This window comes from Massilia sp. LXY-6 (assembly GCF_051233485.1).
In the GTDB taxonomy this organism is placed as follows: domain Bacteria; phylum Pseudomonadota; class Gammaproteobacteria; order Burkholderiales; family Burkholderiaceae_D; genus Telluria.
The window spans coordinates 1-57671 of sequence record NZ_JBKFGF010000012.1 but is presented as its reverse complement, the minus strand read 5'-3'; the positions used below and the strand labels follow the sequence as shown (position 1 = coordinate 57671).

The following is a 57671-nucleotide window of genomic DNA, read 5'->3' as shown; positions in this document are numbered from 1 at the left end:
GCGCGGGCTGGCTGCTGACTTCCAGCGCGCCTCCCAGCTCGGTGATGTATTCGCGGCTTTCGAACACGCCGATGCCCATGCCGGCCGACTTGGTCGAGTCGAAAGGCTTGAACAGGCGCTCGCGGATGAATTCTTCGCTCATGCCTTCGCCGGTGTCGGTGATGTCGATTTCGACCGCGTCACGCTCGCCGTTGGCGTCGCGGCGGCCAAGGCGGATCATGACGTTGCCGTCGCGCGGCGTGGCCTCGATCGCGTTCTGGATCAGGTGGCCGACCACGCGCTCGAGGCGCTCGCGGTCCGCCATCACGGTCAGCCCCGCCACTTCGACCACCAGCTGCGGACGCGGCTCGAAGGCACTCTTCAACGCCACCGCCTGGCGCACCACCTGCTCGACCGCCAGCGGCAGCGGCTTCTCGGCGTTTTCGGTGCGGCTCAGCTTCTGCAGCAGCAGCTTCATCTTCTGCACCGAATGGTTCAGGGTTTCCAGCATGTCGCGCTGGAATTCGGGATTGTCCTTGTGCTTTTCCGCGTTCGCGTTCATCAGCGACAGCTGGGCCACCAGGTTTTTCAAGTCGTGCACGACGAAGGTCGACATGCGGTTGAAGGACTCGAACTGGCGCGCCACCATCAGCGCGTTGGCGGCATCCTCCTGGGCCAGGTGGCCGGCGGCCTGGCTGCCGGCGATTTCCAGCAGGTCGGTGATCTCCCAGTTCAGCTTGAGCGGGCTGCGGGCGCGCTGCAGCACCAGGAAGCCGAACAGCTTCTCGTGCAGGATCAGCGGCACCACCAGCCAGCGGCGCGGATACGCCATCAGCCAGTCGGGCACCGCCAGGCCTTCGTACTTGTCGGGGCGGGCCGCGAATTCGTCGAGGTCGACCACCCACTGGCTGCTCTCCAGGAAGCGGCAGAACGGCGAATTGGCCGGTTCGAGCGTGTCGTCCGCCGGCGCATGCCAGCGCGCGCGCGGCTCGTAGCGCCCGGCGTCGCTGCGCAGCCACAAGGTGCCGCCGGGGCTTTCGACCAGCGCCGCCATCGCCTGGATCGCGCGGTCGCCCAGGTTCGGGCCGCGTTCGGACAGGGTGCGCGTGAAGCGCATCCATTCCTCGCGGTAGTCGTAGTTATACGTGAAGAAGTGCTTGTTGATCGAGACCTTCAGCCAGGAGCGGAAGGTGCCGGAAAACAGGATCACCAGCAGCAGGCAGATCGCGCCGAACAGGAAGCCGGCCTGCATCACGGTGCCCCACTGGCCGCCGAAGAAGCGCAGGTAATAGCCGGCCGAGCCCATCGCCAGCAGGTAGATCGCCGAGCCGAACAGCGCGGCCGAATGGAACATCACGCGCCGCGACACCACGAAGGAGGTGCTCCACGATTTGCTGCGCGCGATCGAGACCGCCACCAGCGGCAGGGTGAGCGCATTGATCACGCCGCGCGCATTCCACAGTTCCGGATTCAGTTCGCGGAACAGCATCATGTTGGTGTACACATAGAAGTCGTAGGCGAACATGCCGCCGATGCCCAGGCAGGCGAACTTGATCGCCCAGCGTTCTTCGATGGTCTTGTTGCGGTACACCTGCTCGACCAGCAGCATGCCGTACACGGCCAGGCAGGCGAAGGCGGTCACCACCGGCAGCGCGCCGAGGGCACTCAGCAGCTCCAGGCGGATCTGCCCGGCCAGCATCGCCGCCAGCAGCACCAGATAGGCGCAGGCGGCCGCCAGCAGTGAGGGCCGCAGGCCGAACGGAAGACGGCTGTCGGCGCTGCGCCAGTGGCCCAGCAGCACCACCAAGAATACCGACCAGGCGCCGTCGCGCAGCACTTCGATCGCCCCGGTGAGCGCGGTCCAGAGCCGGCCGTGGCTGGCGTCCCAGCCCAGGACGGCGGCCCACAACGCGGTCAGCAGGCAGGCGGCGGACAGGGTCCCGCGCTGCCCGCGCCCGCTCCGTTCCGACAGCACCGGCACGAGCAGCAGCAGGTAGCCGGCGGCTGCCAGTGCATAACTATAGGCGGCGAGGTTGGTCACGATCTATCGTCGGAACAGTGGAAACGGTGGAAAACGGATGATCGGCACGCCCGCGGCCAGGCCGGCTTGCGCCGTCCGGGCCGCGGCAGGGTCAGCGTCCGCTGCGGAACAGGACGACTTTCAGGGTGTCAATCAGGATCAGGACGTCGAGGAACAGGCTGTTGTTCTTGACGTAATACAGGTCGTACTGCAGCTTCTGCAGGGCGTCCTCGGCCGACGAACCGTAGCCGTAGCGCACCTGGGCCCAGCCGGTGATGCCTGGCTTGACGCTGTGGCGCACATTGTAATACGGAACCACTTCGATCAGCTGTTCGACGAAGTAGGGACGCTCCGGACGCGGGCCGACGAACGACATCTCGCCCTTGAACACGTTGAGGATCTGCGGCAGTTCGTCGATGCGGGTCTTGCGCATGAAGTTGCCGATGCGAGTGATGCGCGGATCGTTCTGCTGGGCCCACTGCGGCTTGCCGCCCTTTTCGGCGTCGGTGCGCATGCTGCGGAACTTGTGCACGAAGAAGGTCTTGCCGTCCTTGCCCACCCGTTCCTGCGAATAGAACACCGGGCCACGGTCTTCCAGCTTGACGGCCAGCGCCGCCAGCAGCATCAGCGGCAGGGTCAGCGCCAGGATGATCACGCTGCACACGATGTCGAAGCTGCGCTTCATGAAGGTGCGGACGAAACTCTGGTCGAAACCGCCGCCGAACACCAGCCAGGACGGCTGCAGCGAGTCGACCCGGATCTGGCAAGTCTCGCGTTCGAAGAAAGTGGCGGCGTCGGTGACCTTCAGGCCGGCCAGCTTGCACTCGAGCAGTTCCTTGATCGGGAAGCCGCCGCGGCGGTTCTGCACCGACACCACGACCTCCTCGACGTTGTACTGGCGCGCCAGCGACACCAAGGTCTCGCCCTCACGCCCGTTCAGCAGGCTGGTCGAGGGCACGCACAGCTCTTCGTTGGGCGAGGGGATGAAGCCGGTGATGTTGTAGCGGTGGTAGCTGGCGCTCTGCAGGGCCAGGTCGCTGCACTCCTTGGCCAGCGGTCCGCTTCCCAAGAATAAGATGCGCGTCTCGAGGAAGCGCAGCTCGGATGTCTTGAAGAACACCATGCGCGCGGTAAAAATGCCGGCGGCGGCGATCGCGAATACCTGGATCAGGACGCCGCGCCCGAAGTACAGGTCGGGCGCCACGTAGAACACCAGCGTCAGGATCAGGAAGCCCATCAGGAACGAGGGCATCAGCTTCATGAAGAAGGGATTGCGCAGCCCCTCGTTGAAGTCGAGCTGGTACATCCCCATTGCGCTCATGCTGAAGATGATGGCGGCGGTAAAAGCGACGGCCGAGGTGAAAAAATGGTCCAAATGCTCGATGTTCGGCAGGCTCATGGTCTGCCCCATCTGCATCATGCGTACCGTCACGCCGACATAGGCGGCGCCGAGCAGCACCAGTACTTCGACGAACAACAGTACGAAAACAATCTTCGACACGTAGTGGTTAGAGATCCTAAGCACAGCATCCTCCGGTATTCTTATTACATACAGATCTCATACTGCGGCGCCTACCGCGGCAAGTTATCGACATACCAATCCATGGCCTGCTTCAGCCCCTCGCCGATCCGGTGTGTGGGCGCATAACCCAGCAGCCTGGCGGCCTTGCCGATGTCGGCCTGCGAATGGCGCACGTCGCCCCTACGGAAATCGACGTAGGTCGGCTTGTGCGCGGCCACGTGCGGGAAGCGCTCGGCCAGCAGCCCGGACATCATCGCGTACAGCTGGTTGAGGGAGGTGCGGTCGTTCAGCGCGACGTTGTACACCTGGTTGGCAGCGTCGCTGCCGGCCAGCGCCGCCAGCAGGTTGGCCTGCACGACGTTGTCGACGTAGCAGAAGTCGCGGCTGGTCTCGCCGTCGCCGTTGATGCACAGTTCCTCGTTGCGGATCATGGCCATCACCCACTTCGGGATCACGGCCGCGTAGGCGCCGTTCGGATCCTGGCGCGGGCCGAACACGTTGAAGTAGCGCAGGCCGATCGACTCGAAGCCATAAGTGCGGCCAAACACGTCGGCATACAGCTCGTTGACGTACTTGGTCACCGCGTACGGCGACAGCGGTTTGCCGATCGTGTCCTCGACCTTCGGCAGGCCGGGATGGTCGCCGTAGGTCGAGCTGGAAGCGGCGTAGACGAAGCGCTTGACCTTGGCGTCGCGTGCGGCCACCAGCATGTTCAGGAAGCCGGTGATATTCGTTTCGTTGGTCAGCTGCGGGTTGGCGATCGAACGCGGCACCGAGCCGAGCGCGGCCTGGTGCAGGACGAAATCGACACCCTGGCAGGCGCGCACGCAATCGTCGGGCGAACGGATGTCGGCCTGCAGGAAGGTGAAGTTCGACCAAGCCGTCTCGCCCACCAGTTCGCGCACCTGGTCCAGGTTGCGTTGGTGGCCGGTCACGAAGCTGTCGAGGCCGGTGACGCGCTGGTTCAACTTCAGCAGGGTTTCGACCAGGTTCGAGCCGATGAAACCGGCAGCGCCTGTGACCAGCCAGTGGTAACTGTGCTGACGCAGCTGCTGTTGGACTTCTTGAATCTTGTTCACGATTGGGACACTTTACTGATAGCGCGGCTGCCCGCGGTCGCGGGCAGTCATGGTGGGCTGTGTTACAGGCGCCAGACGCAGTAGCCGGCTTCGCTGATCGCCTTCGGATCGAACTGGGACTTGACGTCGATGAAGCAGCCGCTGTCGTTCAGCTTGGCCTGGAAGTCGAGCAGCGAACGGGCCAGCACTTCCTTGTGCGGCACGGCCATCACCAAGGCATCGGCCTTCGGCAGGTTTTCCCAGCTTTCCAGCTTGATGCCGTATTCGTGCTGCGCTTCGTCGCCGTCGGCGACCGGATCGTAGACGTGCACTTCGCAGCCGTAGGACTCCAGTTCGTGTACGATGTCAGCAACCTTCGAGTTGCGCAGGTCCGGGCAGTTTTCCTTGAAGGTCAGGCCGATCACGTTGACCTTCGACCCCTTCACGTGGAAGCCCGACGAGATCATCGACTTGACGGTCTTTTCGGCCACGAACTTGGCCATGCCGTCGTTGATGCGGCGGCCCGCCAGGATCACCTGCGGGTGGTAGCCGACCATCTCGGCCTTGTGGGTCAGGTAATACGGGTCGACGCCGATGCAATGGCCGCCCACCAGGCCCGGACGGAAGGGCAGGAAGTTCCACTTGGTGCCAGCGGCCTTCAGGACCTCGAGGGTATCGATGCCGACCTTGTCGAAGATGATCGCCAGTTCGTTCATCAGGGCGATGTTCAGGTCGCGCTGGGTGTTCTCGATGACCTTGGCGGCTTCGGCCACCTTGATGCTGGAGGCGCGGTACACGCCGGCCGTCACCACCGATTCATACAGCTTGGCGATGCGGTCCAGGGTCTCGTCGTCGTCGCCGGACACCACTTTCAGAATGGTGGTGAGGGTATGTTCCTTGTCGCCCGGGTTGATGCGCTCCGGCGAGAAGCCGACGTGGAAGTCTTCCTTCCACTTCATGCCCGATTCCTTTTCCATGATCGGGATGCAGACTTCCTCGGTGGCGCCCGGGTAGACGGTCGACTCGAACACGACGACCGCGCCGCGCTTCATATTCTTGCCGACGGTCTTGCTGGCACCAGCCAGCGGGGTGAAGTCGGGGTTGTGGGCGATGTCGACCGGGGTCGGCACGGCCACCACAATGTAGTCGGCCTCGGAAAGCAGCGACGGATCGGTGGTCACTTCCAGGTGCCCTGCCGCTTTCAGCTGCTCGGTCGATACCTCGCCCGTAGGATCGATACATTTCTTGTAATTGTCGATCTTGGCTGCCGACAGGTCGAAACCGATCGTTTTCGCTTTCTTGCCAAACTCGACAGCCAAAGGCAGGCCAACATAGCCCAGGCCAACTACCGCAATGACCTCATCTGCTTTCATAGTGCATTCCGTAAAATTAGTTTTTGCAATTCTGATAACTTTAATATAGCATGGAAACAGAACTGCTCTCAACACACGGTTGTGACTCGCCCTTAAAAACAACAAGATACCGTACGCATCTGCAAGTTCCACCGCCTCACGCTGCCGAGCAGCCCAGCTCGAAGAGCTCGTGCAGAAAAGCATTGATACCCTGACATGAGAGTGTCACACGTCCCTCATCAATACTTAAATGCAATCTTAGCATTTTTAAAAATGCAAGTTCTGAAGTGTGTTCTATCGTGCGCAGGTGAAATGATTTCTTGTAGTCTAAATTTAGTAACTAATTTTACGGAAATTAGTTGCATCCAATACACGTACCTTTCCTGCATGCATGTATCTGCTGCCATCGGTGGCGGATCGGAACATCATAGAATCGCCAACAGAAGTAAGCGAGCACAAAGCAGCACAGCAGGTCATCACAGTCATAGGAAGCGCCTCCAGCGACGTTAACCCGGTGACTGACAACCCATGCGGTGTAAGCGTAAACAAAGGGGTAGTAAATAATATAGATGGGGTAGGATATTTCCTCAGGAACCTGCAAAATCTAGATAACTGGCCCGCTTGTCACCTTGCCGCTTTCGCCCAGGTAAACCACGAGCGGGAACACGAAAACAATACGCATGGATTCGTAGATGCCGTTAACCCAGGTACCGTGATCGCCGCCCAACCGCGGGAGGGAGGGCGCGACGACCACAATCAGGTTGCTTAGTGGAAAGGCGTGCTTGATGCACCGAACTTTGGCAACACAGGACAACAACAGTCCGGCAAAGAAGGAATACAGCAAACGAACAAGGGCAATGCCAATCTGCACCGGATTCAGCAAACCAGCCGCCAATCCCGTCACTAGCAGGCCACATCACACAATAATGCACAAGTGCACAGCCACTGATCAATACCCGCCCGTCAAGCATTAGCTTCGTGAATTTCCTGAAGATGAGTGTATACAATATATTGCCGATGTATTCGTAAAACAGTGACTAAGTAGTCAGGAAAAATTTACTGTGAATTCTGTCCCGAAACCTTTCATCAAGGATCGGATTTCGTCGAGCAGTGCCGCGCCGTTCATGGCGACGAAACGACGCCAGAAGTACTTGGCATGTTTCCAGATGATCTCAATGCGGTTGAGTTCCGGGCTGTAGGGCGGCAAGTCGTAAAGGTGCAGACCCTGACGTGCCCAGCGTCGCCGCTTTTTCTCCATTGCCTGGCCTTTGTGAATGGCCGCGTTATCGAGCAACACAATGCGTGGCACCGAATGCGGCTGGTCGGCGATCTGATCGAAAAAGGCGATGACGTCTTCGCGCCTGGTTGGTCGCTGTTGCGTAGTCCAAATCAGCTGGCCATCATGGCGCAATGCGCCAAGCACGTTGACCCGTTGCCGATGCGCCAGCGGCTCTACGGACCGGGTTTCACCAATTCGGCTCCAGCCGTATTGCAATGAGGGATTCGGGCTGAAACCTGACTCGTCGAAGTACAGCAATTCGCACCGTTGCTCATGGTCGAGCCGGCCCAGAGCCTCGATGATCTTGCCGGCGTGCTCGAACGCCTCTTGGTTGCGTTTTTTTTAAACTGTAGCGGTAGCGCTTATAGCTGAATTTCATTTCCTTGAGATAGCGTGCAGCAGTGCCGTCGCTGATCGATACGTGATCATGGCGCTGCTTCAAGTGGCGCAGCAGCGCGGCAATGGTGCCGCCCTCCGAGTGCGCCAACTCGCCTAACGCTTGCTGTTGCTGTGGCGTCCACTTCCGCGGCCGCCCCGTATGGCGCCCCTCGTACAGCCCTGTCAACCCAAGCTTGTTCCAACGCTGGCGCCATTGCTCTACGCTGTTCAAATGCACCGAGAACTCGTCAGCCGTCTCTTGCAGCGTCAGTCCCTGACTCAACCGCAAGATGCCTTGGGCACGCATCCGAACCCGTGGATGAGGATGGAAAATCCCCATATCCCGCAGCGTCCGACGCTCAGCATCGGACAACATCAAGCGTTTCATGGCAGCGACTCCTGCAGCAATCCTCGTCCGAGTTTACTCAAAAATTTGGGAAGACTACTTAGATTGCGTCTTCAATACCCGCATCCGACAGGCCAAAGCATTGCTGCGCGACGTACACACGCAGCATTCGTGCCAGCCCGACTGGTGACTGCGCGCCTGCCGCTCTTCAGGAAGTACGGCAGGAGCGCAGTCACCAGTGCTGCCCAAGGCGTCATGGCTCCAATCTCGGTCAGGAAGCGGTGCGCCGTGTTTGCTTTTTCTTGTGGACGAATTCGGAGTCCGAAAAGCACGATTGCCTCGTCTGGAACAGGAGAGGAGTTGACGCGCTGTTGTGCCACTTAGGTCGCGCCGGCGAGCGCTCTCAGGCAAAAGGGCGCCGCCGGCCGGGCCTTGGTGTCAGAAGCTAGTCGAGAGTCCCACGTACAGCGAACGCCGAGCGCCATACTGCGGCGCGCCGACACTAACACCCGAACCGTCACGCAGCAGATACGAACGGTCGAGCAAGTTGGTGATCGCCACCCGGCCGTCGACCTTCCCGACCGGTGTCTTGGCCCAGGTATGCGTAAGCGACGTGTTGACGGTCAGGTACGACGGTAGCGTCGACGAATTCGGCGCACCGCCGTCCGGTGTTTTGCGAAGACCGCTGCCGTACAGGAAATCCGCGCTCCACTGATTATCGCCAAACGGCCAAAGATTGCGCTTCTCTACCCACAAGGCAATCTAAATTGCCAACAATCAATACTCCACAATCAGCGTCCCCCTATATTGGATCACGTACGCTCTATGTCTGGAGCGATTATGCAAAGGTCCTATGTCTTCTCGAGGCCCTGCACTTGGCGGCGAACAGCTAGTGCCTCGTAGAACCTGATACGTAGGTAGTAACGGAGATATTTTTTGAGCGCTGAATCGAAACCTACACGGGCCGCAACGCCATTATTTCGAACCGAAATCTCTTCGGGAAGAAATAGAGGTGATCTCGGAAGCATTCGCTTGGCGCGGCCAATTTCTGCACGTTGGATTACGGTAGGAGCGCTATTGATCGGCGCGGCGTTTGTTGTCTTTATTATCGCGGGCAGCGTCACTAGGAAGGCCGGAGCGTTGTGGGAATCACTGTGCCGACGGGAGGTAGCTTAAGCATAGTTGCTCCCTCGTCGGGCGTACTGGTAAGGAGCGTGTTTCACGAAGGAGAATACGTCCATGCCGGCCAAGTATTGTTCGAATTGTCGACCGAACGACAAGTTGGCACTGGAGAAGTGTCGGAGATCGTATCTCGGCAGCTTGCTTCGGAAGAGCACAGTCTGGATAACGAACAGCGCTTGCGCGTCGCACAAAATCGTCAGCGGCGCCAGGCGCTGCAACAACATCTCGAAAGTCTGGCGGCGGAAACCAAGCACGTGAATGAGGAACTGGCGTTGGCGCAAAGGCGCTATCAGTTGGCAGAGCGCAGTCTTAAACAGTACGAATCGCTGCAGGTAAGCGGCTATATGTCATCGGCACAGGTGCAGCAAAAGCAGGATGATCTGCTCGACCTAGCGGCACGTGTCAGCGATGTTCGCCGTAACGTTGTTCAACTGCAATCAAGCAGGCGCGACGTTGAAGCCGAGTTGAGCGGGCTTGACACAACTATGGCGAGCGATCTATCGCAGTTGTCGCGTGCCAAGTCTAGCTTGGCCCGTGAAATGGCCGAAAACAGTTCGCGCAAATCACTCATGATCACTGCACGGGAGCCGGGCATCCTCACGACGATTACTTATCAGGCTGGCCAAGCGATCAGCATCGGCCAAGTGCTTGCCGCCATGATTCCGGCCCCACAACCGTCCCCTAGGAGTGACGGCATGTTGGGAGAACTAGAGGTACAGCTATATGCCCCCAGCCGTGCAGCCGGATTCGTTGCGCCGGGCCAGGAAGTACTGATCCGTTATCAGGCATTCCCATATCAAAAATTTGGCTTGCAACGCGGCATTGTGAGCGATGTCAGCACCACGCCGTTTGCACCAGGCGAGCTGCCGCCCAGCTTGGCGAGCACGATCCTCAGTAACGCCCAGCAGAACATCAATGGTTTCAACAACAACGAAGCGTTGTACCGCATAAAGGTGAAGTTAACGCGACAGACAATCACGACCTACGGAAAAGAACACCCCCTAAAGCCGGGCATGACGCTGGAAGCCGATGTGATTCAGGATCGCCGGAAGATCTGGGAGTGGATTGCTGAGCCGCTGTTGGCGGTCGCGTACCGGTAGCCAAAGGCGCCGCGCAGAATCGTTGGCACGGGCAGCGACAACTTTCGCCCGTGCTGCCGAGAGTCGTACGTTGTGATTGCAGCACATCGTACGACATTAAGTTGCATTCTGACCAGAATGCGTTTCACGAACTGTCTTTTAAGGATGTCATATTATGCGAGTCATTTCAAGCGAAGAGTTGGACTTGGTCTCCGGTGGTTCGACCGAGGAGCAACAATCAATCGCCAAAAAATCCAAGGACGGCGGCGGCTTTTGGGGATCAATCGGCAACTTTATCTCTGGTCTATTTGGTGGCAGCTCGGGATCCAGTAATAACTCTTGCGTGGCAAGTAGCAACAGCGCCGGGGGCACCACCACGACCCAAACCTGCGGAGCCGGCGGCGTGTCGACCGTGACTACCACAAGTTCTGGATATTTCAACCAGGTCACCACGACGCCAAACCCCGCCGTTTCCGCCGGTGGTAGCTATGGTGGCGCCTCCCTCCACGGAGGCTACACCGGTGGGTTTACGGTGACTACGACCACCTGCATAGGCGGAAAGTGCAGCACCACGACGAGGGGACATTGAGTAGTTTGGTGAGTCATCTCCCATAATCAATGCCGGGCATTTTCGGCAGTTGGCCCTGGTCTTCGCCGGGGCCAACGCCTCACTGGGTCCGAAACTATGATGATCTCTTGCATTCGAAGCTATACGGTACTAGCCGCTGTGTTCGCCACGTTACTCTCAACTGCCGCTGCCGCTGCTGCCACGGCGCCGCGCGCATGGCTAGTCAGTAAAGGCAATACACAGGCCGTGCTAGTCGGCGAGTCTCACGTCGAGACCCCAGTTGAGATCGACCGCTACTTTGAGACCGTCGTGAAACCGAGTTACGCGGTGGCTGAGGTGGCCGTAATGGAGACTTATTTTGGCCTGGACCAGCTCCGGAACGGATCGTTCGCGCTCGGCGCGCCCTGCTTTGACGATCCGAAGGGTTTGCACACGCAGCGCTTGCATCTTGCCTTTGACGCCTTGATTAAGGCGACACGGGATAGCCATCTTGACGTGCCGAACTGGCTCGAAAGCTGGGCACTCGTGCCGGAATACCTGACTTCGACCTCGTTGGACGTGTTTACGACAGCGTCGCTCGGGCCAGCATATGACGTCGCCAATGAAGGAGGCGTTTCCTTCCGCCTGCGTGGCAAGGGCACGACATCGAAAAAGACGATTGGCCTAGATACGCTCAGTGACCGGCGAACGCAGTTCTGCAGCGCGAGTGCTGCTGACCGAGCCGATTTCGTTGCTGATAAAGCCCTGCAGGTTTCGCGCCTGCTGCGCCTGCAGCAATCCGATCCGTTGTATGTCTCCCGTGGCAAACTAGCAGTCGCCGCCGGGGAGGTTACTGACGAAACGGTTCGGTGCGTCGACCGCCCGGTGCCCTGTGCCATTGATCCAGTTTCTCCCGGCGATCAGATCTTGCAGGACAAGGGATTGAAGACAAACCTTAGTTTGGGCACTTTTGAAATCATGATCAAGCAACGCACCCATGCCTGGGTTCCGCTCATCGCCAAAACCATTTCCGAACACCACAGGACCTTCGTCATCGTCGGAGCGCTGCACCTTCCTGACCTACGAGTTGGCAACCGGGTCGAGCCTGGTTTGATCAGTCTGCTGCGCCGGCAAGGCTTTTCGGTCACCAGCATCGGCGGGGCCAGTGACATCAGTGCGACATTCCTATCGCCTTCCTGGTTCGACCGCGTGCGCTCCGCGCTGGGTAGCTTATGAAGACCATATTACAGACCGAAGCGAGCGAGTGCGGCTTGGCGTGCCTTGCCATGGTGGCCGATCACTTCGGCTACCGCTGCGAACTGGGCGATCTGAGGAGGCGCTTTGCGGTCAGCCTCAAGGGAGCCACCATGACGCAGCTTGTGCGCTATGCCGCCGTGCTAGAACTGGCCGTGCGGCCGCTGAGTCTGGAACTTGAGGAAATACCTGCCCTACAGCTACCCTGTATCCTGCACTGGGATCTGAAGCACTTTGTGGTATTGAAGAAGGTCCACAAGAGCCTAACGGGCGCTATCAGTGTCACGCTAGTCGACCCTGCCGTGGGTGAACGTCGGATGACGCTTGAGACGATGTCAAAGCACTTTACTGGTGTGGTGCTGGAACTGTCGCCGAACCAGCACTTTAAACCTGCCGACGAAACCAAGCAGATATCAGTGAGCCAGCTGACAGGAAAAATTCTGGGTTTGCGCACGGCGCTGGTACACGTCTTTTGCCTTGCCGCGGTACTCGAGTTGTTTGCGATAGCGGCGCCGCTATTTAATCAATACGTAATCGACGACGTCATCGTCGCCGGTGACCGTGAATTGCTCATTGTCCTAACTGCGGGCTTTGCATTATTGACCGTTACGCAGACCACGATCGAACTTGTGCGCAGCTGGTTCCTGATGCACTGGAGTATTGACATCGGATTCCAATGGGCGAGCCGTGTGTTTACCCATATGACACGCCTGCCCGTGGCGTTTTTTGAGAAGCGCCGACTGGGCGACATTGTGTCGCGCTTTAGCAGCATTGCAGATATCCAGAACACGCTTACCAGCGTCTGTGTCGGGAGCGTACTTGACGGCGTCATGGCGCTGCTGGCGCTGGGCATCATGTTCGCCTACAGCGGCTACCTGAGCATCATCGTGATTGCTGGCGTGGCGGCGTACGCGCTACTGCGCTGGCTGTTCTATCAGCCGTTCCGAGAGGCATCACAAGAGCAGTTGATCTTGGGGGCGAAGGAAAGCAGTCATTTCTTCGAAACGATCCGTGCCGTTTCCCCGATAAAGCTTTTCGGCCGAGACGCCGAACGCCGGGCGCGCTGGTTGAATCTGAAACAGGATGCCATCAACCGCGCGATCGAGACCCAAAAGCTGGGAATCCTCTTCAAGGTAGCAAATACCGCACTGTTCTCTGCACAAGGCCTGGCGATCTTTTATGTGGGGGCGGGTTTGGTCATGAGCAATGCTCTAACGGTAGGCATGCTGACTGCATTCAGCAGTTACGCAGCCACATTTTCGGGGCGGATTTTCAACCTGATCGATGTGGTTTTCAGTATCCGACTCCTGGGCATGCACACAGGACGTCTCGCGGATATCGTGATGGAAGAAGCAGAGCCCGAAGTCGAGACCGATATTGATTGCAGCCGGCTCGATGCGGAAATCACACTGCGCGGCGTGAAGTTCCGTTACGGCGACGGTGAGCCGTGGGTGCTGGACGGCATCGACCTAAACATTCCGGCTGGGCAGAGCTTGGCCCTAGTCGGACCGTCGGGCTGCGGCAAGAGCACGCTGTGCAAAATCATCCTTGGGCTGCTCGCACCTACCGAAGGGGAGGTACTGCTAGGTGGCGTACCTATTACACGGATCGGGTACCGCGCCTACCGCCAAGTAGTCGGCACGGTGATGCAAGATGACACATTATTGGCTGGCTCGATCTTGGAAAATATCACCTTTTTTGATGCCCAGACTGATATTGGGCTTGCCGAGCAATGTGCGCGTCTCACGGCGGTCCATGACGAGATCTTGGCCATGCCCATGGGGTACCAGACCTTGGTCGGCGAGATGGGTGGCAGCCTGTCCGGAGGTCAAAAGCAGCGCGTACTGCTGGCGCGTGCGCTGTACAAGCGGCCGAGAATTCTCGCGCTTGACGAGGCCACTAGCCATCTGGACGTCGCTAACGAGCAGAAGGTCAACACGGCGCTTGGTATGCTGCCGCTGACCCGAATTATGGTAGCGCACAGGCCGGAGACTATCAATGCTGCGGAGCGCATCGTAGCGATCCAGAACGGCCGGGCACTCGAAGTGATCAGGAGCCAAGTTGGCCCCGAGCCGCAAACTGCTGCGCGTGAGCGATTCACATGGATGCATGTGCCCAATCGTTTCGCTCCTGCGCGCGCATGAGACGATCACTAAGTTGATTACAGCTGGCTCGTGAGTTCTGTTGTGTTTATGGAAGGATTGTCGCAGCTCCATCTATTTGCCGTATGCCCCGATCTGTTCACGCAGCCCTCGAAGCGCTCAGCGCTGGCACTTGTGCGTGCGAGTCCCATCGTGCGAACGTCAAAAATCTGAGGTTCCACGATCTTCGTCACGAAGCGACTAGCCGGCTCTTTAAAAAAGGACTCATCCAGCGAGATGACGTTCTGAGCACTTAGATCAAACAGAGCTGGCAGGCGAACCTGGAGGTCTACAAGCCAACAAAACTGTGGCGCAAACTGCGGCGTGAGGGAAATAACGTGGGCCACTGCACGGTGTAGCACTTGATGCGCAAGGCTAGGTCACACAGCGTGGTACGCGGTGGCGATTCACTACAACTCAAACATGGGTCTCGGGGCGCAGCCCTGAGCTGGCAGAAAAGGGAAAGTGCGTTGGGAGCCACAGGCGACCGAGCGTTTTTCCCGATGTATGGGCACGGCTTGTCGTGGCCGTACATTTCTCATCCTGTCCTAAACTTCCCTACCCTAATAGTGGGTGTGAGAGTGGGCGTGGGCGTGAACGTGGGTCAGAGTGGGTAGCAGAGTGTGGGTTAGGTATATGTTGAAGTGGGTGACCTGCCAAACGCCCGTTTGCGTCCATTCGTGAAGGTGACGCCAGTACGTCGTGCTCATGCCGCAGCCGAGGTCACGCGGAAGGTATTAGCAACGTATTTCAGTCATGAGGACGAACAGGATGCGAGTCAGTGCTGCACGATCATTGATACTCGGTCGTCCGCCTCTTGGTGATTGGCTATGAACCGGCAGATGAACTGCCATAAGCGACCACACGTCCTCAGGCAGAAATTCCTTGGTGAAGGTATTGCTGATCTGGCATTACATTGTTTTCTGTCCGGGGTAGTTGTAGTTATATAAAGTTCTTGCTTTAAACCAGTACTTACTAGCGTCGGCTTCCCGGCTTCGTACTAGCCGTCGTCGGTTTTGCCACGTTCGGATTTCCCGACTCTGGTTGGTTCTCAGGCTTGTCCTGAATGATCCAGGTAGTTGTTGTGAATTTACCCGAAGCTTCTCGCTCTCGTACTATCGTTAGATAGCCAGTGTCTTCCAACTCTTTCAGACCAGAACGTGTTGCGTCGCGCCACTTGGTCTCTCTCGCGATAACGTTACGAGACGTAGCTTGAAATTCGGCGGCAGAGAGAGCAATCGAACCAGCAAACCAAGAGCTTTCCAGCTCAACCGCGTATCACGAATGATTGCGTTTTCCAAGACCGTGAAGTTCGACGCAACCTTGCGGCGAATAATCACTGAATCACTCATTCGATTTCACGCTGTAAGTGGAGTTTCGAATGGATGACACTGCTACTTCTGTCTTACGTGGTCGTCCCCGAGAACGCTTTGTCTCAATGGGCTGAACCACGGTAGTAGGCATAGGAGGTACTCCACAGGCGCTGACGTGACCAGCAATCCAGGCATGAACGTCTGATGAACGGAACAACAGTCGCTTGTTGCCTGGAAGTCGACAGATAGGTGAAGTGCTGCTGGGTTTCTTGACGCATCACTTCGAATACTGGCTGGTGATTTGTGCAGTATTGTGCAAGTTGACTAACTTCTAAAAGCTCGGGCTGGAGAAGAGGTGTTATCATATCGTGTAAATTTTTCGCACTAATGAGCACATGCTAGTACACAACATCAAATAGTGTGATTTGTTCGTACTATTTGATGTTGTGCTTTCGGGACTCCCAGAGATGACAAAAACTCTAAAAGACGTTGAGCTTAGCGAGCGGTTACGTGAACTGGTCGAGACTCGGTTTGGCCATCGAGGCCGCTTCCGATTGCTCGAAGAAGCAAGCGGTATCCCTGAGTGGAAGTGGAAGAACTTCTTCTACCGACGTCAGGAGGCGGGAAAGGATCAAGTCAGTTTCTGGGTTGAAACGTACCCTGAGGACGAGGCATGGCTGGTACGAGGTGTCCACTTGCCAGGAAAAGAAGACTTTCCTTTCAGTGTCGAGCCGCCCGTCATTCGGGAAAACCAAACGATCGGTGACAGGCTGAACTGGGTAATCGATGAGTTCGCTTCTCCGCGGGGTGAAGAGCTCTTCAAGTACCTGGCCGGACGTTACAGATGCGGAATAACCGCCGACGACTGGCGAAAAGTCATCTTGAAGAAAACCGAGCCTACGCTTGAGATGGTGGCACTCGTCTGCAGTGACCGCCCAATGTTCACCGAGTGGGTAATACTGGGCCACGCATTGTCAGCTTCCGTAGATCCTACTGACAAAGCGTCCGTAGAGCGCTGGAAGAACATGCGAAAAGCAGAGCGAGAAAAGTTAGCTCAACTGATCCCCAAGCGGCAGTAAGAACTGTGCCAGTGTCTCAAAAAATGCACGAAGGAAGCGGCACAAATTTGGCACAGTCAGTGTGCCAAGTGATGTTGAACTTTGCACTGTTGTGCAAGCTCCTGCACTCCGTACTTGCTTGATTTTACGAAGAATGATGGCGCGGCTGGCGGGGATCGAACCCACGACCCTTGGCTTCGGAGGCCACTAGTCAGTGCCCTGGAGAACCGCATGAACACTGTAACTCGTTGAAATTGCTTACTATTGTACATTGCAATAGTAAGCAGTAGTGAGCAGTAATAGGAAGAAAATCAGGCTGTTTTCTCCCCAATTTCTCCCCAAGATTTCACTAACGCGAATCTGTCCGAATCCATCTGGCACGGCGGCGCGCTAGGGCCTCTCGCTCGGCCTCGTCCACTATAGGCCTACGTAACAGCAATCATAGCACCGAGTCCCACTTGCTGGGCATCAACTGCCACCGACAGTAACCCTATAGCCACACGCGAAAGACAATAGAAGCCCTTGCGCTGAGCAGCGTATGGCTATGCGCTCGAAACAGTAGACGAGAGACGAAGGCAATAGGCTGTCTGGCACGGCCTGACGAGGGTGCAAAACGTATAACTTGTCTTCCTACACTGACAGTCGATGGAGGGGGGCAAAAAAAACCACCGCGGTCGACTGTAAGGCGTCTAGCGGGTACCCACAGACGCAAGCCTGGGTGGAAGGCCAGAGGGCGGGTGGCGGGGTGTGCGAACCTCGGATAGTCTAGCCAAAGACGCTGCTGTTGTCGCATCGACCAGCGTACGTTCGAGCACTGATGCCGAACGACAACCACGAGCCAACTCTCACCAGGGTATGGGGGTGTTTTACCCTCGAAAACAGTCTTTTTAAAAGACGGCTCCTCCTATGGAGCCCTAATCTGTGCCTTGTAGAAGTAACCCCGAGGAAGAAGTACCAGTACGTAAGGACACGGTTGGCCAAGGGTGCCTGGGCTAGGCCGTCCAACTCAGGTCCTGGCCAACCATGAGTCCGCACTACCCTACTGATTCGATGAGCGATGCCATTGAAACTTTGGCAGCCGGGTCGTGATGCGACGACCTCTCCTCAGGGGTTGGCGGCTTCAGTGAGCGATACGCTTTTCACGTCGCAACTTGTCCATGGCACGCTCGAACTGCCGGACCAGAGCATCGGCCCCGAACAGGCAGAGAGAGCCGTTGACGCTTTTTAGGCGTATCGCTTTAGCGACGACATTAAGATTGAGGCTGCGCACGAGTAGTGCCGGGAATAGCACGCCGGTTTGGCAGTCTTGGATGAGCGCGTCTGCTCCTTGCCAGTCGCCGTCCAACACTGCACCGGTTGCGATAGCCCGCCGCAGTCCTGCTGGGCCGGTACATGTGTGGCCTTGCGCACGCATCGACAGAAGAAAGTCTACAATTTGCTGCTGCCGATAGCTGTCAAGTTGCGACAATTTATAGCCCGCACAATACGCAGGACCATACGCAGTGTTTGCACGAAGCGCCCCCTTGGTTGTCAGGACATAGACGCGCACTCCAAGTGCATTCTCCCGACACAGCAAATAGCCTTGCTCAGTGAGCCTTGCAAGAACTGCGGCTGCTTTGTTGGTACCGACGTGGAGCGTGCTGGCCCGCCATACCCATCGTGCTACTTGCGATGTGCTGAGCCAGCCGACTTCGCCCACGCCGATGAGCACTGCTAGTTCATTCGCTTGTGCTTGTTTGCGGTTTGATAGCATCGGTGTACCCCCTCTTGGTTGTGGTTACACCGTATAGATACACCGACGAAAAACCGGGAGTCTTGGCAGTCGGGTCGGACTCCTATGGGGCTGGACGCCCCATCCGTCCTGCGCGCTGTCGCTCGCCCCCTGCAGCGCGGCTCCACTCCCTCCGTTACGCCTTCGGCTCCACTCCAGGAGCGGGGCACCCCGCTTCTTGTCCGGCTGGACGCCGTCCTGCGAACCAAGGTGCCCCGCTCCCGGAGGTCGGGGGAGCCGTGGGCTTCGCCCCCCGGTCGCTTGGGAGGTCTCGGCTTCGCTCGACGCACCCAAACGCCGGCGCCCCCCCCATCGTCCGGCGAGGCCGAACGACTCGTCGCTGGACGCTCCTCGCCCCCACTACGGGGGGTGACGCCACGCCTTCGGCGTGTGCAAAAACGATGCATCTCTACGCTGCTGACTAGTCCAAAACCCGCAGCGGACGGCGAATGTCGGTGGCAATTTGTGGCCTCGTTTACTCAGCACGGCTTCACCTGGACGCTTCTACCCAACGTCGAAACTGAGCAATCGATAGACTTGGGGCGCCCCTCTGGCGTGCATTTCGCAGCCCGGTATCGACCTAACTATTTGGGTAGCTCGACATCTCGGCGAGGTGCTATCGCGGCGTCAACCGCCAAGGTGGAGGCAGAGCTGACAAGTCGATAACGTTAGACTTTGGGAGCTTACTAAGGTCACGCCATTCTTGTCTTTTTGCTTTTTCTCTCTGTCGATACTGTTTGGCGGCTATAGCGTTCGCCGCCTTTTTATCGTCCTTCGTTTGGTGTTTAAGCGGACGCCCTACAACTGGTTTGACTGTGACTTCCATGCTCGTAGCTTTCCTTGCGGGGTTGAATTGTCATATATAGCAAGCAAATTTATATGACGCATCAACAAAACTAAACATGGTCGATTCCAGCCCCTAACGTCCAATCGTTGGACCGAGCACCGGGCGGGTAGGCGCTCCGAAATCCCGCCGGAGCAAGGACTAGCACCAAGCATGACGGGCTAAGCGGACAAGCGACCAGCAAGCTCATCGACCGAAACAATTCAGTCGCTCGAGACTCTGAATACCCTTAAGAACCTAAACCTACGGACGAAGTTCTGAATTCCAACGCTCGCACTTGCGGCTTCTACAGCAATGCTCACATTTCGAGGTCGAACTTACTGATTCTCGTAGCAACCAGGCCTCATGCCGATGTCAATTTTGGTCTCTGCTTTACTTCGGCTTGGCATGGTCGGCTAGTATTTCCTGAAGAATGCTCTTCAGATGAAGCACGTGTTTATTCGTTGCTCCACCGCCTTTGATTATGAACGTCACCGCGTTTTTCAAAGCTTCGGCAGTGGTTGCATGCCCATCAGCGGACAGCGCGGTAACTAGCGCCTTTTTAGCAAGCTGATTGTCGTTTACGCTGGGAGCCGCAGCATCTTTGTCGACGTAAGCTTCTAATAGAACTTGCTCGGGGCACACAGCGTTGAGGTAGCGAACGCGGCGGGAGACCCATTTCAAGTAACTACTCGCAGGCTCTTCGTGGCCATCGGACACGTGCAGGGGATAAACGTTAAACGTGTTATAGATAAGCGTACCGAGCTTCTTTCTCTCCGCCGGGGTCATATTGTCGGGGTCGGGAAGGGGCGCATTGGGGTTTTGGTCGCCGTCGATAATTACGTACACGTCCCGGCCTTCAGCCATCCAGCCCGGAATCGCGGCCGTAAGGATATTGTCTGCACCTGCTGGCGGCACATAGAGCTCAATTGCTTGCCGCTCCCCTGGGTCGAGCAGACGCATTGCCATTTCAGTAAGTGCTCGCAACAACTCGTCTTCAACTGCAACCGTTATCTTACCGTGCGCGTTATGTCCCAATCTGTTGAAAGCGACTTGCGGATGCGATACGTCGACGACCCTAGCCTGGCCTAATGAATTCTCCTCTAAGACTTTAATTGCCTTCGTAGGGAGCAGATTCACAAGCGTAGGAGAGTGCGTTGAGATGACAATCTGGAGATGTTTAGTCCTTATCATCTCTAGCAGGAAGCCTAACAGACGCTCTTGCGCTCCAGGATGAAGAGATGTCTCAGGTTCATCCAGAAGCACTAGCGACAGGTTTGGCGTCGCAACAAGCTCAATCACTGCGCGCACTACTGCTAGTTCGCCGCTTCCAGCGAAGGCTTCCGAGTACGTGAGGTTTGGGCGTTTAAATACAACGGTAGGCGCCTCAATCTTCCCATACAACCTGTGCAACACATATCGAGCAGATTCGTACGTCCGCCCCAAGATGTAACTTACCCAAGCTAACTCCTCTGGGTTAAGTTCCCGATTCTCAAAAACAGCAGGGTGTCCGCCGGGTGAATAGGTTTGGCGGTTCCTATCGATGACGGTGGCAAGCCTAGTAGCTCCCTTGCGTATCGCGTCCAGACGCTCCTTATGCGACTGGTTTCGGTCCGGGAAGTAAAATAGGCGGTCAAACGCACTGAATTCGCATTTGAAATTGATGTACTTGACTTCCCGCACGGTCGGATTCCATCGCGAACCGGAGCGAAAAGGTTCATCTTTAGCCACTGGGGGTGGCATTTCCTGCATGCCGTCGCTTTTTAATGCCCGTGCAGGCTCCCAATAGTCAAGGCGCCTAGCCCCTCGAACCTTTTTCGTCTCTACGTAACTTTTAAGCTCTTTTATCCAGTGCTTGTAAATATACCTGGGTACTCCGTTGACCCCACCGTCTGAGATAGGGTCAACAGCTGTTGAGAACCAGAACCGCGCAGTACTATACCTGCGAGGCATGCCCCAAAGCGCATGCAAAATGGAGCTTTTTCCACTGCCGTTAGCTCCAACCAAGGCAGTCAACGGGAAGTCAAAGACGATTCGAGCGCCTGGCTCGAGATTTTTAAAACTAGGAAAAACGGCCTCACCTATGAATTTATCCAGAGGCGCCCCAGGTTTAAACTTTCCGACTGTATTGATGAGCGCTGGAATATCTAGGTGTTTTGGCATCGCCCGCAATCTCTTATTTTGTGTTCATTTCGAACATCGCTGTCTTAGATGTCAACTGTCTTGTGGATGTGCCTAGTCCCGGATGACGGTACCCACGGTCGCGGCCATAGCAGTCGCATGGGCGGCGATAAATGCCGGCGGCAGTGCGTTGCCAATCATCAAGGCGATGGCTTCTTTTCCATGTTGCACGTCGAAGCGATAGTCACGGGGGAACCCCTGTAACATCGCCGCTTCTCGTAGCGAGATTGTCCGATTTTCCGTAGGGTGGAGAAACCTTCCTTTGGATGGGCTGTAACAGCCTCCCGTTATCGTCGGCGCTACCGTATCCCACGCCATCCGTCCATACACGTCATTGAAGCCGCTGAAACGCTTGTGGCAATCGAGCCGCATTTCTTCTGGAAGCTGCGCTCGACTACCGCCGTCCGGAGGAATCAAGGAAATAAGCTTTTTTACGTGTTCAGACCTTCGCTCGCCAATGTCATGTAGAGCGTCCCCACTGGCACCGACCGGGGGCATATTCCCAATAACCTGGCGCACCGTAGACCGCAGCGGAAAGGCTTTCGCGAGTTGTGGCTGCCCAAGCAAACTAGCTGAAACAATGAGGCGTTTTCGTCGCTGGGGCACGCCGTAATCAGCGACGTCGAGAACCTCGACCCGCACCAGATATCCAACACCCTCAAGTAACTTCTTAAACCGACTAAAACGGAAATACTCAGCTAAACCGGGGACGTTTTCCATCATGACGAGCTTCGGACGGAGTTCTAGGACGAGGCGTCCAAAGTCCTCAATCAGCGCGTTGCGCTCATCACGAGCCGAGTTCCCCTTATTGCGCTTACGCATGCGCGAAAAGCCTTGGCACGGAGGGCAACCAGCCAGCATGTCGAGCTCACCTGGTTTCAGTCCCAAGGTGTCCATCATGTCGCTGGCAGAGGTCGTGCGAATGTCTTCTCCAGCTAGCCAAACCTCGGGGTGGTTGAGGGTATAGGTTGACCGCGCTTTTCTGTCGATTTCCACCGCAGCGATGACATCAAAGCCGGCCCTCTTCAGACCTAAAGTCAAGCCTCCGCACCCGCTAAAGAGGTCAATCGCTTTTAGCTTGTTTTTTGTATCTTTGATATTCATCTGCCGCAACCAGTTATATTGCCACAGTATAACGTACGAAGGTACGCAGTAACGTGCACGAAGGCTTCTAATTCCAACGAGTTGCTACACGCTCATCGGCGACTGGCTGGAGCTTGTCTGACTGGGCTTTTCGTTCAGCAGCTAGTGGAGAGCCAAGGGCGTCGCTCTGGTGCTCTTAACGCTCAGTCAAGGACCTCTGCCTGGGATTGAAGGAGCTCAACCGATGTCGGCCTCCCGGCATCTCCATCGGGTTCGATGCCGTCCTGCGTCAGCGGGCCCAGCCCTTCAATCAGCGCCGCCTTCAATTAGCGACTGCCAACAAGTCCACCTCTAACCATATGCTTCTTCCGGATTTCAGGTGGCTCAACCCGCCCTACGCAGGCTGACCACGCGACCGGTGGCAAACCCGAGCACACACGAGGCAACGACTGGCACGACAATCTCGACAGTACTATGCCTTCACGCTACATAATTTCGATGACGAGTCATCGAAATAGAAAAATAGCTATGACGCGTCATCGAAATTCGCAACCGAAAAGAGGGGACAGGATTTTTTACTTTGAATGAACAGCCCCCGACTAAGGGGCCGTTGGGAAACCTGAGGCTACAATCGTTGGACGGACGCCGGACGGGTACGTGCTCTGGACTCTCGCCTAGGCAAGGCAAGGACCGGGCACGACGGCTAAGCGTCCAAGCGCTCAGCAACCTCATGAACCGAAGCAATCCAGTCACTTGAGATTCCGCTTACAGGTGAGAACCCAAACTTGCGAACGAAGTTCTGAATTCCAGCGCTAGGATTCGCGGCTTCTACCGCAATACTCTCATACCCATATTTCGGAGCCAAACTTACCAATTCTCGTAGCAACCACGCTCCATGACCAACTCGTTGTTCAGCAAACTTAATGCGAGCAATGACTAAAGGCTTCTCACCTTCGAAGCGGAGGTTAGGACCGGTTGGAAACCTTAGAAGAAGGTCGAACTTCGCGTTTCTTCCATCTATAGTCGAACCTGGCATCGAGTAAGCGCACCTGTTTTTTCGGTTAAATCTTCTTTTTAACCTGCTGTCAATCTCATCGGCGAACGCCTCGATGTGAGAGTCATTCAGAAAAGTCGTTCGTGCCATGGGTTACCGCTAAGTGCGCGTCTGAACGCAGCATTGATTTGTGAACCGGCTGAATTCCTAACGCAGAGGTGTGAAGGTTGCAGTTGAGCAGGCTCAACCTGGCCAGCTGAGCTTTTCGTTTAGCAGCACTTGTAGCGCCGACGGCGTCGGCTTGAGAGCGCTTAGCGAACGGTCCAGGGCCTTCCAAAGCGGTTGAGCCAGCTCAACTGGCACTGGGCGCCAGCACCACCCTTCCCGCTCTGCGCCATCCAGTGCCAGCTTGCCGTGCCTTTCTCCAACTAGGGCCAGCTTCGCCTGATGCCCGCCTACCGCTGCCGCTTTTGGCATAGCTCCTCCGTGAGTTGAGCCCGCTCAACCGGCATTGCGCCGCAGCCCGGCCACTCGGCCGACAGCAAAGCCAATGATGAACGCGGCTATAACCATTACCACAATCTCAACTGTACTCATTGTGCTATCTCCCTTGGTAATGGCCACCTTAGGCAAGCGGCAACGCGGCGAAATATCCACTTCAGCTCTCGGTCGTTGCTACCCCAGCCAAGGGCTTTCGCAGACTGGTAGGCTGCGGCGACAAGTTGGGCCTCCTCCAGCACCGGCGCAGCTCGCTTGGCTGCTATAAGGTCGTCGCAAAGGCTTTCAATGCATTCCGTACGCACTGCATTGTCATCAAGTTCACGTCTGTCCATTACCGTCACTCCGGCCGTGTAAACGCTCAATATACTGGGTTAACGTACAGTAGTCAATAAAGCAATTGTGTTAATCAAACGACTATAAAACAGTTTAGCGGGCTCAGCCAGCGCCAAATATGCGCTCCACGGTCGATGGCCACTCTGGCTGTGCTGGTCGCCTATACTCGAGCGGCTGGCCAGCGCATAGCAGCGCCAGCGCGTGCGAGAGCTCATCAGCTACGCCAGGCTCCGACAGGCCGTACCAAGAATTAGCAGGAGCTATTAAGCGATAACGTTGCAGCTCAGGCCAGCCTTCGACATCGTCATCAAGCGCCAGCCAGCGCACCAGCCCTTGCCTGTCTGCATCCGTTTGAATGGCGTCGTAGCGGCTCCGCGGCGGGTGCTCGAGCAGCGCGCCTTGCCATATTGTCCCGATGACCCGTTCGCGCAGTGCCAGCGGCAACTGCTGCACCGTGTACTTGTATCCGAGCGTCCGGCACCAGCTAGTTGCCAACACCAGGCGAACCTCAGGAAACAGTGCAAGCGTCCGCTCGAGCAGTGGCGCATGCTCAAACAATGGATGGCTGGTCGGGCCGCCGTTGTAAACCCGCGGCCGCAGGGGCTCGGTAGCAGTAACCCGGACGTCTGCAGGGTGCAGCACGCCGTCATAATCTAGGTAAAGCGTTGGCTGGTCGTTCACGGTAATATCTGGATTAAACCTACATGAGGTCATTATGTTGGATACAGTCGTTGATTACCTAGGCGTACCTGCCAATCGCAACAAAGTCGTCAGGACTCTCAGCGCAGTTGCCCTTGCCTCTAGTGCCCTTGTTACTGCCATTCTGTTAGCTGCAACACTCCTGCGATGATAGCTGCGTAGGCTGCTCAGCGCACGCAGATGGAGGGAGTTGCGCGCGGAGAGGAACCGGGGGCGGGCCGATTTCTATCAAAGGTAGGATAAAAAGGAATGCCCCGGGCACCTCCAGGCCTGCCTACGGGAACGCGCCCCAACACCTGGCTAGCCTGCCATGCGTTGACGCCGACGAGCCTCTTAAAGGGCTACAACTTTGCGGGGACGTCCACGTTTCGCAGGTTCACTGGTGTGATTAGCGAGGACCGGCTTCGGCTGTATGAACTGAATGAGCGCACCTTCGTCCCACAACAGTTTACGTCCTAGCTGGAACGGCTGTGGCAGCAGCCCCTGACCCATGTAGGTAGTCACAGTTCGTACAGATACGCGCAACAGCGAGGCAACTTCATCTTTCGTCAAATACTTCATCAGAGAGACTCCACAGTCGGTAAAAACCTGTGTAGCCCCCCGACTTATATTTATTTCCTTATGTTGCCGAAATCATCGTTGCGGCGCGTGGATGCTGAGTCAGGCGGTCACCGATGACGTTAGCGCGCTGTTGCAAATACACCTTCTGTAACACTGCTCGGTCACTATGCCCAGAAAACACCATCACTTCTTCGAGAGACGCTTCAAGCAGTTCAACCAGGCGGGAGATGCCTTCACGGCGCATGTCATGCAGGCGCACATCATACAGTTCAACCCTGTCCGCTGCCCGTCGTAACGCCTGCGAAATGCCGCTAGGAGAAATTTCAAAAATTCGGCCAGTCTTCCCTGAATCAAGCCGCTGCAGAATCTGCAGCGCAGGCGGCAACAAAGGAACGTCCCGCGTGCTCGTTTTTGATTTTTTCAAATGGCCAGGCTTGCGCAGCGTAATGACTTTTTCTTCCCAATTCACATCTTCCCACTGCAGCGAGCAGACCTCACTCCGACGTAGAGTTGTCATGACTGCAAATCGTACGAACGCTATGTGCAGGGGGTCTAATTCTGTGATTAACAGGGCCAGTGCCTCTTCGTCAACTCGAGTGTCACGGGGCTCAGGCTTTTCTGGCAATCGAATCTCCATCACATACTGAGCCGCTAGCCAGGCTCCGTAGAGCTGATTCAATTTGTTGGCGCGAAAATAGGCTACGAGCGCGCGACGCATCAACGTGATTTCATGACGGACCGTTTGCGCTGACGGAGGCACTATCACAACAGGAGGGAGCACATGGCCCATTTTTTTCCTGTAGTGTTTTTGGTGTTTCGTGAGTGTGGGGTCCGAAACTCGTCCGGAGCCCAGCAGACCTGCCTGTCGCTCGACCATCCAACGGTCTAGCAGGTCATAGTCCAGTTGGCCAAGAGTCAGATGCCCAAACCACTCGCCAAGCCGCTTGAGGCGTGACAAGTCTGATGCAGCGCCCGCCAGCTTCGGCAGCTCACGCAGACGATAGTTTTCAAGGATATCGCGCACTGGGATTTCTGCCGGAGTATGCCCAGAGGCGATGGTAGGGGCCGGTGGTAGAGCCTTCGGCTTCGCGTCCAATTTTTGCTCCAGCAACTCAACGCGACGACGGCGGGCCCAACGTAGGCCTTCATCGAATTGCTCGATGTCGAACGTACGCGAATCTTTTGGAAGGGGGGAAACTTCAACTGCGAAGCGCAGGGAGCCCGAACGGACCTCTACGTAGATATTTTTCTCAACCGTGCCGGACTTGAACTGCTTGCCTGGTGTGACCTGCGTGAGCGACTTGACCTTCATGCTGAACTCCTGTGTGGTGGAGTTCAGTGTTGCGATACGATTTATATTTCTCCCTAAAATCTCAGAACTTTCTCCCCAAACTCAGCAGGAGGTACTGTAAGTCCTTGATTTCTTGGCGCGGCTGGTAGGAATCGAACCTACGACCCTTGGCTTCGGAGGCCAATACTCTATCCACTGAGCTACAGCCGCGCAGGAGTGATGCGAAGGATACAGAGTTTCGGCCATCACGTCTATGGGACAGCGAGGTTGCGCAACAGAAATTGCGTTTCAATTAACGAGTTTTCGATCTATAATCGACCGGTTCCGAGCCACTTGCGTAGTAGAGGTTGGCCAGCGCCGGACGCCTGCAGGTTTTTTTATTTATAAGGAAATCATGAGCGACGCAAACCACACTGAGCATCAGTCTTTCATCAGGACCCCCAAGCAGTTGATCACAGCAGTAGCCGGATTCTTCCTGGTCATTGTCATCGGTATCATTTTGCTAGTGTCGTTCGTGACCAATCAGCACCTTACTGGGGCCGGCTCGGAAGGACAGAGTGCAGAAGAAGTGGCTGCCCGCCTGCGCCCTGTGGCCGAGGCCGGTTTCACCCTCAAGGACGTTAACGCACCAAAAGTACTCCAGGGCGGCCAGGCCGTCTATACCGCCGTCTGCGCGGCTTGCCATGCAAGCGGTGCCGCAGGCGCCCCGAAGGTCGGCGATGCCGGCGCATGGAGCGCGCGCATTTCTCAAGGTTTCGATACGCTGGTCCAGCATGCCGTCAACGGTATCCGTGCCATGCCGGCCAAGGGTGGCAACCCGGATCTGGACGACATCGAAGTAGCCCGTGCAGTCGCTTATATGGCAAACCAGGCCGGCGCCAAGTTCAAGGAACCGGAAGCTCCTGCCGCTGCCGCAGCACCGGCCGCTGCAGCTGTTGCTGCTGCCCCCGCCGCCGCTCCCGTTGCCGCGGCGCCAACTGCTGCAGCGCCTGCTGCCGCCAACCCGGCTCCAGCCGCTCCCGCGGCAGCAGGCAATACCGCCCAGGCGAATGCCGGCGCCGGCAAAGCCTTGTACAGCTCGACCTGCGTTGCATGCCACGGCGCGGGAATCGCCGGGGCGCCGAAATTCGGCGACAAAGCCGCATGGTCACCGCGCATCGCACAAGGCGTCAATGTGTTGTATGAGCATGCCATCAAAGGATTCCAAGGCAAGGCTGGTGTCATGCCGCCGAAGGGTAGCTCGAGCGCATCGGATGCGGATGTAAAGAGCGCTGTCGATTACATGGTCGGCGCCGCCAAATAAACCTTTCCTGCCCGTCGAAGCTGCCCGCGGGCGGCCGACCGATAGTCCCCTCTACCCTACAAAGTCCAGGCTTGTAGGGTATTTTTCTTTCCAGACCTCATGGCGCCAGCCGACCGACAGGCGCGAATCCCTGTTGTGCCTCAGAGTAATCCTACATTCACCCCTACAAAACCCCGAGTTCGAAAAGCGGCAAGCCGTGGATTGTTTATTGTTTAGGCAAGCTTTTCCGACAAAAAGTGCCTTTATGGCATTCAAGCCGAATAATATCTGTAAAAAATACGACAACATTTCGTTGCCCATGGGTAACAGTATTGCAGATATTTGACTTTTTCCCGTGCATGACCAGTTTCTTTGACGTAATCTAGTTCCTACACACAATAAGAAACCGACTAGAGCTCAACCAGAGAAACTGAGAATGAACTACACAAATCACATCTTCACGCTTCGTCGTCTTTCTATTGCAGCATCGTGCTCCGTGCTCGCGGCTTGCGGCGGCGGCGGTGACGCAACCCAGAATTCCTCCGCCACCCAGACGGCGGCCCTGATCAGCGGCTCGACCACGGGCACCCTGGCGACCCGCTCCCTGACCGGCCCGATCACCACCACCGTGCCGGTGACCTCGACGACGACGACGCCAGCGCCAGCGCCGACGGCCCCCGTCAAGCTCGGCAGCACTATTACTGACGTTCGTTTCGAAAACACCAGCGCGACTGCGGCGCAGAGCAATGTGCCGGTCACCTTCGGCCAGGTTTTTGCGCAAGGTAACCTGCTGACCACGGACAAACTGACCGGCCGCCTCGAAGATGGCACCACGGTTCCCCTGCAGGTCGACGTCAAGGCCACTCATGCCGACGGTTCGGTACGCCATGCCGTCATTTCGGCGGTCGTGCCGAGCATTGCGGCGGCCAAGCTGCGCACCATGTCGCTGGTCAAGGGCGGTTCGGCGCCGACCAGCAGCGTTACCATCGACTCCCTGACCCGCACCGGATTCAGCACCTCGGTACACGCCAACATCGGCGGCGTGGACTATTACGCATCGGCTGACGATCTGCTCAAGAGCGGCAAGGCGACGACCTGGCTGTCCGGTCCGGTGGCTACCGAATGGCAAGTCTCGGCGCCGCTGCAGACTGCGAACGGCACGCAGCACCCTCACCTGTCCGCACGTTTCGCCATCCGCTGGTATCCGGGTGCGAACAAGGCTCGCGTCGACGTGGTTGTCGAGAACGACTGGGCCTACGAGCCGTCGCCCCAGAACTTCACGTATGACGCAAGCGTGCTCGTCGGCGGAAAATCGGTCTACAGCAAGACCGGCCTGACCCACCTGCACCATGCCCGCTGGCGCAAGATTTTCTGGTTCAACGGCACCGAACCGACGGTCAACGTCAAGCACAACACCGGCTACCTGATCTCGACCGGCGCGTTGCCGAACTTCGATCAGTCGCTGGTCATCCCGGAAACGTCGATCTCGGCCTTCCAGGCGCGCTGGACCAAGGCATCGACGGATGCGATGGGCAGTGGCCTGACCACGCCCTACATGCCGACCACCGGCGGCCGCGACGACATCGGCCTGCTGCCGAACTGGGCTGCGACTTACCTGCTGTCCCAGGACAGCCGCATGAAGGAAATGACCCTGCGTACCGCGGACCTGGCGGGCAGTTTCTCGTCGCACTACCGCGACAAGCAGACTGGCCGTCCGATCAGCCTGGCGGATTATCCGTACATGACCATCAACGGTCACCAGGGCGACACCTACAACCCGGCAACCAAGAAGTACGAAGCCTTCCCGGTCTGCGAAACCGGCAAGTGCGATACGCCTTACACCCACGACGCGTCGCACCAGCCGGCCCTGGCCTACCTGCCTTACCTGGTCACGGGCGACTACTTCTATCTCGAAGAGCTGCAGTTCTGGGGCATGTGGGACGCATTCGAGACCAATCCGGGTTACCGCGACAACATCAAGGGCATCGTGTCGTCCGAGCAGGTGCGCGGACAGGCCTGGTCGCTGCGTACGCTGGCCGAAGCCGCCTACATCACGCCGGACCGGGACAGCCTGAAGCAGGCATTTACTGACATCATCAACAACAACCTCGACTGGTACAACAACACCTACGTCGCCAATACCGCGAACCCGCAGTACGCCAACAAGCTGGGCGTCGTCGCCAACGGCTACTCGCTCGTGTATGACGACGGTGCCAGTCTCGCGCCTTGGCAGGATGACTTCTTCACCTCGGCCGTCGGCCACGCCGCCGAGCTGGGCTTCACCAAGGCGAACGGCTTGCTGGCCTGGAAGGCACGTTTTTCTGTCGGCCGCATGGCTGCACCGAGTGTCTGCTGGATCGACGCCGCGAAGTACCAGATGCGCGTTCGTGATTCCGCCACCGCGCCGTTCTACGACTCGATGACGGAAACCTATGCCAAGAACCACGATGCATCGTTCCTGGCCATGCCGTGCGGCGGCACCGAGATGGCAACGTTCTTCGGCCTGAAGGTCGGCGAGATGACTGGCTATGCTCCGGAACCGACCGGCTATCCGTCGAACATGCAACCTGCCCTGGCCTATTCCACGAACGTCAGCGGTGCCGACGGCAAGAAAGCCTGGAGCCTGTTCATGGCGCGTCCGGTGAAGCCGGACTACCGCATGGCTCCGCAGTTCGCCATCGTGCCGCGCTGATCGCTGCCCTTGCGGGCGACAGAAAGGCTGCCTTTGACAGGGCAGCCTTTTTTTCGTCCTGTTTTTCAGTCCGTAAGGCATCAAAACAACGATTCTTCGAAAAACGCATAAAAATTTTTACAGCGGAAATTATTGGAACGATTTTTCGAACACGACACGTTTCTGATGAGTTTAGCGAAAAAGTGGCAATCCCGTCAGCAAAAACCCCTAAAAACCGTAGGCGTTTCTTGCAATCTTGCGATAACCCTATGATTTATTGCAAGAATTTCATATTGTCCAAATATAATTTCCGGTTACAACTCCTTACAAACCCTTCGTAAAAAATCTCGTAAGCTGCGAACTTTCCAGCAGGAATAACTGCGGCTAAGAAACGAACGAAAGAAAGACATGAACAAACACCGAAACAACGCTTTGCTTATTCTGGCTTCCTTGATGGCTGCCGGCAGTGCCTCGGCCGCTACCTTGTCGGTGGGTCCGGGCAAGACCTATGCAAGCCCTTGCCGCGCGTTCGCGGTGGCCAAAGCCGGCGACATCGTCGAAATCACCGGCAACACCACCTACAGCGGCGACGTCTGCGGCATCTACACCAGCAACCTGACCATCCGCGGCGTCAACGGCCGTCCGAAGATCGACGCCGCCGGCCAGAATGCGATGGGCAAAGGCACCTGGGTCGTCTCCGGCAACAACGTCACCATCGAAAACGTCGAGATGTTCGGCGCCAAGGTTGCCGACAAGAACGGTGCCGCGCTGCGCCTCGAAGGCACCGGCTTCACCCTGAGTAACTCGTTCCTGCACGATAACGAGAACGGCATCCTGACCGCTCCCAACACCTCGAGCAACATCCTGATCGAGTACACCGAATTCGGCCACAACGGCTACGGCGACGGCTACAGCCACAACCTGTACATCGGCAACGTCGGCAGCCTGACCTTCCGCTACAACTATTCGCACGACGCGAACATCGGCCACAACCTGAAGTCGCGCGCGCTCACCAACATGATCGCGTACAACCGTTTCTCCAGCACCGCCCCTGGCGAAGTCGGCACCACCGCAGCCGGGCGACCGAGCTACGAGATCGACCTGCCGAACGCCGGCACCTCGTACGTCATCGGCAACGTGATCGAACAGCCGGCCGCCAACAGCAACCCGAACATGCTGGCCTACGGCGAGGAAGGCGCCAGCAACCCGGGCCAGAACCTGTATGTGGTGAACAATACCTTCCTGAACGACTACAGCTCGGGCGGCACCTTCGTGATGGTCGGCTCCGGTGTGACGACGCCTGTACTGCTGCAGAACAATATCTTCGGCGGCATCGGCACCATGACCAACCAGGCCAGCGCAATCAGCAAGACCAACTACCGTTCGGCCTCGCCGGGCTTCGTCAACCGCGCCGCCTATGACCTGCGTCCGCTGGCCAATCCGCTGGTGGTCAACGCCGGTTCGGTACCGGGCGTGTCCCCGAGCGGCGTCGGCCTGAAACCGGGCGCCGTCTACAAGCATCGCGCATCGGGCACCACCCGCGTGTACGACGGCTACTACGACATCGGCGCCTACGAGGCACAGTAAGCCTTGCATTACCGGCGCCTGCCGGCAGATGAAAAAAGAGCCGCCCATCGGGCGGCTCTTTGCTTTTGCCACGTCGGGCAGCTTTTACCAGATGATCACGCGATCATTCGGCGCCAAGTACATCTTGTCGCCCTGCTTCACGCTGAAGGCCTCGTAGAAGCCCGGCTGGTTGCGCAGGGTGCCGTTGGCGCGGTACTGGCCCGGCGAGTGCGGATCGGTCTTCACTTGCACGATCTGCTGCTGCTCGCGCATCTTCGAACGCCACACCTGGGCCCAGCCCGCGTACAGGCGCTGGTCGCCGGTCATGCCGCCGATCACCGGGGCCTTCTTGCCCTTCAGCGAGATGTGGTAGGCCTTGTAGGCGATCGCCAGGCCCGAGTTGTCGGCGATGTTCTCGCCCAGGGTCAGCTCGCCATTGACGTGGTAGCCCGGGATCGGCTCGAAGGCGTTGTACTGGTTGACCAGCGCGGTGGTCTTGGCCTTGAAGTTCTTGTGATCCTCGGCGGTCCACCAGTCGCGCAGGTTGCCGTTGCCGTCGTACTGGGCGCCCTGGTCGTCGAAGCCGTGGCTGATCTCGTGGCCGATCACGGCGCCGATGCCGCCGTAGTTGACCGCGTCATCCGCGTTGGCGTCGAAGAACGGCGGCTGCAGGATCGCGGCCGGGAACACGATCTCGTTCATCTCCGGGTTGTAGTACGCGTTGATGGTCTGCGGCGTCATGCCCCACTCGTCGCGGTCGATCGGCTTGCCCAGCTTGTTGATCTCGTAGTCGGCGGCCCACACGCGCGCGCGCATCACGTTGCCGACCAGGTCGTCACGCGAGACCGTCAGCGCGGAGTAGTCCTTCCACTTGTTCGGGTAACCGATCTTCGGGGTGAACTTGGCCAGCTTGGCCTGGGCTTCCTTCTTGGTCGCCGGGCTCATCCAGTCGAGCTTGTTGATCGACTCTTTATATGCAGCCAGCAGGTTCTTGACCAGCGCTTCCATGCGCGCTTTTTTCTCCGGCGAGAAGTACTGGGCGACGTACAGCTTGCCCAGCGATTCGCCCTGCGCACGCTCGACCGCACCGACACCACGCTTCCAGCGCGGTTCCTGTTCCTTCACGCCCGACAGGGTGCGGCCGTAGAAGTCGAAGCGCTCGTCGACGAAATTCTTCGACAGGAAGCTGCCGTAGGATTCGATCAGGTGCAGCGACAGATAGGCCTTCCAGGTGTCGATCGGGGTCCTGTTGGCCACTTCCATGAAGGCCTTCAGATAGGTCGGCTGGCCGACGATCACGTAGCTCGCCTTGCCGGACAGGCCGGTGGTGTCGAGCCAGGTCTTCCAGTCGAAGCCCGGGGCGACCGTGTTCAGGTCGGCCAAGTTGACCTTGTTGTAGGCCTTGATCGGGTCGCGCAGTTCGACCTTGGTCCACTGCACCTTGGCGATCTCGGTCTCGAAGTCGACGATGGCCTTGGCATTCGCGCTGGCGTTCTTGTCGCCGGCCATGCTCAGCATCTTCTCGACGTGCTGCTGGTACTTGGCGAGGGTAGCGGCCAGCTTCTTGTCGTCGGCCTTCAGGTAGTAGTCGCGGTCCGGCATGCCCAGGCCGCCCTGGCCGATGTCGGCCACGTACTTGGTCGAATCCTTGTTGTCCTGGTGGATGCCGAAGTCGAACGGCACGCCGACGCCGATCTTGCCCAGCTGGGCCAGCAGGGCCGGCAGCTCGGACTTGTCCTTCAGCGCGGCGATCTTGTCCAGCTCGGACTTCAGCGGGGTCGCGCCCAGCTGCTCGAGGCGGGCCTCGTCCATGAAGCTGGCGTAGAAGTCGCCGATGCGCTGCTCGTCGGTGCCCTTGGCGGCGTTCTTTTTCGAGACGTTCTCGATGATGCCGCGCAGCTGCGGCAGGGTGTTCTCGCGCAGCTCCATGAACGAGCCCCAGCTCGACTTGTCGGACGGGATCTCGACGGTCTTGAGCCACTTGCCGTTCAGGTATTCGAAGAAGTCGTCCTGCGGGCGCACGGACGATTCGATGTATTGGGTCGCGATGCCGGCGCTCAGGGTCTGGCCCTTGGTCGCGGTGGCTTTCGCGGCAGCGGCGCCACTGCCTTCGGCGTGGCCGACGCTGGCGATCAGGGCCAGGGTCAGGGCGCTCAACAGATACTGCTTTTTCATTGCATCTCCCTCGGTTTGTTATGGGTTGATGGGGGGCGGCGGGATCGCCGCCGCTCCGTTCATCAGTCTACATGCGTGGCGCTTGGTATTACCAGATCGTGACGCGGTCTTCCGGCTTCAGGTACATCTTGTCGCCTTCCTTCACGCCAAAGGCTTCATAGAAGGCGGCTTGGTTGCGCAGGGTGCCGTTGGCGCGGAACTGGCCCGGCGAGTGCGGGTCGGTCTTCACCTGATTGATCTGCGCTTCGTCGCGCATCTTCGAGCGCCACACCTGGCCGAAGCCCATGAAGAAGCGCTGGTCGCCGGTCAGGCCGTCGATGACCGGGGCCGGCTGGCCGTGCAGCGAGATCTTGTAGGCTTTATAGGCGATCGCGAGACCCGAGTTGTCGCCGATGTTCTCGCCCAGGGTCAGAGCGCCGTTCACGTGGTAGCCCGGCACCGGCTCGAAGGCGTCGTATTGCTTGACCAGCATGTCGGTCTTGGCCTTGAAGCGGGCTTGGTCTTCCGCGGTCCACCAGTTGCGCAGGTTGCCGTCGCCGTCCGACTGGCTGCCCTTGTCGTCGAAGCCGTGGCCGATTTCGTGGCCGATCACGGCGCCGATCGCGCCGTAGTTGACGGCGTCGTCGGCCTGCGCGTTGAAGAACGGAGGCTGCAGGATCGCGGCCGGGAACACGATTTCGTTGAGGCGCGAGTTGTAGTACGCGTTGATGGTCTGCGGCGTCATGCCCCATTCTTCGCGGTCGATCGGCTTGCCCAGCTTGTTGATGTTGCGGTTGTAGGCGAAGGTCGCGGTGCGCATCACGTTGCCGACCAGGTCATCCTTCTTGATCGCCAGCTTCGAGTAGTCGCGCCACTTGTTCGGGTAGCCGATCTTCGGATTGAACTTGGCCAGCTTGGCCTGGGCTTCCTTCTTGGTCTCCGGGCCCATCCAGTCGAGGTGGTCGATCGATTCCTTGTAGGCGGCCAGCACGTTCTTCACCAGCTCTTCCATGCGGGCCTTGCGCTCCGGCGGGAAGTACTGGGCGGTGTATTCGCGGCCCAGGGCTTCGCCCAGCGCGCCTTCGACGGTGCCGACGCCACGCTTCCAGCGCGGTTCCATTTCCTTCACGCCCGACAGGGTCTTGCCGTAGAAATCGAAGCGCTCGTCGACGAAGGCCTTCGACAGGTAAGGCGCGTATTCGCGCAGCACCTGCCACTGGAAGTAGGCTTTCAGGGTATCGAGGTCGGTCTTGCCCAGCACCTCGTTGAAGCCGGTGATGTAGCTCGGCTGGCCGACGATCACGTAGCTCGCCTTGTTGCCGATGCCGGCGGCGCCCAGCGCGGCCTTCCAGTCGTAGTCGGGGGCCAGCTTGGACAGCTCGTCCACGCTCATCTTGTTATAGCTCTTGTTCGGGTCGCGCAGCTCGACGCGGTTCCACTGCACTTCGGCCAGCTTGGTCTCGAACGCAACGATGGCCTTGGCCTTGGCGGTGGCATCCTTGTCGCCGGCCAGGCTCAGCATGTTGGTGACGTGCTGCTCGTACTTGGCCTTGATGCCGGCCATGCGCTTGTCATCCATCTTCAAATAATAGTCGCGGTCCGGCAGACCCAGGCCGCCCTGGCGGATGTAGGTCGCGTACTTGGTCGATTCCTTGGCATCCTGGGCCACGCCGATGCCGTACGGGGTGGCGACACCGATCTGCGACAGGTGCGCGACCAGGGCCGGCACGCCTTTCTTGTCCTTCAGCGCGCGGATGCGCTGCAGCTCGCCGGCCAGCGGCCTGGTACCGAGGACCTCGAGCTTCTGCTCGTCCATGAAGCTGGTGTACAGGTCGCCGATCTTCTGCTCGTCGCTGCCGGCCTTCTTGCCCGGCTTCTTCTGGTCCGCTTCGACGATGCCGCGGATCTGCGCCTGGGTATCGTCGCGCAGTTTCATGAAGGTGCCCCAGCTCGTGCGGTCCGACGGGATTTCCGTCGTCTGCAGCCACTTGCCGTTCAGGTGGCCGAAGAAATCGTCCTGGACGCGCACGCCCTGGTCGATGTACTGCGTCTCGATGCCGGAGGTCGTGCCCGCGGCAGCGGAATGAACATTGTCCGCGGCGCCGGCGAAGGCGGCGATCATGGACAGGGTCAGGGTGCTCAGAAGGTATCGTTTCACGCGGAAGTCCTTGGTTGCAGGGAAAAGAACGGCTTGTGGCCATCGGCAAATGTATCACAGCCCGGCTTGCCGAAACCGGGCCCTTGTCTGGCATTTACTACAGTTTCATTTCATAGCGAATGCCGAAAGTCGTGTAGGTACGGGCCTGCGTCGCGGCGCTCTGCACCAGCGGACCGGTGTCGAGGCTGCGCGCGGTCTCGTAGACGCGCGGGTCGAGGTTGTTGGCCGACAGGCGCAGCTGCGCCATGGCGTTCAGCTTCCATAAACTGTAGAAGTCGAACTGGCGCTTGGTGCCGGTGGTCGCCGTCTCGTTGACCGTGGTCTGCACCAGGGTTTCCGGGGTCCAGTTCAGGCTGCCGCCCAGGGTCAGCGGCAAACCCTTCGCGCGGTAATCCAGGCCCAGGTTGGCGGTCTGCTTCGGCTGCTGGTCGAGGCGGTTGTTCGGCCCCGGGATGCCGTCCACGCGCGACCAGAAGCGGCTGTAGTTCGAGCGCAGCTCGATCAGCGGCGCTTGCGGCCACAGCTCGGTCAGCGGGAACTTGGCTTCCAGTTCGACGCCGCTGGTCCGCGCCTTGCCGATGTTGACCGGCGTGGAGACCCAGCGCGCACCGGCCGGACCTTGCACGAGCACGGTCTGGCGGCGCATCAGGTCATCGATGTTGCGGACGAAACCGCTGGCCGACAGCAGGCCGCTCTTGCCGAGGTAGTGTTCGTAGGCCAGGTCGAGGCCGGTGGCCAGCTCCGGCTTCAGGTGCGGGTTGCCGCTGCGGTCGGGGCGGGTGGCGTCGTTGTAGGTCGAGATGCTCGGCACCGCGATCAGGTCGTTCAGGGCCGGCGCTTTATAACTGCGGGTGACGCTGCCGCGCACCTGGTCCTTCTCGTGACCGGGGATGCGCCAGACGCCGTGCAGCACCGGGCTCCATACCTTCGAGGTGTTTTTCACATCCGCAGCGGCGCCGTTCTCTCCACCGTCGCTGGTGACGCGGATGCCTTCCCAGCGCAGGCCGAGATAGGTCGAGAACTGCGGCGTGACGTCCCACTCGTCCTGCACGAACAGGGCCACGCGGCGCGACTGCGCAGCCAGCGAGGCGCCGCCGTCGTCGAACAGGGCCGCGGAATCGCCGGCCGCCACGTGCTCCTGCCGGCGCCGGCTGCTTTCCAGGTCCCAGCCGGCCGCGAACAGGTGGCCCTGGCCGAGCGGACGGCTGTACTTGCCGCCGGTGTTGACGCCGCTGTCGCGGCTGGCGTCGCTGTCGACGTAGCGGCGCAGCGCGCCGCCGCCGGCATCGAAGGTGTTGCGGAAGGTAGCGCTGTCGTTCCTGCCGCCGGTGAAGCCGAACTTCACGTCCAGGCGCGCACCGGCATCAAAGCGATGCAGCCAGTTGCCGAAGCCGCGCAGGAAGGTCGAGTGCGAATGCGCGTCCGAGCGCTGGTGCGCATATTCAGGCGCGACAGTTCCTATGGGCTGATCCAGCCGGCTGTCGGCGCCGTTGCGGCTGCGGTTACTGGCCAGGAAGGGCTGGAAGGTCAGCGTGTCGCTGTTCGCGAATTTGTACGAGAAGCGCGGCGACAGGAAGATGCCGTCGAAGACGCCTTCGCCTTCGTCATGGATCTGCTGGCGGCGCTCCACCGTGCCGTCCTTGCGGGTGCTGAGGTTGACCGTGTCGCTCTCGTTATGCGGACGGTTCTGCATCAGCGCACCGGTCATCATCCAGCTCAGGCTGCCCACCTTGCCGGGCATCGTCAGCCCGAGGTTCGCGCCGTGCCGGCCCTGCTCGATGTTGTCGGCCAGGCGCAGCTGGATATCTTTCTGTTGATACCCCTCTCTCAGGATGATGTTGATGGTGCCGGCGATGGCCTGGGTGCTGTGCTCGGCCACCGGACCGCGGATCACCTCGATGCGCTCGACCTGGTCGGGCGACAGCGACTCCAGCGAGAACCCCGGCGGCGGGCGCTCGCCGTTGACCAGCATCTGGGTATAGCCATTGCCCATGCCGCGCATGCGCACCCCGCCGCCGCCGCGTCCCGGCGCGCCGCCGAGGGTCACGCCGGGCAGGCGTTTCAGGACTTCGCTGACGCTGGTGTCGCCGTTGCGGTCGAGCTCCTCGCGGCCGAACACCATCTTGGCGGCGGTCGAGATGCGGCGTGCCTCGGTGTCGTCGGCGCGCGCGCCGCTGACGCGCACTTGCGCTACGCCTTGCTGGATCGTCGGCGCCGCCGGGGCAGCGGTGGAGCGGGAGTTGGGGTCGGTGGCGGCAGCCGCCTGGTCACTGCTTTGGGGAAGGGCCCATGCGTGTCCCGCCGTGCCCAGCAACGCCAGGCAGGCCATCGGGATCAGTTTGCTCATGCTCGTCGTTATTATCGGTTGCCCGGACTGTTGCCATCCGGTTAAATCAAATTCTAGCCGTTAAGCATAGGCAAATTGTCGATCAGGTGGCCGTTGTTACTTTACGATACATGGTGAGCAAGCAGTTTCGTCAAAAAAGCAACAAAGTATCGACGCCACCGCCGACGCTTCCCGTATTTATTTACATTATTGACTGAGGATCAATAATCTAGCCGCCGATATTGATGCCACGTCCGTGACCGCCCATCCCGCGGCCGCCGCGCTCACCGCCGCGTTCACTGCCCCTTCCGCCGCCATGTTCGCCGGCGGGACGTCCTTCCGGCACCACCCGCATCAACTGCTCGTTCACCAGGGTCGCGACCTGGCGCCGCTGGGTGTCGTCGAGGGCATCGTTCAGGCCCAGCCACAGTTCGCGCAGCTGCTTGTCTTCCTGGGTCGTGGCGGCGCTTTCCGCTCCGACCAGGGCGCTCAGCTCGCGCAGTTCGACGTCCGGCCTGGCCAGCAAGGCCTTGGCCCGCTCCTGCAGCGCGTCGCGGCGGTGCTGGCGCTCGCGCAGCACGGTGCGCGAACGGCTCTCGACCTGCTGCCACAGGGTCTGCTGGTTGGCGTTCAGGTTCAGCGCCTTCTTGAACTCGGAGGCCATCGGCACCAAGTCCTCGGCACGCATGTCCATCAAGGGGACTGCCAGGATCGGTCCCGCGGTTCCGAGGGCGAAGGCAAGCAGGCAGGCGCGGGTGAGGCGCACGGGCATCCGGGTAGTCATGCGCATTAACATTCTATAAAGCTCCTGGGCATAAAAAAACCCACGGGGCTACCGTGGGTAAAGACCACTTCAAGAGTGGAGAGAGAGAGAAAAACTGATAACGACTATAGGCTCGGGCTCTCCCCCTCATGTGGACTCTTACAATTACTTACCGGCCACCGGCAAGAGGCTTACACGGATTTACAAGTCGTTTGAAGTCGTCAAGAAAAAACCGCCATGCGCTTGCGCGGCATGGCGGTCCTGGAAGCGTGCGAACGACGGATCAGTCGCGCTGCTGCTGGCGGCGCTCCGGAATCAGGTCCTTCGCATCGACCAGCTTGTCCTTGTAGGAGTCGAAGATCTTGGCCAGCGCGTCGCGCATGTCCACCTGCGGGGTCCAGCCCAGTTCCGAGACCGTGTTCTCGATCTTCGGCACGCGGTTCTGCACGTCCTGGTAGCCGGTGCCGTAGTAGGCGCCCGAGCTGGTCTCGACCAGCTTGACCTGCTTGGCGGTCTCGCGGTATTCCGGGTAGTCGGCCGCCAGCTCCAGCATCATGTGGGCCAGTTCGCGGATCGAGTAGTTGTTCGACGGGTTACCGATGTTGTAGATCTTGCCGGTCGCCTTGCCGTCCTTGTTCTCGATGATCTTCATGAGCGCTTCGATGCCGTCGTCGACATAGGTGAAGGAGCGCTTCTGCGCGCCGCCGTCGACCAGCTGGATCGGTTCGCCGCGCACGATGTGGCCCAGGAACTGGGTCAGCACGCGCGACGACCCTTCCTTCGGGGTATGGATCGAGTCCAGTCCGGCGCCGACCCAGTTGAACGGGCGGAACAGGGTGAAGTTCAGGCCTTCCATGCCGTAACCCCAGATCACGCGGTCCATCAGCTGCTTCGAGCAGGCGTAGATCCAGCGCGGCTTATTGATCGGGCCGTAGACCAGTTCCGAGTTCTCCGGATCGAACTCGTCGTCGTGGCACATGCCGTAGACTTCCGAGGTCGACGGGAACACCAGGTGTTTTTTATACTTGGCGGCCGAGCGCACGATCGGCAGGTTGGCTTCGAAGTCGAGTTCGAACACGCGCAGCGGTGCCTGGACATAGGTCGAGGGCGTGGCGATCGCCACCAGCGGCAGGATCACGTCGCACTTCTTGACGTGGTATTCGACCCATTCGGTGTTGATCGTGATGTCGCCTTCGAAGAAGTGCATGCGAGGATGGTCGAGCAGCTCGCTGATGCGCTCCGAATTCATGTCCATGCCGTAGACTTCCCAGTTGGTGGTCTCCAGGATGCGCTTGGACAGGTGGTGGCCGATAAAGCCGTTGACGCCGAGAATGAGGACTTTCTTCATTTCAAATAAGCAACATATGCACGTGAACGGGCCATTATATCACCGTGAATATTCACACCAGCCGGACCCGGGCGGCCGTTGCGGGCGCGGGACGGGTATACTCCACTGCGCTCAGGCATAACGTTAGCGAAGGACCGACAGCACATGGGCTCGAAACTCAAACATTCCGCCCTCCTCACCTTGGGCGCCATCCTCGGCGTCGCGGTCACGATGCAATTTTCGGCGCTGGCCCAGAAGCCGGTCGACAACGGCATGCCCATCGACGGCCTGCGCCAACTGGCCGGCGTCTACAAGCTGATCAAATCGGATTACGTCGAACCGGTCGAAGACCGCAAGCTGCTGACCCAGGCCACGGCCGGCATGGTGGCCGCGCTCGACCCGCATTCCGCCTGGCTGGACCGCAAGGCTTACCGCGAGCTGCGCGAAGGCACCGAAGGCCGCTTCGTCGGCCTTGGCATCGAGATCGGCCAGAGCGACGAGGGCTATGTGAAGATCGTCGCCCCGATCGAGGATTCGCCGGCCGCGCGCGCCGGCATCCAGGCCGGCGACCTGATTTCGCGCATCGACGGCGCGGCGGTCAAGGACATGGAACTCGACGAGGCCATCAAGCACATGCGCGGCGAGCCGCACACCAAAGTCGTGCTGACCATCGTGCGCCAGGGCGCAGCGGCGCCGCTGGAGATCCCGATCGTGCGCGACGAGATCGTGCAAAAGAGCGTGAAGGGCAAGATCGTCATGTCCAACGGCGCCGGCTACGCCTGGGTGCGCATCTCGCAGTTCCAGGAGCCGACCGTGCACGACTTGGCAGCCAAGCTGGCGGCGCTGGCGCGCGCGGAACCCGGGCTGAAAGGCCTGGTGCTGGACCTGCGCAACGACCCCGGCGGCCTGCTGCAGGGCGCGATCGGCACCGCCGCCGCCTTCCTGCCGGCCGGCGCCGAGATCGTCTGGACCAACGGCCAGCTCGAGGAGTCGAAGGCGCATTTCTACGGCCGCCCCGAGCACTACATGCTCGGCCGCAGCGACGACCCTCTGAAAGACCTGCCGGACCTGTTCAAGACCATTCCGATGGTGGTGCTGGTGAATACCGGCTCGGCCTCGGCCTCGGAAATCGTGGCCGGCGCGCTGCAGGACTACAAGCGCGCGGCGATCGTCGGCAGCCCGACCTTCGGCAAGGGCTCGGTCCAGACCATCCGCCCGATGGCCAACGAGACGGCGGTGAAGCTGACCACGGCGCGCTACTACACGCCGAGCGGGCGCTCGATCCAGGCGCGCGGCGTGGTGCCCGACTTCCCGGTCGACGAGAACGCCGACGGCGACGGCATGAATGCGCTGCGCATGCGCGAAGCCGACCTGCAGCGCCACCTCTCGAATGACCGCGACCACGAGGAAGCGACGCGCAAGGACGACATCAACCAGCAGATGCGGATCCTGGCCGCGGAACGCCACCGCAAGCCGCTCGAATTCGGCAGCGCCACCGACTTCCAGCTGGCCCAGGCGCTGTGCCACCTGCAGGGCCTGCCGGTGCAGCTGTCCAGGCGCGCCGGCAGCGCCGACAGCGCCGGGCCGCTGGCCCAGCAGGCGCATTGATCCGGGCGTTTTCACGGTCTGTACGATTGTGTAGAATCGGCAGATTCTCCGGGGTTTCCTCCCGTACCATCTTAGAAAGCCAATCATGAAACCTGTCGTCATCAGCGGCACCGGCCTGTTCACGCCACCGAACTCGATCTCCAACGACGAGCTGGTGACGGCCTTTAACGCTTACGTCGAATTGTTCAACGCCGAGAACGCGCACAAGATCGCGGCCGGCGAAGTCACCGCCCTCGAGCCGTCCAGCAGCGCCTTCATCGAGAAAGCGTCCGGCATCAAGTCGCGCTACGTGATGGAAAAGACCGGCATCCTCGACCCGAAGCACATGACCCCGCGCATCAAGGAACGCGCCGACGAGGAACTGTCGCTGCAGGCCGAGATCTGCGTCGTCGCCGCGCGCCAGGCGCTGGCGCGCGCGAACCGCACCCCGGCCGATATCGACATGGTGCTGGTCGCCGCCAGCAACATGCAGCGCGCCTACCCGGCGATGGCGGTCGAGGTGCAGGACGCGCTGGGCATCGACGGCTTCGGCTTCGACATGAACGTGGCCTGCTCGTCGGCGACCTTCGCGATCCAGACCGCGGCCGCCGCCGTGCAGACCGGCCAGGCGCGCGCGGTGCTGGTGCTGGACCCGGAAATCACCAGCGCCCACCTGAACTTCCGCGACCGCGACAGCCACTTCATCTTCGGCGACGCCTGCACCGCGATAATCATCGAGGCGCTTGAGACCGCCACCGGCGAACACCAGTTCGAGATCCTGGACTCCAAACTGAAGACCAAGTTCTCGAACAACATCCGCAACAACTTCGGCTTCATGAACCGCTTCGACGAAGCCGGCATCGGCCAGCCCGATAAACTGTTCCGCCAGCAGGGGCGCAAGGTGTTCAAGGAAGTGTGCCCGATGGCTGCCGAGACGATCCGCAACACGGTCGAAGGCGCCGGCCTGAAGATCGAGGACATCTCGCGCTTCTGGCTGCACCAGGCCAACCTGAACATGAACCAGCTGATCGTGCGCCTGCTGCTGGGCCGCGACGCCACGCCCGAAGAAGCGCCGGTGATCCTCGACACCTACGCCAACACCTCCTCGGCCGGTTCGATCATCGCCTTCCACAGCTACCAGGACGACCTGCCGAGCGGCGCCAACGGCGTGATCTGCTCGTTCGGCGCCGGCTACTCGATCGGCTGCGTGGTAGTGCGCAAAAAGTAAGGACGCCGCCCCGCGCCTGATCCGTCGCCCCCGCGAAGGCGGGGGCCCAAGTTGACGCACCACACCAGCAAGCTCATCAGTAACCAAGATTCATCGTTCCATCGGGAATATTGGTAGTTCCAGTCCTACAAAGGTGCGCTCCCGATTCCTCTGGAATACGCCCTTCCCTGCGCGCATGATCTCCCTGTCAGCGCATCAACATGCGCAGCACCTGAGGAGGATCAAATGACCAAGCAAAAAGGACCTGATAGCGTCCGCGCACGCGGTATCGCCAAGGAAAAAACCGTCCCCGTCGCGAACGGTAGCCAGCAGCCGCGGGCGCCGGGCTGGGTGGCGCCGGGCGGCGCCAACGTCCAGTCGGCGAACATCGAACAGCAGGGGGCGGCCCTGCGCTCGCGCGGATCGCTGCAGGGCGGCAGTGCCGGCGAGCAGAACGTCGGCAGCCAGCGCGGTGGCGGCGGTGCCCAGCAGGCCGGCTGGAGCGCCCGCCAGAGCGCCCAGCGCATGCAGGCGCGCGGTGAGGAAGACCGCATGAACGCTTCGCGCCAGTCGGGCTACGGCGGCATGGAGCAGAAGCAGGCGAGCGCATCGGGTTCGATGCAGAGCGAGCAGAAGCCGTCGGATTATGCGAGCAAGAAGAGCAAGAAAGGCAGTAGCGGCGCCGGACAGGACTGAGGCGTGATCGATTAACGATGGTAGCCGGCCGCCTCCCACAGCAGGGCCAGGCCGGAGCTCACGATCGAGCCATCGACCAGCATCCTGAACGTGGCCGGCTGCATCCGCAGCACGACCGAGCGGGCGCAAAAGATCCGCTCAGCGCCGACGAACAGCAGCAACAGATAGGCCATCGAGACGCCGTTCATGTCCACTACAGGGCGGCCGCCAGTTCCGTCCCCTCGCGGATCGCCCGCTTCGCGTCCAGCTCGGCGGCCAGCGCAGCGCCGCCGATCTTGTGGAAGCGCGGCCCGCCCCGCGTTCCCTCGGGCGGCATCAGCTCGGCCAGGCTGTCCTGGCCGGCGCAAATGACGACGTTGTCCACTTCCAGGAGCTTCTGTTCGCCGCCCACTGTGATGTGCAGGCCGGCGTCGTCGATGCGGTCGTACTGCACGCCCGCCATCATCACCACGCCCTTGCGCGCCAGCGTGGCGCGGTGCACCCAGCCCGAGGTTTTACCGAGCCCCGCGCCCGGACGCGTGGTCTTGCGCTGCAGGAGCCAGATGCTGCGCGGCGGCGCCGGCTGGTGCGCCTCGGCCAGGCCGCCCGGCGTGGCGACCCGCGGATCGACGCCCCACTCGCCCATCCACTTCGCCACCGGCACCGGCAGCGGTTCGAGCGGATCGTGCAGCAGGAACTCCGCGGTGTCGAAGCCGATCCCGCCGGCGCCGACGATCGCCACCCGCTTGCCCACCGGCGCGCGCCCGCGCAGCACGTCCAGGTAGGACAGCACCTTCGGATGGTCAATGCCGTCGATGCGCGGCATGCGCACGCTGACGCCGGTGGCCACGATCACCTCGTCGTAGCCGGCGGCGACCAGTTCGTCGCGCGTGACGCGCCGGCCGAGGCGCAGCTCGACTCCGGTGAGCTCGAGCTTGCGCCCGAAGTAGCGGATGGTCTCCGCGAATTCCTCCTTGCCGGGAATGCGCATGGCGACCCTGAACTGCCCGCCGATGCTGTCGGCCGCATCGAACAGCGTCACCTCGTGGCCGCGCTCGGCCGCCACGGTCGCCGCCGACAGCCCGGCCGGGCCGGCGCCCACCACCGCGACGCGACGACGCCGCCGCGCCGGGCGAACCACCAGTTCCGTCTCGTGGCAGGCGCGCGGGTTCACCAGGCAAGTGGCGCGCTTGTTCGAGAAGGTGTGGTCGAGGCAGGCCTGGTTGCAGGCGATGCAGGTGTTGATCTCGTCGCTGCGCCCGCTTTCCGCCTTGGCGACCCACTCCGGGTCGGCCAGGAAGGGCCGCGCCATCGACACCAGGTCGGCGTCGCCGCGCGCCAGCAGGTTTTCCGCATCAATCGGCATGTTGATGCGGTTCGACGCCACCACCGGAATGTTCACCGCCTGGCGCAGCCGTCCCGCCACCTCGGCAAACGCCGCGCGCGGCACCGAGGTGACGATGGTCGGCACCCTCGCCTCGTGCCAGCCGTACCCGGTGTTCAGGATGGTCGTGCCGGCCTGTTCCAGCGCCTGGGCGGCCGCGACCACCTCGTCCCAGGTATTGCCGCCGTCGACCAGGTCGAGCACCGAATGGCGGTACATGATGATGAAGTCGTGCTTGAGCGCTGCGCGGATGCGGCGCACCACCTCGACGGGCAGGCGCATGCGGTTCTCGATCGGGCCTCCCCAACGGTCCTGGCGACGGTTGGTGCGCGCGCACAGGAACTGGTTCAGCAGGTAACCTTCGCTGCCCATCACCTCGACGCCGTCGTAGCCGGCCTGTTTCGCCAGCTTGGCGCAGCGCACATAGGCCTCGATGGTCGATTCGATCCCGCTCTCCGTCAGCGCGCGCGGACGGAACGGGGAGATCGGCGACTTCTGGTTCGAGCTGGAAACCACCAGCGGCTGGTAGCCGTAGCGGCCCGCGTGCAGGATCTGCAGCACGATCTTGCCGCCCTCCTCGTGCACGGCGCGGGTGACGCGGCGGTGGTTGGGGACGTCGCCGATGACATTCAGCGTGCCGCCGAAAGGCAGCAGCCACCCCTCGCGGTTCGGCGAGATGCCCCCGGTGACGATCAATCCGACGCCGCCGCGCGCCCGCTCGCGGTAGAAGGCCGCCAGCTTGCCGTAGTGGTAGAAGCGGTCTTCGAGCCCGGTGTGCATCGAGCCCATGATCACGCGGTTCTTCAGCGTGGTGAAACCGAGGTCGAGCGGCGACAGCAGGTGCGGGTAGGCGGTGGTGGGGGCAGGTGCATTCATGGTGCCCCGCATTACACCGGTTTTTCTTGGAGTTGTGGCACTAAAAGAAGCATCGAGAAACCGTAGCGAGCGGAAGCCTGGGTGGCCGAGAAGCGCAGCCGTACTTCGGTACGGCGAGCATCGCAGGCCGGCCAGGCGACGCGCAGTAGGTTTATCGATGCTTCTTAAACCGGATAGCTCTCCGGCGAACGGATCTCCGCAAACTGCTCGATGCTGCCGATGCGCACCATGACCGGGTTCAGGCTGGCCTGGGGCGACATCGAGCGCCAGGCGAATTTCCACTCCTTTTCGCGGGCCTCTGCCGCGGTCTTGCTGAAGGCCAGGCCCAGGCGCGAGCGCACGCCGTATTCGACCGGGCCGTCGATGCCGGCCCAGTTGGGCAGCGTGCGCTGGACCGCGCGGTGCAGGCGCTCGCCGAACTCCTCGGTGTTGTGGATGACCAGGCAGGCGTCGGCCGGGCCCAGCACGGTGAACAGCTGCTTGTCCCAGGCCTGTGAGAACGACAGGCTCAGGAAGCCGTTCGCCGGCAGCAGCCGGAACTGGCCGGCGGAGAGCGCCTGCTCCAGTTCGGAGCGCAGACCGTAGCGATGCAGGGTGGGAGGACGTTGGTAGTCGTGCATAAATTCAGGACTTTCTAGTGTGGGGGCTGCGCCGGCAGGTCGTGCAGGTGCATGCGCATGTAGCGGAACGAGACGAATACCTCGCGCAGCAGGAAGATGAAACTGCCGATCAGCGCCACCATCGCCAGCACGAACATGCCGGCGATGTAGCGGTCGAGCGGCAGGTTGGTCGTGTCGCCGAGGAACAGGCAGGAGATGATCACGCAGATCAGCAAGCCGCAGCCGGTGCTGGCGGTCAGCGCGTAGTTGATCAGCTGCCAGCGGGTGTACAGCACTTCCAGCTCCTCGCTGTATTCCGGGTTCGGCGCCTTGCGCAGCTCGCCCTTCAGCACGCGGGTGCGGTCGATGATGCGCGCCAGCCTGTTCATCAGCACGGTCAGCTTGGTGGCCACGCCGGTCAGCAGGAACACCGGCGCGATCGCCAGCTGGATCACATGGCCGATATCCTTGGTCTCGATGTTCATGCGGCCCTCCTTACTCGAAGCGGCCGAAGCGCTTGAACTGCTCGGTCGCGCCGACCAGCGCGCGCGCGATGCCGTGCTCCAGCGCGCCGTGACCGGCGTCCGCGATCATGCGCAGGCGCGAGCCGGGCCAGGCCTGGTGCAGGCGGTAGGCCGACAGCGGCGGGCAGATCACGTCGTAGCGGCCTTGCACGATCACCGCCGGCAGGTGGGAAATACGCTGGATGTCGCGGATCAGCTGGTCGGCTTCGAGGAAGCCGCCGTTCGCCATATAGTGCGATTCGAGCCGGCCGACGCCCAGGTCGAGGGTGTCGGACGAGGTCTCCTCCTCCTGCGGCAGCAGGAACACGCGGCGGCCCTCGAAGCGGCTCCAGGCGCGCGCGGCCGGCCAGTACTGCTGCGGATCGTCGCACAGCAGGCGGCGGCTATAGGCCGTCAACAGGTCGCCGCGCTCTTCCGGCGGGATCGGGGCGATGAAGTCATCGTACAGCTCGGGGTAGAACCACTGCACGCCGTACAGGAAGAATTCGATCTCGGCCGGCGTGCACAGGAAGATCCCGCGCAGCACAAAGCCGAGGCAGCGCTGCGGATGCGCCTGTCCGTAGGCCAGCGCCAGGGTCGAGCCCCAGGAACCGCCGAACACCAGCCAGCGCTCGATGCCGAACATCGTGCGCAGGCGTTCGATGTCCGCGATCAGCAGCTGGGTCGTGTTGTTGCGCCACTCGCCCAGCGGGAGCGACTTGCCGGCGCCGCGCTGGTCGAACAGGATCACGCGGTAGACCGCCGGGTCGAAGAAGCGCCGGTGCTGCGGCGACAGTCCGGCGCCCGGGCCGCCGTGCAGGAAGATCACCGGGATCCCGTTCGGGTTGCCCACCTCTTCCCAATAGATCGAGTGCAGCTCGTCGACGGCCAGCATGCCGTGGCGATTGGGCAGGATGGGCGGAAACAGCGACGGCGGAATGGCGGGCATGGGCATGTTTTTATAAAGCGACAGCCGATTGTAGCTTACCGCCCGGCCATTCAGAAGAAGGTGTTCAAGGCCCCGCGCACCGCGTAATCGTCGTCCACCGCCAGCAACAGCGGCCAGCGGTCGAAGGTCGTGCACGGATGCGAGATGCCGCAGCCGACCAGGTCGCCAACTGCCAGCGCTTCCCTGATCGCATCGCCTTCGGGCAGGCGCAGGTAGGCGTGCTGGTCGTTCATATTGACGATCTCGCAGCCGGCCGGCAGCGCGCGCGGCGCGCCGGGGCCGGGGCGGTGGCTCCACAAGGGCACCGGCAGGCCGGCATCGTGCGAGGCGTCCCGCTTGCCCATGGTGAGGATGGCGAGGCCGGGCTCGGGGCGCGACTGCACCACGCTCCAGATCTCCAGCGCCGGACGCAGGCCCTGGTCGGGCGCCACGCCTTCGCGCTCGTCGAGCCGGCGCAGCTGGACCTGGTACATGCCGTGGTCGCTGGTGAGATAGCAACCGCTGCGCAGCACGGGGCGCAGCCGCCGCGACAGGCCGTGCAAGCCCTGGAAACCGTGCGCGACCAGGTCGAAGAAGCCGGACCCGCCGGCCGAGACCAGGATCTCGGGCATGCCGAACAAGCCTTCGTCGTCGGCTTCCAGCACCAGCGCGCACAGTTGACGAATGAATTCCTCGACCGCGCTACGCTCGTCCAGCAAACCCTCGTAGCCCTCGAAGCCGGCCAGCAGCAGCCCGGGTGCGCCCTCGACGGCGCGCGCCACCGTCATCGCTTCGTCAAGCGTGCGGCAGCCGGCGCGTTTGCCCGACAGGCCGAGTTCGACCAGCACCGGCAGCGGCCGCGCCAAGGCGTGGGCGCCGACTTCCTCGGCCAGTCTCGCCACCCCGGCCAGTGAATCGGCCAGCACGAAGCACTCGAAGTCCGGATCGTCGTGCAGCAGCTGGAGCACGGCGCGCACGTCGCTGCGCGCCACCAGCTGGTTGGCGATCAGCACGCGCCGTACCCCGAAGCGGTACGCCACCTGCACCTGCACAGCATTCGCCAGGGTGATGCCCCAGGCACCGTTGGCCAGCTGGGCGCCGAACAGCTGGGGGCTCATGGTGGTCTTGCCGTGCGGCGCCAGCTCGACGGCGTAGCGTTCGCAAAAGGCGCGCATCCAGTCCAGGTTGTGGCGCAGTGCCGAAGTCTTCAATACCGCGACCGGGAAGCTGGTGTCGCCGTACAGCACATTCCAGCCCTGCGCTCGAATCGCGCCCTGGCGCAGCGGCGCGGCGATCGGCAAGCCCTTCACGCCGGGTTGCAGGACCTGTTCGTCAAGGCTGGACAGCGCCAGGCCGCCGTGGGGCAAAGCATTCATGGGTTCCTCTGGTTTTTCAATTCATCGTCCAGGTCGCGGCGCAGCAGTCCGGCGCTCGGCATCACGTCGCGCGCCCCCGGGGTGTAGAACACGCCGGTCGCGATGCCGTCCTGCTCGAGCTGGGGCAGCAGCCCGCCGACCAGCTCATCCAGCGGGAAGGACAGGGGTTGGTAGCCGGTCCACTCGTAATCGGCACATATTTTCGCAAATTCGCTGTCCGGCCACAGCGGAAACACCAGCGTGCCGTCGTCCTTCTTCGCCAGTGCCCAGCCCTGGCGGAACAGGCTCCATACCGTGCCTGTCTCGGTCACGCGCTTGATGAAGTACTCGTAGCGCTGCGGGCCGGGGAGCATCACCATCGCCTGCACTTGCCTGGTATCGATCGCCATGTCTGTCTCGTCGTCGTATTGGTGATACGAGAATACGACAAGCGGCGCCGGGACGCCCGCAAAAGAAAACACCGCCCGGAGGCGGTGTTTCAGAGCGGCAAAGCAACGCCTTATTACTGCATGTGCTGGCCGCCGTTGATGGCGATGTTGGCGCCGGTCACGAACGCAGCCTCGTCCGAGGACAGGTAGGCGACCAGGCCGGCCACTTCTTCCGGCTTGCCTAGGCGGCCCATCGGAATCTGCGGAATGATCTTCGATTCCAGCACCTCGCTCGGGATGTCGGTCACCATCTTGGTGCCGATATAGCCCGGAGAAATGGTGTTCACGGTCACGCCCTTGCGCGCCACTTCCAGCGCCAGCGCCTTGGTGAAACCGTGGATGCCGGCCTTGGCCGCCGAGTAATTGGTCTGGCCGAACGCGCCCTTCTGGCCGTTGACGGACGAGATGTTGATGATCCGGCCCCAGCCGCGCTCGACCATGCCGTCGCAGACCGGCTTGGTCATGTTGAACACGGAATCCAGGTTGGTCTTGATCACCGCATCCCAGTTGACCTTGTCCATCTTCTTGAAGGTCATGTCGCGGGTAATACCGGCGTTGTTCACCAGTACGTCGACCGGGCCGACTTCCTGCACGACCTTGGCCACGCAGGCCTGGGCCGAATCGTAGTCGCCCACGTCGCACTCGTAGGCCTTGAAGTCGTAGCCTTGTTCCTTCATCGACGCGAGCCAGCCTTCCGCCTTCTTGCTGCCCGGTGAATACGTCGTCACGACCGAATATCCCAGCGCGGCCAGCTTGATGCAGATCGCTTCGCCAAGTCCACCCATACCACCAGTTACTAATGCCACTCGAGCCATTTGTCTTCTCCTAGTTTTACGAACCTGTCGAAACCGCTTGTTGTTTTGAACTTTTCCTGCTGCCGGGCCTTAGCGCTCGACTGCCAGCGCCACGCCCATGCCGCCGCCGATGCACAGGCTGGCCAGCCCTTTCTTCGCATCGCGGCGCACCATTTCGTGCAGCAGGGTGACCAGCACGCGCGCGCCCGAGGCGCCGATCGGGTGGCCCAGCGCGATCGCGCCGCCGTTGACGTTGATCTTCGAGGTGTCCCAGCCCATCTGCTTGTTGACGGCGACGGCCTGGGCCGCGAAGGCTTCGTTAATTTCCATCAGGTCGACGTCTTCGTGCTTCCAGCCGGCCTTTTCCAGGCAGGCGCGCGCGGCCGGCACCGGGCCCATGCCCATGATGGTCGGGTCCAGGCCCGACAGCGAGTAGGCCTTGATGCGCGCGATCGGGGTCAGCCCCAGCTGCTGCGCCTTGGAAGCCGACATCAGGATCACGGCGGCGGCGCCGTCGTTCAGGCCGGACGCATTGCCGGCGGTCACGCTGCCTTCCTTGTTGAAGGCCGGGCGCAGGCTGGCCAGCCCTTCCAGGGTCGCGCCATGCTTCGGATACTCGTCGGTATCGAAGACGGTCGGGCCTTTTTTGGAAGGAATCTCGACCGGGATGATCTCGTCCTTGAACTTGCCGGCCTTCATGGCGGCTTCGGCCTTGTTTTGCGATTGCAGCGCGAATTCGTCTTGCTCGGCGCGCGAGACCTCGAACTTGCGCGCGACGTTCTCGGCGGTCACGCCCATGTGGTACTGGTTGTACGCATCCCACAGGCCGTCGACGATCATGGTGTCGGTCAGCTTGGCGTCGCCCATGCGGAAACCGTCGCGCGAGCCGTTCAGCACGTGCGGCGAGGCGCTCATGTTTTCCTGGCCGCCGGCGATCACGATCTCGGCGTCGCCGCACTTGATGGCCTGGGCCGCCAGGTGGACTGCGCGCAGGCCGCTGCCGCACACCACGTTCAGGGTCGAGGCCGGCACGCTGTCCGGCAGGCCGGCCTTGATGACGGCCTGGCGTGCCGGGTTCTGGCCGGCGCCGGCGGTCAGCACTTGGCCCATGATGACCTCGCTGACCGAGGCCGGATCGATACCGGTCTTGGCCATCAGGTGTTTGATCACCTGCGCGCCGAGTTCGGTGGCAGGGATTTTCGAGAGGGTGCCGCCGAATTTGCCGATGGCGGTGCGGCCGGCGGCCACGATGACGACGTCTTCCATATCAATCTCCGATGAGTGGTGGGCTTTTGGCCGGAAAGCCAACAATACTAGATGCGTTGCAAATAACTCGTTTGAGCAAAATCAATCTTATCAGTTAATTTACGAACCGAACCTGCCAAAATAGCTAATTGTGTTATTGAAGAGCACCAATTAATGTTCATTTTTTTATCTATGGAAATACTCATTGCTTCTTATTACTATCTAGCTTAAACCCTTTACCTTTCAAGGAAATTTCACAGTAGAATGCTCGGGCTAGTGCCAACCAGAACGTTTTATGTCCAAGAGCCCGACTTCCTTACCCATCGAAATCAAGATTTCCACGGTCGTGGCCATTTCGACCATCCTGCATTCGGCCGATCCGATCGCGATCGATGCCGCGCTCAAGCAGATGACCGGAGGGGTATCGGACTTTTTCGAGGATGAATTCGCCGTCATCGACGTCGCCGGCATCGCCGACGAGGCCGCGCACGTCGATTGGCCGGCGCTGGTGGCGCTGCTGAAGAATTACCGCCTGAACGCGGTCGCCGTGCGCGGTGCGCCGGCCGCACTGCACAATGTGGTCCGCGGCCACGGGCTGTTCCTGGACGACGGCTCGAGCGGCGTACGGGCAGCCGGCATACGGGCAGCCGGCGTACGGTCGCCCGACGTCAGGGCGCCCGACACACGGGACGAGGAAACTCCGGCTGCTCCGGCGCCCACGCCGGCACCGGCCCCCCCTCCGGCGCCGGCAGCGCCGGCCCAGGCCATGATCATCGACACCCCGGTACGTGCCGGCCAGCGCATCTACGCGCGCGGCACCGACCTGATCATCACTGCGGTGGTGAACAACGGCGCCGAGATCATCGCCGACGGCAGCATCCACGTGTATGCGCCGCTGCACGGCCGCGCGCTGGCCGGCGCCTCCGGGAATGCCGATGCGCGCATCTTCGGATTGTCGATGCAGCCGGAACTGGTGTCGATCGCGGGCGTGTACCGTACTTTCGACGAAGGTTTCCCGGCCGAACTGGCACGCCAGCCGGCACAAATCCGCTTGGTGGGCGACCGGATCGATATATCATCGCTGGGTTCGGCGAGTCGCGCCTGAGCTTTCCAGCACTGACCAGATACTGAATAGGACCTTTAATTTTCATGGCAAGAATTATCGTTGTAACGTCCGGTAAGGGCGGTGTGGGCAAGACCACTTCGAGCGCGAGCTTTGCGACCGGCCTGGCGCTGCGCGGCCACAAGACCGCCGTCATCGACTTCGACGTCGGCCTGCGTAACCTCGACCTGATCATGGGTTGCGAACGCCGCGTGGTGTACGACCTGATCAACGTGGTGAACAAGGAAGCGACGCTGACCCAGGCCCTGATCAAGGACAAACATTGCGAGAACCTGTTCATCCTGCCGGCCTCGCAGACCCGCGACAAGGACGCCCTGACCGAAGACGGCGTCGAGCGCGTGCTCAACGACCTGGTCAAGATGGACTTCGAATTCATCATCTGCGACTCGCCGGCCGGTATCGAGCACGGCGCGCTGATGGCCCTGACCTTCGCCGACGAGGCAATCATCGTCACCAACCCGGAAGTGTCGTCGGTGCGCGACTCCGACCGCATCCTCGGCATCCTGCAGGCCAAGTCGCGCCGCGCCCAGAGTGGCGGCGAACCGGTCAAGGAACACCTCCTGATCACGCGCTATTCGCCGCGTCGCGTGGAAAACGACGAAATGCTGTCGTACCAGGACGTCCAGGAAATCCTGCGCATCCCGATGATCGGCATCATTCCGGAATCGGAAGCGGTGCTGCACGCCTCGAACCAGGGCAACCCGGCGATCCATTTCAAGGAAACCGACGTGGCCCAGGCTTACCAGGACGTCGTCGGACGCTTCCTCGGCGAAGAAATCCCGCTGCGCTTCACCAGTTACGAAAAACCCGGCCTGTTGCAGCGTTTATTCGGAGCAAAGTGACATGCCCCTGCTCTCATTCCTGTTTCCGAAGACTCAGAAAAGCGCCACCGCGGCCAAGGAACGGCTGCAGATCATCATCGCTCGCGAGCGCGGCGGCCGCGGCGGCCCGGATTTCCTGCCGGCCCTGCACCGCGAACTGATCGAGGTGATTTCGAAGTACACCAAGGTCAACGCGGACGACATCAAGATTTCGCTGGACCGCCAGGGCAACCTGGAAGTGCTCGACGTCAACGTCGTCCTGCCGGACGCCTGAGCGCCCGGACCAAAGGTGCGGCCGCTGCCCGGCCGCATTCAGTCCGGGTGGACCTTGTCCGCCGCGTTCTGCCCCACCTCCTGCGCCACCCTGGCGCAGGCTTCCACGTGCTGGTAGCCCATCTGCCGGAACAGCGCGAACCCGATCGCCGCGGAGGCGATCTGTCCGGCCAGCGGCACGATCTTCGTGGCCGACTTGGCCGCCAGCTTGGCGCCCGACTTCTGTAACAGTTTCAGCACCAGTTCCCTGGTCACGATTTTGCCGACCAGGGTGCCGCCCAGCGCCGCCATCGCCTGGTAGGTCGCGATCCGCATGTGCGGTTGCAGCGCTTCGATCTGCGCGGGCGTCAGGCCGAAATCCTTGTTGATGCTCTCGACCATCGAGGCGAAGCTGGCCAGGTCCGACACCATGTCGATGCCGGGGATCGGCACCGCCGAGATACCCGCGGAAATCGCCGCGCGCTTGCGCACCAGCATTCGGCAACGCTCGCGCACGCGTCCGATGTCGTCGTTCGACATCGGCAACAGCGCCACCGCGGTGCCGTGTGCCTCGCCGTGTGTCTTTTTCTTGAAGATTTTTTTCAACATCACCTTCCCCGGTTTGCTTTCGTAAGGACAGTGTAGCCCGATCGTATTGACGAGCCGTCACGGCTTTGACGTTATTCCCCAACGAAAATGTAAATTTATGTGAAGCATATGTAGCTATGATTTTAAAAAGTCTGCTATATTCGGTAATAAGTTGTAGGAGTGCTCCTACAGCAACATAAGTTGTAGTCCCACTCGTCGAGACCGTGTCATCATGAGAATTGCAGTACTGGATAACGATACTTCCCAAGCCGAATTGATCTGTCAGGTACTGTCTGGCGCCGGGCACCAGTGCCAGGCCTTCGACAACGGCAAGGAACTGCTGGGACAACTGCGCAAGGACAGCACCGACCTGCTGATCATGGACTGGCAGGTCAGCGACGTGCCGGGCGCCGAACTGCTGCGCCGCGCCAAGGAAAAATTGGCGCCGAACACCCCGACCATGTTCCTGGCCGGCAGCGCTTCCGAAGACGACATCGTGTCCGGCGTGACCGCCGGTGCCGACGACTACCTGGTCAAGCCGCTGCGCCGCGGCGAACTGGTGGCGCGGGTGCAGGCCCTGCTGCGCCGGGCCTATCCGTCGCAGAACGGCGCCGAGCAGCTGCAGTTCGGTCCCTACACCTTCGAAACCCGCCCGGGCCGTCTGACCATGGCTGGCGAGCCGATCGACGTCACGCACAAGGAATTCAACCTGGCGCTGCTGTTCTTCCGCAACCTCGGCCGTCCGCTGTCGCGCGCCTACATCCACGAGTCGATCTGGGTGCGTGAAACCGCCGTGCCCTCGCGCACCATGGACACCCACGTCTCGCGCGTGCGCAACAAACTGCGCCTGCGTCCGGAGAACGGTTTCCGCCTGGTGCCGGTGTACAGCTACGGCTACCGGCTGGAAAAGCTGGGGGCGTGAAACCCTCTCGTCAAAGGGGTATAATGGGTGCGCTGCCCAAAATTTGACCACCCATGCAACTGCTCGCCGTCGGCCTGAATCACACCACCGCACCGGTCTCGCTGCGCGAGCAACTGGCGTTGGCGCCTGAGCACCTCGGATCGGCGGTGCAGGCGGCGCGCGGCTGGTTTGCGCGCCTGGACCCGCAAGCGAGCAGCGGCGGCGAACACGAAGCGGCCCTCCTCTCGACCTGCAACCGCACCGAGATGTACGCCGCCAGCGACGTCTCCGACCCGCTCGACGCTTCCGCGCGCTTCCTGGCCGACTACCACCAGCTGAATTTTTCCGAACTGCGGCCGCACCTGTACATGCTGCCCCAGCATGACGCCGTGCGCCATGCCTTCCGCGTCGCTTCCGGCCTGGATTCGATGGTGCTCGGCGAGGCGCAGATCCTGGGCCAGCTGAAGGATGCGGTGCGCGTCGCCGACGAAGCCGGCGGCCTGGGCACCTACCTGCACCAGCTGTTCCAGCGTAGCTTCGCGGTGGCGAAGGAAGTGCGCAGCACCACCGAGATCGGCGCCCACAGCGTGTCGATGGCCGCCGCCGCGGTGCGCCTGTCGGAGCGGATTTTCGACTCGGTCGGCACGCAGAACGTGCTGTTCATCGGCGCCGGCGAGATGATCGAGCTGTGCGCCACCCACTTCGCGGCCCATAACCCGAAATCGATCACGATCGCCAACCGCACCCTCGAGCGCGGCGAGAGCCTGGCCGCGCGCTTTGCCGGCCGCGCGATCCGCCTGGCCGACCTGCCCGAGCTGCTGCCGCAGTTCGACATCGTGATCTCCTCGACCGCCTCGACCCTGCCGCTGATCGGCAAGGGCCTGGTCGAGCGCGCGATCAAGGCGCGCCGCCACCGCCCGATGTTCATGGTCGACCTGGCGGTCCCGCGCGACATCGAACCCGAAGTCGGCAAGCTCGACGACGTGTTCCTGTACACGGTCGACGACCTCGCCGACGTGGTGCGCACCGGCGTCGAGCACCGCCAGGCGGCGGTGGCCCAGGCCGAAGCCATCATCGAGACCCGCGTGCAATCCTTCATGCACTGGGTCGGCGACCGCGCCGTGGTGCCGGTGATCCGCGACCTGCACGAGTCCAGCGAAAGCCTGCGCCTGGCCGAGCTGGAACGCGCACGCCGCCTGCTGGCCAAGGGTGAGGACGCCGACGCGGTGCTGGAGGCGCTGTCGAAGGGTCTTACCGCGAAATTCCTGCACGGCCCGCAACAGGCTCTGCACCGTGCCCAGGGCGACGAACGCGCGCGCCTGGCCGCCCTGCTGCCCCAGCTGTTCCGCGGCCGCCGTTAGCGCCCGCTTCCCCATCGCGCGGCCTTCCGGC

44 protein-coding genes, 1 tRNA gene and 1 pseudogene (1 of these 46 running past the window's edge) are annotated in these 57671 nt (G+C 60.7%); 15 read left to right on the top strand and 31 right to left on the bottom strand.

Features of this window, described 5'->3' with window-relative positions; genetic code table 11:
* The 9 genes and pseudogenes from prsK to ACI48D_RS06915 all read right to left on the bottom strand — a co-directional run.
* On the bottom strand, positions 1–2020 hold the 5' portion of the coding sequence (prsK, locus tag ACI48D_RS06955; protein WP_435570490.1) for an XrtA/PEP-CTERM system histidine kinase PrsK. The gene continues 65 nt to the left of window position 1, outside the view; 2020 of the gene's 2085 nt are visible here — the first part of the coding sequence; it begins with the start codon at positions 2018–2020; the stop codon falls past the left edge of the window.
* Positions 2021–2111: 91 nt separating this feature from the next.
* A complete protein-coding gene (locus ACI48D_RS06950) occupies positions 2112–3500 on the bottom strand; it encodes a TIGR03013 family XrtA/PEP-CTERM system glycosyltransferase (RefSeq protein WP_435570489.1) in 1389 nt (462 codons plus the stop codon).
* A gap of 71 nt (positions 3501–3571) precedes the next feature.
* Positions 3572–4603, bottom strand: coding sequence for an SDR family oxidoreductase (locus ACI48D_RS06945; protein WP_435570561.1), 1032 nt, complete (start codon positions 4601–4603; stop codon positions 3572–3574).
* Between the two features lie 59 nt (positions 4604–4662).
* Positions 4663–5952, bottom strand: a complete 1290-nt coding sequence (locus ACI48D_RS06940) for a nucleotide sugar dehydrogenase (RefSeq protein ID WP_435570488.1) — start codon at positions 5950–5952, stop codon at positions 4663–4665.
* Between the two features lie 583 nt (positions 5953–6535).
* Complete coding sequence (locus ACI48D_RS06935; protein ID WP_435570487.1) at positions 6536–6814, bottom strand: hypothetical protein; 279 nt, start codon at positions 6812–6814, stop codon at positions 6536–6538.
* 162 nt (positions 6815–6976) lie between these two features.
* The gene (locus tag ACI48D_RS06930) at positions 6977–7501 is read right to left on the bottom strand and encodes an IS630 family transposase (protein ID WP_435570560.1); all 525 of its coding nucleotides are present in this window, start codon (positions 7499–7501) and stop codon (positions 6977–6979) included.
* A complete protein-coding gene (locus ACI48D_RS06925) occupies positions 7482–7976 on the bottom strand; it encodes a helix-turn-helix domain-containing protein (RefSeq protein ID WP_435570486.1) in 495 nt (164 codons plus the stop codon). The genes ACI48D_RS06930 and ACI48D_RS06925 overlap by 20 nt, the downstream gene beginning before the upstream one ends.
* A gap of 61 nt (positions 7977–8037) precedes the next feature.
* Positions 8038–8286 (bottom strand): annotated as a pseudogene (locus tag ACI48D_RS06920) (IS5/IS1182 family transposase); the annotation flags it as partial.
* Between the two features lie 86 nt (positions 8287–8372).
* A complete protein-coding gene (locus ACI48D_RS06915) occupies positions 8373–8690 on the bottom strand; it encodes a hypothetical protein (protein WP_435570485.1) in 318 nt (105 codons plus the stop codon).
* Between the two features lie 458 nt (positions 8691–9148).
* Here ACI48D_RS06915 and ACI48D_RS06910 point away from each other — a divergent pair, with 458 nt between their 5' ends.
* From ACI48D_RS06910 to ACI48D_RS06895, 4 genes are all read left to right on the top strand, one after another.
* The gene (locus tag ACI48D_RS06910; protein WP_435570484.1) at positions 9149–10216 is read left to right on the top strand and encodes an HlyD family secretion protein; all 1068 of its coding nucleotides are present in this window, start codon (positions 9149–9151) and stop codon (positions 10214–10216) included.
* 856 nt (positions 10217–11072) lie between these two features.
* Positions 11073–11978: a TraB/GumN family protein gene (locus tag ACI48D_RS06905; RefSeq protein WP_435570483.1), complete on the top strand. Its 906-nt coding sequence runs from the start codon at positions 11073–11075 to the stop codon at positions 11976–11978.
* The gene (locus ACI48D_RS06900) at positions 11975–14140 is read left to right on the top strand and encodes a peptidase domain-containing ABC transporter (protein ID WP_435570482.1); all 2166 of its coding nucleotides are present in this window, start codon (positions 11975–11977) and stop codon (positions 14138–14140) included. The genes ACI48D_RS06905 and ACI48D_RS06900 overlap by 4 nt, the downstream gene beginning before the upstream one ends.
* Before the next feature lie 1777 nt (positions 14141–15917).
* On the top strand, positions 15918–16529 hold the full coding sequence (locus ACI48D_RS06895; protein WP_435570481.1) for a hypothetical protein: 612 nt from the start codon (positions 15918–15920) through the stop codon (positions 16527–16529).
* Between the two features lie 1099 nt (positions 16530–17628).
* Here ACI48D_RS06895 and ACI48D_RS06890 read toward each other — a convergent pair.
* The 7 genes from ACI48D_RS06890 to ACI48D_RS06860 all read right to left on the bottom strand — a co-directional run bounded on the left by ACI48D_RS06890 (position 17629) and on the right by ACI48D_RS06860 (position 26955).
* Positions 17629–18261: a hypothetical protein gene (locus ACI48D_RS06890; protein ID WP_435570480.1), complete on the bottom strand. Its 633-nt coding sequence runs from the start codon at positions 18259–18261 to the stop codon at positions 17629–17631.
* Between the two features lie 1234 nt (positions 18262–19495).
* A complete protein-coding gene (locus ACI48D_RS06885; protein ID WP_435570479.1) occupies positions 19496–21265 on the bottom strand; it encodes an ATP-dependent nuclease in 1770 nt (589 codons plus the stop codon).
* A 72-nt stretch (positions 21266–21337) separates the two neighbouring features.
* Entirely contained in the window at positions 21338–22387 is a 1050-nt protein-coding gene (locus ACI48D_RS06880) for a DNA cytosine methyltransferase (RefSeq protein ID WP_435570478.1), read from the bottom strand.
* Positions 22388–24296: 1909 nt separating this feature from the next.
* Complete coding sequence (locus ACI48D_RS06875; protein ID WP_435570477.1) at positions 24297–24875, bottom strand: HAD domain-containing protein; 579 nt, start codon at positions 24873–24875, stop codon at positions 24297–24299.
* A gap of 351 nt (positions 24876–25226) precedes the next feature.
* Entirely contained in the window at positions 25227–25454 is a 228-nt protein-coding gene (locus tag ACI48D_RS06870; RefSeq protein ID WP_435570476.1) for a helix-turn-helix transcriptional regulator, read from the bottom strand.
* Positions 25455–25512: 58 nt separating this feature from the next.
* Positions 25513–26766, bottom strand: coding sequence for a tyrosine-type recombinase/integrase (locus ACI48D_RS06865; RefSeq protein ID WP_435570475.1), 1254 nt, complete (start codon positions 26764–26766; stop codon positions 25513–25515).
* A gap of 113 nt (positions 26767–26879) precedes the next feature.
* Positions 26880–26955 (bottom strand) — tRNA-Arg (locus tag ACI48D_RS06860).
* Between the two features lie 184 nt (positions 26956–27139).
* Between ACI48D_RS06860 and ACI48D_RS06855 the strand changes: the two genes are divergently transcribed.
* From ACI48D_RS06855 to ACI48D_RS06845, 3 genes are all read left to right on the top strand, one after another.
* Positions 27140–28048, top strand: a complete 909-nt coding sequence (locus ACI48D_RS06855) for a c-type cytochrome (RefSeq protein WP_435570474.1) — start codon at positions 27140–27142, stop codon at positions 28046–28048.
* A gap of 415 nt (positions 28049–28463) precedes the next feature.
* Positions 28464–30719: a hypothetical protein gene (locus tag ACI48D_RS06850; RefSeq protein WP_435570473.1), complete on the top strand. Its 2256-nt coding sequence runs from the start codon at positions 28464–28466 to the stop codon at positions 30717–30719.
* Between the two features lie 387 nt (positions 30720–31106).
* Positions 31107–32285: a hypothetical protein gene (locus ACI48D_RS06845; RefSeq protein ID WP_435570472.1), complete on the top strand. Its 1179-nt coding sequence runs from the start codon at positions 31107–31109 to the stop codon at positions 32283–32285.
* A gap of 84 nt (positions 32286–32369) precedes the next feature.
* Here ACI48D_RS06845 and ACI48D_RS06840 read toward each other — a convergent pair whose 3' ends face one another.
* The 5 genes from ACI48D_RS06840 to ACI48D_RS06820 all read right to left on the bottom strand — a co-directional run bounded on the left by ACI48D_RS06840 (position 32370) and on the right by ACI48D_RS06820 (position 41013).
* Positions 32370–34439, bottom strand: a complete 2070-nt coding sequence (locus ACI48D_RS06840) for a M13 family metallopeptidase (protein WP_435570471.1) — start codon at positions 34437–34439, stop codon at positions 32370–32372.
* 88 nt (positions 34440–34527) lie between these two features.
* On the bottom strand, positions 34528–36576 hold the full coding sequence (locus ACI48D_RS06835) for a M13 family metallopeptidase (protein WP_435570470.1): 2049 nt from the start codon (positions 36574–36576) through the stop codon (positions 34528–34530).
* Positions 36577–36673: 97 nt separating this feature from the next.
* Positions 36674–38923 carry a TonB-dependent receptor plug domain-containing protein gene (locus tag ACI48D_RS06830; RefSeq protein ID WP_435570469.1) on the bottom strand — a complete coding sequence of 750 codons (2250 nt, stop codon included), beginning with the start codon at positions 38921–38923 and terminating at the stop codon, positions 36674–36676.
* Between the two features lie 208 nt (positions 38924–39131).
* Positions 39132–39692 carry a hypothetical protein gene (locus ACI48D_RS06825; protein WP_435570468.1) on the bottom strand — a complete coding sequence of 187 codons (561 nt, stop codon included), beginning with the start codon at positions 39690–39692 and terminating at the stop codon, positions 39132–39134.
* A gap of 256 nt (positions 39693–39948) precedes the next feature.
* The gene (locus tag ACI48D_RS06820) at positions 39949–41013 is read right to left on the bottom strand and encodes a bifunctional UDP-4-keto-pentose/UDP-xylose synthase (protein WP_435570467.1); all 1065 of its coding nucleotides are present in this window, start codon (positions 41011–41013) and stop codon (positions 39949–39951) included.
* Positions 41014–41157: 144 nt separating this feature from the next.
* Here ACI48D_RS06820 and ACI48D_RS06815 point away from each other — a divergent pair, with 144 nt between their 5' ends.
* The 3 genes from ACI48D_RS06815 (at position 41158) to ACI48D_RS06805 (ending at position 44482) form a co-directional block, all read left to right on the top strand.
* The gene (locus ACI48D_RS06815) at positions 41158–42600 is read left to right on the top strand and encodes a S41 family peptidase (RefSeq protein ID WP_435570466.1); all 1443 of its coding nucleotides are present in this window, start codon (positions 41158–41160) and stop codon (positions 42598–42600) included.
* 85 nt (positions 42601–42685) lie between these two features.
* Entirely contained in the window at positions 42686–43807 is a 1122-nt protein-coding gene (locus ACI48D_RS06810) for a beta-ketoacyl-ACP synthase III (RefSeq protein WP_435570465.1), read from the top strand.
* 225 nt (positions 43808–44032) lie between these two features.
* Positions 44033–44482, top strand: a complete 450-nt coding sequence (locus ACI48D_RS06805) for a hypothetical protein (protein ID WP_435570464.1) — start codon at positions 44033–44035, stop codon at positions 44480–44482.
* An 11-nt stretch (positions 44483–44493) separates the two neighbouring features.
* Here the strand turns inward: ACI48D_RS06805 and ACI48D_RS06800 are convergent, their stop codons facing one another.
* The 9 genes from ACI48D_RS06800 to ACI48D_RS06760 all read right to left on the bottom strand — a co-directional run bounded on the left by ACI48D_RS06800 (position 44494) and on the right by ACI48D_RS06760 (position 52615).
* Complete coding sequence (locus ACI48D_RS06800; protein WP_435570463.1) at positions 44494–44670, bottom strand: hypothetical protein; 177 nt, start codon at positions 44668–44670, stop codon at positions 44494–44496.
* A gap of 5 nt (positions 44671–44675) precedes the next feature.
* Entirely contained in the window at positions 44676–46721 is a 2046-nt protein-coding gene (locus ACI48D_RS06795; protein WP_435570462.1) for an FAD-dependent oxidoreductase, read from the bottom strand.
* A 164-nt stretch (positions 46722–46885) separates the two neighbouring features.
* Complete coding sequence (locus ACI48D_RS06790; RefSeq protein ID WP_435570461.1) at positions 46886–47341, bottom strand: hypothetical protein; 456 nt, start codon at positions 47339–47341, stop codon at positions 46886–46888.
* A 14-nt stretch (positions 47342–47355) separates the two neighbouring features.
* Positions 47356–47805, bottom strand: coding sequence for a DUF2721 domain-containing protein (locus ACI48D_RS06785; protein WP_435570460.1), 450 nt, complete (start codon positions 47803–47805; stop codon positions 47356–47358).
* Between the two features lie 10 nt (positions 47806–47815).
* Positions 47816–48772 carry a prolyl aminopeptidase gene (pip, locus tag ACI48D_RS06780; RefSeq protein ID WP_435570459.1) on the bottom strand — a complete coding sequence of 319 codons (957 nt, stop codon included), beginning with the start codon at positions 48770–48772 and terminating at the stop codon, positions 47816–47818.
* Positions 48773–48822: 50 nt separating this feature from the next.
* The gene (locus ACI48D_RS06775; RefSeq protein WP_435570458.1) at positions 48823–50127 is read right to left on the bottom strand and encodes an amino acid deaminase; all 1305 of its coding nucleotides are present in this window, start codon (positions 50125–50127) and stop codon (positions 48823–48825) included.
* Positions 50124–50516: a DUF2750 domain-containing protein gene (locus tag ACI48D_RS06770; RefSeq protein ID WP_435570457.1), complete on the bottom strand. Its 393-nt coding sequence runs from the start codon at positions 50514–50516 to the stop codon at positions 50124–50126. Before ACI48D_RS06770 ends, ACI48D_RS06775 begins: the two co-directional genes overlap by 4 nt.
* A 113-nt stretch (positions 50517–50629) precedes the next feature.
* Positions 50630–51370 (bottom strand): beta-ketoacyl-ACP reductase, encoded by a 741-nt coding sequence (locus ACI48D_RS06765; RefSeq protein ID WP_435570456.1) that lies wholly within the window; start codon positions 51368–51370, stop codon positions 50630–50632.
* A gap of 69 nt (positions 51371–51439) precedes the next feature.
* Positions 51440–52615 carry an acetyl-CoA C-acetyltransferase gene (locus ACI48D_RS06760; RefSeq protein WP_435570455.1) on the bottom strand — a complete coding sequence of 392 codons (1176 nt, stop codon included), beginning with the start codon at positions 52613–52615 and terminating at the stop codon, positions 51440–51442.
* 274 nt (positions 52616–52889) lie between these two features.
* On the opposite strand from ACI48D_RS06760, the gene minC reads away from it, so the two are divergent.
* From minC to minE, 3 genes are read left to right on the top strand one after another with little or no spacing between them, the layout of a single operon-like run.
* On the top strand, positions 52890–53699 hold the full coding sequence (gene minC, locus ACI48D_RS06755; protein WP_435570454.1) for a septum site-determining protein MinC: 810 nt from the start codon (positions 52890–52892) through the stop codon (positions 53697–53699).
* A gap of 44 nt (positions 53700–53743) precedes the next feature.
* The gene (minD, locus tag ACI48D_RS06750) at positions 53744–54559 is read left to right on the top strand and encodes a septum site-determining protein MinD (protein ID WP_435570453.1); all 816 of its coding nucleotides are present in this window, start codon (positions 53744–53746) and stop codon (positions 54557–54559) included.
* A gap of 1 nt (position 54560) precedes the next feature.
* Complete coding sequence (minE, locus tag ACI48D_RS06745) at positions 54561–54812, top strand: cell division topological specificity factor MinE (protein ID WP_435570452.1); 252 nt, start codon at positions 54561–54563, stop codon at positions 54810–54812.
* A gap of 38 nt (positions 54813–54850) precedes the next feature.
* Here the strand turns inward: minE and ACI48D_RS06740 are convergent, their stop codons facing one another.
* Positions 54851–55399 (bottom strand): hypothetical protein, encoded by a 549-nt coding sequence (locus ACI48D_RS06740; protein WP_435570451.1) that lies wholly within the window; start codon positions 55397–55399, stop codon positions 54851–54853.
* A 211-nt stretch (positions 55400–55610) separates the two neighbouring features.
* Between ACI48D_RS06740 and ACI48D_RS06735 the strand changes: the two genes are divergently transcribed.
* Both ACI48D_RS06735 and hemA read left to right on the top strand, forming a co-directional pair.
* Positions 55611–56300 carry a response regulator transcription factor gene (locus ACI48D_RS06735; protein WP_435570450.1) on the top strand — a complete coding sequence of 230 codons (690 nt, stop codon included), beginning with the start codon at positions 55611–55613 and terminating at the stop codon, positions 56298–56300.
* 53 nt (positions 56301–56353) lie between these two features.
* Positions 56354–57640, top strand: a complete 1287-nt coding sequence (gene hemA / locus ACI48D_RS06730; protein ID WP_435570449.1) for a glutamyl-tRNA reductase — start codon at positions 56354–56356, stop codon at positions 57638–57640.
* Positions 57641–57671: the final 31 nt, after the last annotated feature.

Coding starts and splice junctions, on each gene's coding strand:
- ACI48D_RS06940 (WP_435570488.1), bottom strand. CDS start 5,952: ATGAAAGCAGATGAGGTCATTGCGGTAGTTGGCCTGGGCTATGTTGGC.
- ACI48D_RS06925 (WP_435570486.1), bottom strand. CDS start 7,976: ATGAAACGCTTGATGTTGTCCGATGCTGAGCGTCGGACGCTGCGGGAT.
- ACI48D_RS06900 (WP_435570482.1), top strand. CDS start 11,975: ATGAAGACCATATTACAGACCGAAGCGAGCGAGTGCGGCTTGGCGTGC.
- ACI48D_RS06895 (WP_435570481.1), top strand. CDS start 15,918: ATGACAAAAACTCTAAAAGACGTTGAGCTTAGCGAGCGGTTACGTGAA.
- ACI48D_RS06890 (WP_435570480.1), bottom strand. CDS start 18,261: ATGCTATCAAACCGCAAACAAGCACAAGCGAATGAACTAGCAGTGCTC.
- ACI48D_RS06885 (WP_435570479.1), bottom strand. CDS start 21,265: ATGCCAAAACACCTAGATATTCCAGCGCTCATCAATACAGTCGGAAAG.
- ACI48D_RS06880 (WP_435570478.1), bottom strand. CDS start 22,387: ATGAATATCAAAGATACAAAAAACAAGCTAAAAGCGATTGACCTCTTT.
- ACI48D_RS06870 (WP_435570476.1), bottom strand. CDS start 25,454: ATGAAGTATTTGACGAAAGATGAAGTTGCCTCGCTGTTGCGCGTATCT.
- ACI48D_RS06865 (WP_435570475.1), bottom strand. CDS start 26,766: ATGAAGGTCAAGTCGCTCACGCAGGTCACACCAGGCAAGCAGTTCAAG.
- ACI48D_RS06855 (WP_435570474.1), top strand. CDS start 27,140: ATGAGCGACGCAAACCACACTGAGCATCAGTCTTTCATCAGGACCCCC.
- ACI48D_RS06850 (WP_435570473.1), top strand. CDS start 28,464: ATGAACTACACAAATCACATCTTCACGCTTCGTCGTCTTTCTATTGCA.
- ACI48D_RS06845 (WP_435570472.1), top strand. CDS start 31,107: ATGAACAAACACCGAAACAACGCTTTGCTTATTCTGGCTTCCTTGATG.
- ACI48D_RS06840 (WP_435570471.1), bottom strand. CDS start 34,439: ATGAAAAAGCAGTATCTGTTGAGCGCCCTGACCCTGGCCCTGATCGCC.
- ACI48D_RS06830 (WP_435570469.1), bottom strand. CDS start 38,923: ATGAGCAAACTGATCCCGATGGCCTGCCTGGCGTTGCTGGGCACGGCG.
- ACI48D_RS06825 (WP_435570468.1), bottom strand. CDS start 39,692: ATGCGCATGACTACCCGGATGCCCGTGCGCCTCACCCGCGCCTGCCTG.
- ACI48D_RS06820 (WP_435570467.1), bottom strand. CDS start 41,013: ATGAAGAAAGTCCTCATTCTCGGCGTCAACGGCTTTATCGGCCACCAC.
- ACI48D_RS06815 (WP_435570466.1), top strand. CDS start 41,158: ATGGGCTCGAAACTCAAACATTCCGCCCTCCTCACCTTGGGCGCCATC.
- ACI48D_RS06810 (WP_435570465.1), top strand. CDS start 42,686: ATGAAACCTGTCGTCATCAGCGGCACCGGCCTGTTCACGCCACCGAAC.
- ACI48D_RS06805 (WP_435570464.1), top strand. CDS start 44,033: ATGACCAAGCAAAAAGGACCTGATAGCGTCCGCGCACGCGGTATCGCC.
- ACI48D_RS06800 (WP_435570463.1), bottom strand. CDS start 44,670: ATGAACGGCGTCTCGATGGCCTATCTGTTGCTGCTGTTCGTCGGCGCT.
- ACI48D_RS06795 (WP_435570462.1), bottom strand. CDS start 46,721: ATGAATGCACCTGCCCCCACCACCGCCTACCCGCACCTGCTGTCGCCG.
- ACI48D_RS06790 (WP_435570461.1), bottom strand. CDS start 47,341: ATGCACGACTACCAACGTCCTCCCACCCTGCATCGCTACGGTCTGCGC.
- ACI48D_RS06785 (WP_435570460.1), bottom strand. CDS start 47,805: ATGAACATCGAGACCAAGGATATCGGCCATGTGATCCAGCTGGCGATC.
- pip (WP_435570459.1), bottom strand. CDS start 48,772: ATGCCCGCCATTCCGCCGTCGCTGTTTCCGCCCATCCTGCCCAATCGC.
- ACI48D_RS06775 (WP_435570458.1), bottom strand. CDS start 50,127: ATGAATGCTTTGCCCCACGGCGGCCTGGCGCTGTCCAGCCTTGACGAA.
- ACI48D_RS06770 (WP_435570457.1), bottom strand. CDS start 50,516: ATGGCGATCGATACCAGGCAAGTGCAGGCGATGGTGATGCTCCCCGGC.
- ACI48D_RS06765 (WP_435570456.1), bottom strand. CDS start 51,370: ATGGCTCGAGTGGCATTAGTAACTGGTGGTATGGGTGGACTTGGCGAA.
- ACI48D_RS06760 (WP_435570455.1), bottom strand. CDS start 52,615: ATGGAAGACGTCGTCATCGTGGCCGCCGGCCGCACCGCCATCGGCAAA.
- minC (WP_435570454.1), top strand. CDS start 52,890: ATGTCCAAGAGCCCGACTTCCTTACCCATCGAAATCAAGATTTCCACG.
- minD (WP_435570453.1), top strand. CDS start 53,744: ATGGCAAGAATTATCGTTGTAACGTCCGGTAAGGGCGGTGTGGGCAAG.
- minE (WP_435570452.1), top strand. CDS start 54,561: ATGCCCCTGCTCTCATTCCTGTTTCCGAAGACTCAGAAAAGCGCCACC.
- ACI48D_RS06740 (WP_435570451.1), bottom strand. CDS start 55,399: ATGTTGAAAAAAATCTTCAAGAAAAAGACACACGGCGAGGCACACGGC.
- ACI48D_RS06735 (WP_435570450.1), top strand. CDS start 55,611: ATGAGAATTGCAGTACTGGATAACGATACTTCCCAAGCCGAATTGATC.
- hemA (WP_435570449.1), top strand. CDS start 56,354: ATGCAACTGCTCGCCGTCGGCCTGAATCACACCACCGCACCGGTCTCG.